The organism is Vibrio sp. Vf1514, from assembly GCF_052076135.1.
GTDB classification, from domain to species: Bacteria; Pseudomonadota; Gammaproteobacteria; order Enterobacterales; family Vibrionaceae; genus Vibrio; species Vibrio furnissii.
Map to the genome: position 1 here is coordinate 1,095,261 of NZ_CP197268.1, position 57,671 is coordinate 1,152,931.

At 46.2% G+C, this 57,671-nt stretch carries 49 protein-coding genes, 2 pseudogenes and 1 riboswitch (2 of these 52 cut by a window edge); of the genes and pseudogenes, 12 read left to right on the forward strand and 39 right to left on the reverse strand.

All coding sequences use genetic code 11. The annotated features are described in order from the left end of the window. Positions 1-913, reverse strand: partial view of a cellulase family glycosylhydrolase gene (locus tag ACS18Q_RS19795; RefSeq protein ID WP_441257728.1) — the 5' portion only. The gene continues 293 nt to the left of window position 1, outside the view; the window shows 913 of its 1,206 coding nt (coding positions 1-913); its start codon is at positions 911-913; its stop codon lies off the left edge, out of view. Between the two features lie 144 nt (positions 914-1,057). Beyond that, complete coding sequence (locus tag ACS18Q_RS19800; protein WP_154179708.1) at positions 1,058-2,332, reverse strand: ABC transporter substrate-binding protein; 1,275 nt, start codon at positions 2,330-2,332, stop codon at positions 1,058-1,060. Between the two features lie 326 nt (positions 2,333-2,658). Between ACS18Q_RS19800 and ACS18Q_RS19805 the strand changes: the two genes are divergently transcribed. Continuing rightward, a complete protein-coding gene (locus ACS18Q_RS19805) occupies positions 2,659-4,662 on the forward strand; it encodes a cellulase family glycosylhydrolase (protein WP_441257729.1) in 2,004 nt (667 codons plus the stop codon). A gap of 121 nt (positions 4,663-4,783) precedes the next feature. On the opposite strand, the gene manA is transcribed toward ACS18Q_RS19805, so the two are convergent. The 13 genes from manA to ACS18Q_RS19870 all read right to left on the reverse strand — a co-directional run bounded on the left by manA (position 4,784) and on the right by ACS18Q_RS19870 (position 20,575). After that, positions 4,784-5,977: a mannose-6-phosphate isomerase, class I gene (manA, locus tag ACS18Q_RS19810; protein ID WP_000569777.1), complete on the reverse strand. Its 1,194-nt coding sequence runs from the start codon at positions 5,975-5,977 to the stop codon at positions 4,784-4,786. A 42-nt stretch (positions 5,978-6,019) separates the two neighbouring features. Then, positions 6,020-7,993 (reverse strand): methyl-accepting chemotaxis protein, encoded by a 1,974-nt coding sequence (locus ACS18Q_RS19815; RefSeq protein ID WP_441257730.1) that lies wholly within the window; start codon positions 7,991-7,993, stop codon positions 6,020-6,022. A gap of 77 nt (positions 7,994-8,070) precedes the next feature. Next, on the reverse strand, positions 8,071-9,360 hold the full coding sequence (locus ACS18Q_RS19820) for a carbohydrate porin (protein WP_000773470.1): 1,290 nt from the start codon (positions 9,358-9,360) through the stop codon (positions 8,071-8,073). A gap of 302 nt (positions 9,361-9,662) precedes the next feature. Next, entirely contained in the window at positions 9,663-10,835 is a 1,173-nt protein-coding gene (locus ACS18Q_RS19825; RefSeq protein WP_014257544.1) for a glycoside hydrolase family 130 protein, read from the reverse strand. Positions 10,836-10,962: 127 nt separating this feature from the next. Continuing rightward, the gene (locus tag ACS18Q_RS19830; protein ID WP_000111640.1) at positions 10,963-11,955 is read right to left on the reverse strand and encodes a glycoside hydrolase family 130 protein; all 993 of its coding nucleotides are present in this window, start codon (positions 11,953-11,955) and stop codon (positions 10,963-10,965) included. Positions 11,956-11,992: 37 nt separating this feature from the next. Continuing rightward, the gene (locus ACS18Q_RS19835) at positions 11,993-13,357 is read right to left on the reverse strand and encodes a phosphomannomutase (protein WP_441257731.1); all 1,365 of its coding nucleotides are present in this window, start codon (positions 13,355-13,357) and stop codon (positions 11,993-11,995) included. A gap of 188 nt (positions 13,358-13,545) precedes the next feature. Then, the gene (locus ACS18Q_RS19840; RefSeq protein ID WP_014257546.1) at positions 13,546-14,550 is read right to left on the reverse strand and encodes a LacI family DNA-binding transcriptional regulator; all 1,005 of its coding nucleotides are present in this window, start codon (positions 14,548-14,550) and stop codon (positions 13,546-13,548) included. 148 nt (positions 14,551-14,698) lie between these two features. Continuing rightward, positions 14,699-15,781 carry an ABC transporter ATP-binding protein gene (locus ACS18Q_RS19845; protein WP_004726975.1) on the reverse strand — a complete coding sequence of 361 codons (1,083 nt, stop codon included), beginning with the start codon at positions 15,779-15,781 and terminating at the stop codon, positions 14,699-14,701. Between the two features lie 16 nt (positions 15,782-15,797). Beyond that, positions 15,798-17,018, reverse strand: a complete 1,221-nt coding sequence (locus ACS18Q_RS19850; protein WP_014257547.1) for an AGE family epimerase/isomerase — start codon at positions 17,016-17,018, stop codon at positions 15,798-15,800. Positions 17,019-17,038: 20 nt separating this feature from the next. Further along, a complete protein-coding gene (locus ACS18Q_RS19855) occupies positions 17,039-17,656 on the reverse strand; it encodes a YesL family protein (RefSeq protein ID WP_395212377.1) in 618 nt (205 codons plus the stop codon). A gap of 2 nt (positions 17,657-17,658) precedes the next feature. Beyond that, positions 17,659-18,597 carry a carbohydrate ABC transporter permease gene (locus tag ACS18Q_RS19860; protein WP_004726978.1) on the reverse strand — a complete coding sequence of 313 codons (939 nt, stop codon included), beginning with the start codon at positions 18,595-18,597 and terminating at the stop codon, positions 17,659-17,661. 1 nt (position 18,598) lies between these two features. Further along, positions 18,599-19,471 carry a carbohydrate ABC transporter permease gene (locus ACS18Q_RS19865; RefSeq protein ID WP_000482741.1) on the reverse strand — a complete coding sequence of 291 codons (873 nt, stop codon included), beginning with the start codon at positions 19,469-19,471 and terminating at the stop codon, positions 18,599-18,601. A 255-nt stretch (positions 19,472-19,726) separates the two neighbouring features. Next, the gene (locus tag ACS18Q_RS19870) at positions 19,727-20,575 is read right to left on the reverse strand and encodes a helix-turn-helix domain-containing protein (protein WP_004726979.1); all 849 of its coding nucleotides are present in this window, start codon (positions 20,573-20,575) and stop codon (positions 19,727-19,729) included. 121 nt (positions 20,576-20,696) lie between these two features. Between ACS18Q_RS19870 and ACS18Q_RS19875 the strand changes: the two genes are divergently transcribed. The 9 genes and pseudogenes from ACS18Q_RS19875 to ACS18Q_RS19915 all read left to right on the forward strand — a co-directional run bounded on the left by ACS18Q_RS19875 (position 20,697) and on the right by ACS18Q_RS19915 (position 31,328). Beyond that, a complete protein-coding gene (locus ACS18Q_RS19875; RefSeq protein WP_206980743.1) occupies positions 20,697-22,064 on the forward strand; it encodes an MATE family efflux transporter in 1,368 nt (455 codons plus the stop codon). A 151-nt stretch (positions 22,065-22,215) separates the two neighbouring features. Next, a riboswitch (TPP riboswitch) is annotated at positions 22,216-22,323 on the forward strand. Between the two features lie 96 nt (positions 22,324-22,419). After that, positions 22,420-23,280: a bifunctional hydroxymethylpyrimidine kinase/phosphomethylpyrimidine kinase gene (gene thiD, locus ACS18Q_RS19880; RefSeq protein WP_441257732.1), complete on the forward strand. Its 861-nt coding sequence runs from the start codon at positions 22,420-22,422 to the stop codon at positions 23,278-23,280. Between the two features lie 58 nt (positions 23,281-23,338). Next, positions 23,339-24,100, forward strand: coding sequence for an ABC transporter ATP-binding protein (locus ACS18Q_RS19885; protein ID WP_392441688.1), 762 nt, complete (start codon positions 23,339-23,341; stop codon positions 24,098-24,100). A 67-nt stretch (positions 24,101-24,167) separates the two neighbouring features. Next, positions 24,168-24,893: pseudogene (locus tag ACS18Q_RS19890) on the forward strand (ABC transporter permease); the annotation flags it as partial. Between the two features lie 24 nt (positions 24,894-24,917). Further along, entirely contained in the window at positions 24,918-25,871 is a 954-nt protein-coding gene (locus ACS18Q_RS19895; RefSeq protein WP_417870723.1) for an ABC transporter substrate-binding protein, read from the forward strand. Positions 25,872-25,886: 15 nt separating this feature from the next. Continuing rightward, positions 25,887-26,579: a thiaminase II gene (gene tenA / locus ACS18Q_RS19900; RefSeq protein ID WP_441257733.1), complete on the forward strand. Its 693-nt coding sequence runs from the start codon at positions 25,887-25,889 to the stop codon at positions 26,577-26,579. Beyond that, positions 26,569-27,363 carry a hydroxyethylthiazole kinase gene (gene thiM / locus ACS18Q_RS19905; RefSeq protein WP_004726986.1) on the forward strand — a complete coding sequence of 265 codons (795 nt, stop codon included), beginning with the start codon at positions 26,569-26,571 and terminating at the stop codon, positions 27,361-27,363. The genes tenA and thiM overlap by 11 nt, the downstream gene beginning before the upstream one ends. 432 nt (positions 27,364-27,795) lie before the next feature. After that, complete coding sequence (locus ACS18Q_RS19910) at positions 27,796-29,535, forward strand: ABC transporter ATP-binding protein (protein ID WP_441257734.1); 1,740 nt, start codon at positions 27,796-27,798, stop codon at positions 29,533-29,535. Further along, positions 29,532-31,328 carry an ABC transporter ATP-binding protein gene (locus tag ACS18Q_RS19915; protein ID WP_154179691.1) on the forward strand — a complete coding sequence of 599 codons (1,797 nt, stop codon included), beginning with the start codon at positions 29,532-29,534 and terminating at the stop codon, positions 31,326-31,328. Before ACS18Q_RS19910 ends, ACS18Q_RS19915 begins: the two co-directional genes overlap by 4 nt. Before the next feature lie 213 nt (positions 31,329-31,541). Here ACS18Q_RS19915 and ACS18Q_RS19920 read toward each other — a convergent pair whose 3' ends face one another. Further along, entirely contained in the window at positions 31,542-31,790 is a 249-nt protein-coding gene (locus ACS18Q_RS19920) for a DUF3297 family protein (RefSeq protein ID WP_004726992.1), read from the reverse strand. Positions 31,791-31,979: 189 nt separating this feature from the next. Here ACS18Q_RS19920 and ACS18Q_RS19925 point away from each other — a divergent pair, with 189 nt between their 5' ends. Beyond that, complete coding sequence (locus ACS18Q_RS19925; protein WP_441257735.1) at positions 31,980-33,500, forward strand: EAL domain-containing protein; 1,521 nt, start codon at positions 31,980-31,982, stop codon at positions 33,498-33,500. An 86-nt stretch (positions 33,501-33,586) separates the two neighbouring features. Here the strand turns inward: ACS18Q_RS19925 and mtgA are convergent, their stop codons facing one another. The 5 genes from mtgA to cspE form a co-directional block, all read right to left on the reverse strand. Then, positions 33,587-34,252 (reverse strand): monofunctional biosynthetic peptidoglycan transglycosylase, encoded by a 666-nt coding sequence (mtgA, locus tag ACS18Q_RS19930; protein WP_217284009.1) that lies wholly within the window; start codon positions 34,250-34,252, stop codon positions 33,587-33,589. Between the two features lie 212 nt (positions 34,253-34,464). Beyond that, a complete protein-coding gene (locus ACS18Q_RS19935) occupies positions 34,465-34,968 on the reverse strand; it encodes a DinB family protein (protein ID WP_014257560.1) in 504 nt (167 codons plus the stop codon). Between the two features lie 304 nt (positions 34,969-35,272). Then, the gene (locus ACS18Q_RS19940) at positions 35,273-35,656 is read right to left on the reverse strand and encodes a DUF1090 domain-containing protein (RefSeq protein WP_055465734.1); all 384 of its coding nucleotides are present in this window, start codon (positions 35,654-35,656) and stop codon (positions 35,273-35,275) included. Positions 35,657-36,140: 484 nt separating this feature from the next. Then, the gene (locus tag ACS18Q_RS19945; protein WP_441257736.1) at positions 36,141-36,356 is read right to left on the reverse strand and encodes a hypothetical protein; all 216 of its coding nucleotides are present in this window, start codon (positions 36,354-36,356) and stop codon (positions 36,141-36,143) included. A 290-nt stretch (positions 36,357-36,646) separates the two neighbouring features. Beyond that, on the reverse strand, positions 36,647-36,859 hold the full coding sequence (cspE, locus tag ACS18Q_RS19950) for a transcription antiterminator/RNA stability regulator CspE (RefSeq protein WP_004726999.1): 213 nt from the start codon (positions 36,857-36,859) through the stop codon (positions 36,647-36,649). Positions 36,860-37,680: 821 nt separating this feature from the next. Here cspE and ACS18Q_RS19955 point away from each other — a divergent pair. Further along, a complete protein-coding gene (locus ACS18Q_RS19955) occupies positions 37,681-38,745 on the forward strand; it encodes a type I restriction endonuclease (RefSeq protein WP_441257737.1) in 1,065 nt (354 codons plus the stop codon). Positions 38,746-38,880: 135 nt separating this feature from the next. Here the strand turns inward: ACS18Q_RS19955 and tdh are convergent. The 18 genes and pseudogenes from tdh to ACS18Q_RS20045 all read right to left on the reverse strand — a co-directional run. Continuing rightward, positions 38,881-39,039: pseudogene (gene tdh / locus ACS18Q_RS19960) on the reverse strand (L-threonine 3-dehydrogenase); the annotation flags it as partial. Positions 39,040-39,134: 95 nt separating this feature from the next. Further along, positions 39,135-39,938, reverse strand: a complete 804-nt coding sequence (locus ACS18Q_RS19965) for a DUF4376 domain-containing protein (RefSeq protein ID WP_441257738.1) — start codon at positions 39,936-39,938, stop codon at positions 39,135-39,137. Positions 39,939-39,955: 17 nt separating this feature from the next. Then, positions 39,956-43,339 (reverse strand): hypothetical protein, encoded by a 3,384-nt coding sequence (locus tag ACS18Q_RS19970; protein ID WP_441257739.1) that lies wholly within the window; start codon positions 43,337-43,339, stop codon positions 39,956-39,958. A 40-nt stretch (positions 43,340-43,379) separates the two neighbouring features. After that, complete coding sequence (locus ACS18Q_RS19975; protein ID WP_441257740.1) at positions 43,380-48,311, reverse strand: phage tail tip protein J-related protein; 4,932 nt, start codon at positions 48,309-48,311, stop codon at positions 43,380-43,382. Continuing rightward, on the reverse strand, positions 48,311-48,868 hold the full coding sequence (locus ACS18Q_RS19980; protein WP_238770175.1) for a DUF2163 domain-containing protein: 558 nt from the start codon (positions 48,866-48,868) through the stop codon (positions 48,311-48,313). Before ACS18Q_RS19980 ends, ACS18Q_RS19975 begins: the two co-directional genes overlap by 1 nt. After that, entirely contained in the window at positions 48,865-49,458 is a 594-nt protein-coding gene (locus ACS18Q_RS19985; RefSeq protein WP_441257741.1) for a hypothetical protein, read from the reverse strand. The genes ACS18Q_RS19980 and ACS18Q_RS19985 overlap by 4 nt, the downstream gene beginning before the upstream one ends. 1 nt (position 49,459) lies before the next feature. Next, entirely contained in the window at positions 49,460-51,652 is a 2,193-nt protein-coding gene (locus ACS18Q_RS19990; protein WP_441257742.1) for a hypothetical protein, read from the reverse strand. Continuing rightward, positions 51,633-51,911 (reverse strand): phage tail assembly protein T, encoded by a 279-nt coding sequence (locus ACS18Q_RS19995; protein WP_238770181.1) that lies wholly within the window; start codon positions 51,909-51,911, stop codon positions 51,633-51,635. Before ACS18Q_RS19995 ends, ACS18Q_RS19990 begins: the two co-directional genes overlap by 20 nt. Positions 51,912-51,979: 68 nt before the next feature. After that, on the reverse strand, positions 51,980-52,426 hold the full coding sequence (locus tag ACS18Q_RS20000) for a hypothetical protein (RefSeq protein ID WP_441257743.1): 447 nt from the start codon (positions 52,424-52,426) through the stop codon (positions 51,980-51,982). Beyond that, positions 52,423-52,935, reverse strand: coding sequence for a phage tail tube protein (locus ACS18Q_RS20005; RefSeq protein WP_395212393.1), 513 nt, complete (start codon positions 52,933-52,935; stop codon positions 52,423-52,425). Before ACS18Q_RS20005 ends, ACS18Q_RS20000 begins: the two co-directional genes overlap by 4 nt. Next, complete coding sequence (gene gpU, locus ACS18Q_RS20010; RefSeq protein ID WP_441257744.1) at positions 52,932-53,387, reverse strand: phage tail terminator protein; 456 nt, start codon at positions 53,385-53,387, stop codon at positions 52,932-52,934. The genes ACS18Q_RS20005 and gpU overlap by 4 nt, the downstream gene beginning before the upstream one ends. Next, positions 53,377-54,006 carry a phage tail protein gene (locus ACS18Q_RS20015; protein WP_395212394.1) on the reverse strand — a complete coding sequence of 210 codons (630 nt, stop codon included), beginning with the start codon at positions 54,004-54,006 and terminating at the stop codon, positions 53,377-53,379. The genes gpU and ACS18Q_RS20015 overlap by 11 nt, the downstream gene beginning before the upstream one ends. Beyond that, a complete protein-coding gene (locus tag ACS18Q_RS20020; RefSeq protein WP_441257745.1) occupies positions 54,003-54,293 on the reverse strand; it encodes a head-tail joining protein in 291 nt (96 codons plus the stop codon). Before ACS18Q_RS20020 ends, ACS18Q_RS20015 begins: the two co-directional genes overlap by 4 nt. 2 nt (positions 54,294-54,295) lie before the next feature. Continuing rightward, positions 54,296-54,814 carry a hypothetical protein gene (locus ACS18Q_RS20025; protein ID WP_441257746.1) on the reverse strand — a complete coding sequence of 173 codons (519 nt, stop codon included), beginning with the start codon at positions 54,812-54,814 and terminating at the stop codon, positions 54,296-54,298. 62 nt (positions 54,815-54,876) lie between these two features. Beyond that, on the reverse strand, positions 54,877-55,917 hold the full coding sequence (locus ACS18Q_RS20030; protein ID WP_441257747.1) for a major capsid protein: 1,041 nt from the start codon (positions 55,915-55,917) through the stop codon (positions 54,877-54,879). A 39-nt stretch (positions 55,918-55,956) separates the two neighbouring features. After that, complete coding sequence (locus ACS18Q_RS20035) at positions 55,957-56,289, reverse strand: head decoration protein (protein ID WP_222730589.1); 333 nt, start codon at positions 56,287-56,289, stop codon at positions 55,957-55,959. A gap of 10 nt (positions 56,290-56,299) precedes the next feature. After that, positions 56,300-57,667, reverse strand: a complete 1,368-nt coding sequence (locus ACS18Q_RS20040; RefSeq protein ID WP_441257748.1) for a S49 family peptidase — start codon at positions 57,665-57,667, stop codon at positions 56,300-56,302. Beyond that, a protein-coding gene (locus ACS18Q_RS20045; protein WP_441257749.1) for a phage portal protein crosses the window boundary here: on the reverse strand, positions 57,660-57,671 show its end. The gene runs 1,545 nt beyond the window's last position; only the last 12 of its 1,557 coding nucleotides appear in the window; its start codon lies beyond the right edge, outside the window; it ends in the stop codon at positions 57,660-57,662. The genes ACS18Q_RS20040 and ACS18Q_RS20045 overlap by 8 nt, the downstream gene beginning before the upstream one ends.

Consider the following 57,671-nt stretch of genomic DNA (forward strand, 5'->3'; position numbering starts at 1 on the left):
TGATTAATGTATTACCCCACTTCGTATAAGAATCATTATTCCAATTATTGACAATATCCAAATCAGCTGTCGAATCATCATTTCCTGACCACGACCAACCGATATATCCTAAACTTAATGTTTCTGTTCGTTCCATGATAGCGCTTTCATCTACATTAGACCCTTTATGTGTCGCCGCAAATTCACCCACAACAAGAGAGAGTCCTTTATTGACAAAAGACGAGATATAATTATTTACAGTGCTATAATCGCCGTAAACTTCATACATATGCACACTAAAAATTATATTATGTAAAGGATCTGAATCTAAAATCGAGGTGGCATTATCTAACATTATATTTTGCCAATCTTGTCCCCAATTCGGTGCATCGACCATGATGACATGATTCATACCTTCACTTCTTAACCGGTTAATTGCATCTTTATGTGCCTTTGCCCAATCACTACTAATGATTCCATTACCGAACGGTTCATTGCCTAAGTTAATAATAACGTAGTTTTCTTCACCAATTAGTTTTTCTTTAATTTCGATCCAATAATCCGCCGCAGAATTCAAATCAGCTGCGCTGCTTTCTTCACCGTAACCTGTCGTATCATGCACCTCTAAGACTGCAATCAAGTTGTATGATTTAGCTAGTCGAATAATATTGCCAACCTCTTCGGCACTAGTCTTATTCCATCGATGTCCGTTGCTCAATACGATCCTCACAGTATTAGCTCCTGTTGACGATATTCCCTGCAATGCAGTTTCTAGCTTATCTGCATACCAAGCATGAGCGTGATTAATGCCTCGGATCTTAAATGGGATTCCATTGTATTCATAAAGCACACTGCCAGAAACATAAAGCCCAGCAAAAACCGTATTAGAAAATAAAAATAAAAGCGTTACTATGCAAAAATTAAAATATTTCATTTCTATATCCTTAGATTATAACGTTAGTTCGTTCTAAGTGTTTTTCCAACAACTATATAGAAAATACTCAGTAAAAATTTAAAAAAAAGGTCGCTCCCCCGAACGACCTTGGCTATAAGCCAATTTATGCTGCCGCAATTTAAACTACTTCATTACCCGTTTTTTAGCGCGCTCCCAACGTGAGTCCAACTTTTCAAGAGCTTCATTAAAGTTTTTAGATGTAATCACATCTTGAATATATCCGCCTGAATAGAAATCGATTTTCGAGCGATTAGTTACTTCAATAAATGTCGATGAGTTAACAGGAGTTTGAATTACATGAGGTTCATAACTCATATATTCATTGAGCTGTTCTAAAGATGGTTTCTTGCTTTTTAACGTAGGAATAAAGCCTGCAATTTTCTCGAAATCTGAATCTTCAATCAGATATTTAAGATAAGCCTTAGCTGTCTCTTTGTTATTTGAAAACTTACTAACAGCGTAACCCCAGTCGTGATTCATTTGCGCATTCAACTCACCTTTATCATTTGAAGGCATTGGCATGAAACCGATGTTGTTCGACGCAGCGCCACGCTCAATCACTTGAGGGATAACCCAGTTGCCTAGGTAATACATACCCGCATCACCTTTTGCGATAGCATTCTTGGAGTCTTCCCAAGAATTCGTCATCAAGTCCTTTTCAGTCAACCCATCATCGATTAACTTTTTAAGTACACTCAATGATTTGTTGTAAGCAGTGTCACCTGAAAACGGCTTATCCTGAGTAAGCATTCGTTCATATACACCATCGTTACCTTCCACAACCAATGGGAATTTATCCCATTGTTGGAGCGGCCATTGAGCACCAAAATTGATATAGAGCGGGATCTGACCATTTGCTTTGATCTTTTGTGCCGCATCAAAAAAGTCAGATAGCGTCTTAATTGGCACTTCAACGCCAGCTTTCTCAAGAACTTCTTTATTGTAAACTAGACCTTCAACCGAGTTACCCATTGAGATGCCATACGCATTGCCATTGTTCTCCCAAGCATCATAAAAATAAACTTGTTCCGGTGAATAAAGGGCGTTCAAGGGTTCATAGAAATTTCCATATTGTTCTGAAGGAACAGAAGGAAGAATCAGTACGAGGTCACCATAATCACCGGTATTCATCCTTGGACGTAAACCGCCTTGATAGTCAGCAAAACCAATCACTTTCACTTCAGTAACGTTGGGATAGATATCTTTAAACTCTTTCTCATATCGCTTATAGACTCCCGCCTCAACAAGGTCAGTACGGTTCGTATAGAACGTAATTGATCCTTTCACTAGAGCTTGATTGATCCCATCGGTCACGACAGCATGTGCCATACCATTAGTCCCGAGCGTGATTGCTCCGACGATGAGTGTCTTTGTAATTGTGGGTACAAATGATTTCATTCTCTATCTCCATGTGTATCAAAGCCGATACTTGGTTGTTTTGTTTGCCTAAATATTAACGTTACGATTTTATTAATCTAGTTGAAATGCATTGATACGTGAGCAAAATCACCACAAGATTCAGAGTTTAGTAATAAAAATTTAATTAAATTCAATAAAAACAGCATCATAGTCAATTAACCATAACAATGATTAAATTGAGACGGCAGTCACAAAGCGTCATATTTATTGAAGTAAAACACATAATCGAAACGTTACCATTAATTTTGCATCGAGTTTTGAGGACAATAGCATCGTCAAAATACAAACATTAAAAAGGACTATGTATGCAGAACATCCGCTATGCTCTACCCCTATTGACGATCATTGCAGGTTGTAGTGGTGGTGGGGTCACATCAACACATCCCTTTCCTACCGACTCAATGAAGAATTTTGTTGTCCAACAAGGCCAATCATTCATGGTTGGCGGGCAACCATTTCGTATCGTTGGCACGAACAATTACTACATGCATTATGCATCGCATGACATGATTGATTCCGTCTTAGACGATGCAAAAGACATGGGACTGAACACCATACGCGTTTGGGGATTTATGGAAGGAGTTAGCCATGGGCATACCATGCAACCCGAACCAGGAATATATATCCCACCGGCCGGCGTTAAAAGCGCTTTAGAGAAACTGGACTATACAGTTTCAGAGGCGAAGAAACGTGGTATTCGGGTGGTTATCGTACTGACGAATAACTGGGGCGATTTTGGTGGAATGCAACAATATGTCGACTGGTTTAACGGCACTCATCATGATGATTTTTACAAAGACATCAATATTAAAGACGCCTATAAAAACTACGTAAAACATCTCATAGAACATAAAAACCGCTATACAGGTATTATCAATAAAGACGAACCAACCATCTTAACTTGGGAGCTGGCAAACGAACCTAGAGCACAATCAGATAACACGGGTGAGTTGCTGCTTAATTGGACCAAAGAGATGAGTGACTTTGTTCGAGAGCTTGCACCGCATCAATTGATCGCTCTAGGGTCTGAAGGCTTTTTCAACCGCGAAGGCAATACAGACTGGACATATAATGGCGGTGAAGGTGTCGATTGGGAACGTATCATCACGCTGCCCAATATCAACTACGGTACATTCCATTTGTACCCTGAACACTGGGGAAAACATAACGCCGAAGAATGGGGAACCCAGTGGATCAAGGAGCATGCAAAAGCCGCGAAGAAAGCTAACAAACCGGCTGTACTTGAAGAGTATGGCATTGGCAAGAATGAGCCACAGAATCGAGACTTCATCTATCATAAATGGACAAATACAGCCTATCAAGCAGGCCTAGCTGGCAGTATGTTTTGGATTTTAACCAGTACAGACCCCGATCAACCCAATAACCTGTACCCTGATTATGATGGCTTTAGAATCTTAAATGATGGTGGTCGCACGGCACAGATCCTCACCAACCATTCGAAGCAAATGAGAGGAGTGGAATACTCAACAAAAGACACCGTGTATCTCACGTATCCAATTGACGGAATGAAGATATCTGAACCAACGTTTACTGCGCGCAGTTATCCAATGCCTAAGCTAGGCAATGAAATCACAAAAATGCAGCTAAGAATTCCGGAGAATGATTTAACTGTAGATATGGTTGATACCAATGGCGACGGATATTTTGAAGCAAATTTGGTTTCTGCCGATATTGGGTATGGAGCCAAAACATTTATCACCGTCGCAACATTTGCTGAAGGTGAGCGTCAAACCGATAAAGCAAGCGTTGACATTAATCGACCAATTAAGGGATATGAAGTCGAGACTAAATACGATTTTAGTGATCGCACAACTCAAGGATGGCAAAAAGACGGCACATGGCAAGCCAGTTGGAATACTCCCGCGATTGAAGTATCTGAAAAATTGGGCAAGCCAATGCTACAACTCAATGTAGATTGGTCTGGTAAACATGACTGGGAAGAGCTCAAGATTCGAAACCAAGCAGTTTCTAATTTTTCACAACATACCAAGATGCGCTACACACTCTACGTTCCCGTCAACAACGACGATAAAGGTGGCCTGAGACCTTATGCTGCTCTCGGTGATGGTTGGGTTAAGCTCGATGCTGACAAACATCGAGTTCAAGTTAAAGACCTAGATAAAGTGAAAATGGGTGGTCAATATTTTTATAAACAAGTCGTAGAAATCAACTTAGGGGACCTATCCAAGAAATTACCTGATATGTTTGTTTGTATTGTCGGTGATAAATTCCCACTGAACGGTTCAATCTACATTGAAGACATCGAGTTTCTTAAACCTGTCTACTAAAGAAGATAAACTAGATACTAAAACGCCAGCTATACTGCTGGCGTTTTAGCTGGTGACTTGCTGTGTCTTAACATCGGAGAAGGCTAAGGCCCTATTGCTGATCCGACATAAATGAATTGAATTAAGAAAAAACTCTGGCTGACACAGAAGCTCGATAAATCAAAGCATCTGAAGTTGCATGGATAACATTGACTTCTTCTGGACGTTGATAGAAAGCACTACCAGAGCGAGAATAATGGTGATGATTTCCGAGTCTAATTTCTCCACTTAGAACAAACCAAATACAAGCTCCCAGCTCATCCGGAGTAGTAAGCGATTGACCCTTATCTAGTCGATATTCTCTTAGTTGGAAATCATCTGATTCTACAATGTAATCTAATCCTCCATCCAAACTCGGTTTACCGGCTAAAGTCTTCGGAACAATTGGAGAAAACTTAGTGATAGCCAGCAGTTCTTGGATATCAATATGCTTAGGCGTAAGCCCACAGCGCACTACGTTGTCTGAATTCGCCATTAACTCAAGATTCTGACCTTCAAGATAAGCATGCGGCACCCCAGCATCCTGAAAAACAACGCCACCTTTTGGAACATACATCAGGTTCATAATAAAAATCATGATCAAACCAGGGTCAAGCGGTCTAGCTTTTTTCTGAATAATTTCTACCGATCTCATAAACCAAAAAAGTGGCTCGGATTTAGAAATTTCATTTTGATGATAAGCGTTGCGATACTGCTCAATCACAGGAAGAAGCAAAGACCGAATCCTATCCGCTGGCAACGCGAAAATTGACGATACAAACCCTTGAATCCCTAGATCTGAATACAAGCGAACTAACGGGTCGAAAGACTTAAACAAACTAAGTTCATTCAAAGCTTCCGTAACGTTACGAAATCCATGTAGCAGATAGAAATCGGAAAGTGCGAGCATCAGCTCCGGCTTATGGTTCTCATCCATATAACTTCTCAATTGAACCGGAATTCCAAGAGAGTGCTCTCGAAGAAATCCTTGTTTAGCCTGCTCGAGTGTGGGATGAACTTGAATAGATAAAGGCTCCTTAACATCAAGGATTTTAAACAAATATGGCAGTTGAGTACCAAAACGTTGAACCAACTTTTTACCTAGACGATATTCAGGGGAAGCTTCTATCCATTTTGAAAGCGATGATCCGTCAACAAGCATAGAAGAGCCGGACTTATGATCGCCAAGCCACAACTCTGCCATAGGCATATCTGATAAATCTGAATCTGTCATCATGGAAATGTAATGATGACCACCCCATTCGTAGTTCTTAATCACACCTTTAATTTCGATCATACTCTCACCTCAAAATAAAATAACATCAACAATAAAAATCAATTACGTTAGAAATTTATTTAGTTCTTCTTTCTGACCATTAGATAGGCTTAATAAGCTATGACTCGCTCCAGAAACGTTATCTAAATATTCGACACTCTTATCAAACCCTAGAACAACAGAAGAAACTGAATTCGCAATATGTCCACATGATTGGAACTGCTCCTGAGCATATTGAGCAACAATATCTGTCTGTTGAACTAACTCCGAGACATGTTCACTAATATCAGATATTGCCGCTTTAGTTTGCTGTAAGTCCTTTGAATTTTTTTTCATTTGTTCAGTACAAACAGACATGCTTTCTACAGCATTAGAACTAGCCATATTCAATGCTTCAATTAGTTTTTGTATTTTATTGGTGGATTGCGTTGTTTGTTTGGCCAAGTTACTGACTTCATCAGATACAACAGAAAACCCTCGTCCATAACTTCCTGCCCTAGCGGCCTCAATAGCAGCATTGAGTGCCAACAAATTCGTTTGGCTAGCAATATCACTAATAACATCGACAATATTTCTAATATCTTTCGTCCTAAACTCAACCTCTGAAATAGTCAGTGAACTTTCTTTAATCATCTCGCTCAACAAGTCATTTCCATCCACACTGCCATCGATTAAGCAAATGGCATCATCAACAGAGTTACTTATTCCTCGTGTATGATTTCTCGTGTTATTTATATAACTTTCCGTTTCTTTACTTGTTTGTTCTAACTGTTCAGAAGCTGCTGATATAGAATGTACAGCTAATACTTGACTATTGTTAAGACCCCGCAGGTTGTCTACACAACGTGCATTATCTTCACTTGATGAGAATATGCTCAAATTGTTCGATTTGACTTTATTTATCAACTCTCTGTTAGTAACAATTACTTCATTTAATTGGTGAATAAGTAAAGAAAACTCGAGACTCCACCCCTGGCAAGTCACAGATTGGGAATAATTCCCTTTAATTAACCCTTGAAGCACATCAAGTAAATAATTGATTGGCGTTTTTATTTTCCTTGCTAAAATACAAGCTGAAACAACAATAACAGTACAACAAAGGAATAAGGACACTAGCTGAATTTTAACAATGGAATCAAGTGTTATAGAGATATCTTTCTTTACGACCTCGTTACTTTTACTTGCGTCGTTTCTGAGTTCGATTAATTTTCTCGACAATTCTTCTTTCTTTTCAAGATAATTAACATTTAACTGTTCAAGTTCATCATTATACCGTATGACATTTAACTTGGACTGAGGAATGCTATTTTCAGAAAAGAGGATTCTCATTAACTTATCATTCGAACTTATATAATCTTTTTCATTTCTAATCGATGGTAATTCTTCATAAAGAAACTCTTCATCATCCTCAATTAGACTTTTGAGGTTATTCATCTGGTTGACAATTGTTTTTGCTTCGACTTCATCATCGACAAACAAAATCTTATTCGTCATTGCTATGGATGCGTTTATTTTTTCGAGATATGACTCTATATCTTTAATTAAAAACTCATCAGGCTCATTAGACATTGTCAATGTTCGTTTAATTATAATAGCCGATGAAACGGAAATATTTTCCATTTCATTTCGATCTGTTTTTATTTTATTTTCTTTATCAAGGACTAATTTTTTAATTGATATTTTTTGTTCAATAACTTCCTTTAAATCATCAGCAATATTTTCTAGATAATTCACATCAGCAAGGTGAGATGAAGACAATGAATTGATAAAGGCATCCATTTTCTCATGTAAATAAAAAATTTCATTATTAATAATATTGGCATCATTAGCATTCATAACAGTTGACAGTTGAATATCAATATTTTGACTTTCACTTTGTAGCTGACTGGCTACTTCATTCAAAGAAAGCGATTTATTGATTGCGAACTCAATGTCATCCTTCGCTGAATTTGAATGATAGATTACGAATGAGTTCGTCAATGTAAGAATCAATAGAACACTAACAAAGGCTATTATAATTTGGGTTACAACTTTCATGGCATTCCTTCACCAATATTAAAAAAGGAGAGAGCAATGCTCTCTCCAAAGAAGGACAGTAAATCTACATAGATAACCTAGAACCAAACTTCCGCTTGAATACCGAAGTTCAATGTATCTGTTTCACCATTACGAGTGTAACCAGAATCAATTTTTGACGATGCACCATCATCCCATTTCGCATAAGTGACAAAAGCACGAATTTGTGGACGAGCCCAGAAGCCAGTTTCCAGCATCAATGTTGGAGCAATAGTTGCCTTATAGAAGCCACCATCTGCGCCGTCAGCAACGTCTTCTTTAATATGCTCATAACCAAGTTCATACTGCATTGCGAAATTTTTGGTGATTTGGTTATGTGGGCGAACGCCAATTGCGTAGATATCGCGATCTGCACCAGTTTTGGTACCGGCCCATGGCGCATAATCTGAATCACTCTGATAAAACGCAAAAGTAGATAGCTCCCAAGACTCACTTAGATTTGCTAGGCCATCAAAAACAATACGCGCTGACTTAGCGTCTTTAGCATTACCAAAACCCCAACCGTTTTTACCCAGTGAATCCCCCGCAGCAAGACCTTCACCATATTGAGCAGTAATGCGAGAGTAGCCGTTCGTTAAACCATAAAAGCCATCGAAGTTATAAACCGCGGTCAATCCCAAACCACTTGTAGGACCATTTTGACGCCACGAGCTTTTCTCCATTGTGTGCCCTACAACTTGGAAATCTAAACCTGAATCAGCGATTTTTTTGAACCAAACATTAAGAGAAATATCTTCTGGATAACCTTGGGTCGAGCTATCGTCAGGATCTGCAGAGTTTTCGCCACTAGGGGTAAAAGCATAAACACCTACGTCCATTTTTGCGAAGCCAACATCAATTTTGTCAACGCCACCACCGGTACCGTTGTATTGAATGTACTCCCAATCGTATTGATGGCTCGATGTGTTAGATGAACTGTATCGTTTACCTGCCCAAAACACACTCTCTGGCGCAAACGAAAACCCGCCCATTTCAACGTAGCCTTCGCGGAACTGAATGTCATGATCGTCCCCATCAACACAGTTCCAGTCTGCTGTACACTTCGTTTCGTGCGTCAAGTTCGCTCTTACTCGAGCCCATGTTCCTTCGTCAGTGGTAATTTTGATTGTAGGCAACAGCTCGATTTTGGTGTTTTGTTCGTTCCCAAGACGGAATTTACCGTAATTGGTAAAAAGCCCTAGGGAGTTGGATCGTGTTCCATCACCGTTGAGTAATAGACCCGATTTGAGATAACCGTGTAGCTCTCCTGAAGTCTCTAAAGCAAGCGCAGGGGCAGACGCTACAAATAATCCAAGGATGATACCTTTTGCTAATTTATTTAGTTTCATAGTGCTTCTTCTTATCGTTACTGTTTGAAATTCAAAAAGACCCACCCAACAAAATCCTTTTACTTACTGGCTTCATTTGGGTTGAGGTAACTATACCAAAACAAAAAATGGTAACGTTACGATTTTGATCACCATTTATGATTGAGAATATAAGTTATGATCATAAATGAGATCCAAGATCTATTTCCATGTGATTACCTAATATTAATATTCTATAAGCATCACATTTTTATTTTTTTATATAACTTAGATCACAAATAATATTATAGATAAATAAAAAGAGCACATACGTGCTCTTCGAGTCATACATATTTTTCGTTTGACTTAATTAATTCAATTCTTTGAGCAACACATTGATATGATGTTAGCGGATCTTCTGGTGTATTCATCACATAATCGACCAACTGATCGACAGTTGTGGTTAATACATGACAACGAGTATCTGATGATGCGTAGTAGATAAACACTTCACCATTGTCTCGAGCAATTAATCCATTGCAAAACACGACGTTGGACACATCGCCTACCCGCTCCTCTCCTTCAGGAGCCAAAAAGTATCCGCTAGGTCGATGGATCACTTTCGTTGGGTTATCGAGTGCAGTCATAAAACTATAGAGAACATAACGAAGACCTGCGGCAGTATTGCGCACACCATGAGCAATGTGTAACCACCCTTGACTCGTCTTAATTGGCGCTGGCCCTTGACCATTCTTAGATTCTTTTATTGTATGGTAAGTCTTTGGATCAATGACATATTCCATGTCAACCACAGCACTTTCCATAGAATCGGTGTACCCCCAGCCAATGCCACCACCACTGCCCGCTTCAATAAAGCTATCTTGTGGTCGTGTGTAAAGTGCATACTTGCCGTCTACAAACTCCGGATGCAGAACAACATTACGTTGTTGCGCCGAACGAGTTTTAAGATCTGGTAAACGCTGCCAGGTTTTTAAATCAGTAGTACGTACAATGCCACACTGTGCTACAGCCGAAGACTCATCGCCTTTGGGAGCTTCAGGATCTTTTCGCTCAGTGCAAAACAGGCCATAAATGTACCCATCTTCATGCTTCACTAAACGCATGTCGTAAACATTTGTATCAGACTCAATCGTCTGCGGAATAACACAAGGTTTATCCCAGAATTTGAAACCATCAACACCGTTTTCTGATTCCGCTACGGCAAAAAAAGACTTACGATCATGTCCTTCAACACGCGCAACTAAGTAAAACTTCCCATTTAACTCGATAGCACCTGGGTTTAATACAGCATTAATACCTAGGCGTTCCATCAAAAAAGGATTCGTTTCTGGATTCAGATCATAACGCCAAGCCAATGGTGCATGTGCCGCTGTCAATACAGGTTTTTTGTAGCGATAAAAAATTCCATTTCCTGGAGTAATTGGTGAATTTTCATATTCAGTATTACGAGAAAAATCTGATTTCAAATCAGAAAGTCTTTGGCTAAAAATAGACATATTTGACCCTAAATTTTAAAACAGACATCATCATCAGACGATGAATGACAATCGTTATAATGATGACAAATAAAAACTTAACGTTACGATTTATCATCATTATGTGCTTGATATTTAAAGTTTGACGTTAGAAAACTTCAGATTTTGTTTTTAATTCACGCATGAGGTCATCAACAGTTGTGTAGGCGACAGCTGAATAGGTATCAGCCGCTCCATAATAAACTGCGATTCGTCCCGTTTCAGAGTCCGCCAACGCGGCACATGGGAAGGCAACGTTCGGAACAAAACCTGTTGTTTCATAGCTCTTTTCAGGCGTTAAAATGTAGTCTCGAGTACGGTATTTCACTTTCCATGGTTCATCTAAATCAAGTAATGCAGCACCGAAACTGTATACAAAACCATTGCATGTCCCAGATACGCCATGATAAATCATCAACCACCCTTCCGAGGTTTCGATAGGAATAGGCCCAGCACCAATCTTGGTTCCCTGCCACCAGCCATTGCCACCTTTGCCCATCACATGGCGATGTTTACCCCAGTATTCCATGTCATTTGAATGGCTTAGGAAAATATCGCCAAACGGTGTGTGGCCGGAATCAGAAGGACGATTCAACATCAGAAATTGACCATTGACCTTACGAGGGAACAAAACACCGTTGCGGTTAAATGGCACACATGCATTTTCTAAACGCGTAAACGTTTTGAAATCACGAGTCATACCAACACCCAACGTGGCACCATGGTCATCAGTACACCAAGTCACGTAGTAAATGTCCTCGATTTTTACAACTCGCGGATCATAGGCGTATGTGGGTTGAAAAGGCTTTCCGTCAACATCTAACCATTGGATAGGATCTTGTTGAAATTCCCAATTCAATCCATTTTTTGAATGCCCAACATGCAAATGCGGACGACCATTTTTATAATCACAACGAAATACACCGATAAACTCGCCATTAAATGGTACGACGGCAGAGTTATACACTCGAGCAGCGGCAGGAAATGGGTTCCAGTCGATGATAGGATTCTCAGAGTGACGCCACATAACCCCTTCTTCGCCAACAGGCTTCTCTTGCCAAGGCATGTTAGGAATTGCATCACCAATAATTTTTACAGACATTTTATTCTCCAAACTTAAAAATCAAAAAAAGAAGGTACTACTGTTGTAACAGCGCCAGAATCTGATTTGTTTTCTGTTCAACTAAGATAGGGTTACGCTTCGATTCAACGTTCAAACGAACAACAGGCTCAGTGTTGGAGGAGCGTAGATTAAATCGCCAATCTTCAAATTCCATACTGATACCATCAGTAATATCTGTCACAACCGCACTATCAATGAAGGCATCCCAGACTCGGTTAACCGCAACTTCAGGATTCGGAACAGTACGATTTATCTCGCCCGAAATTGGATAGCAGGTTTGAGCTTTGGATACGAATTGAGATAAGCTCAAACCTGTTTTTGATACGAGTTCAGCAATCAATAACCAAGGCAGCATACCCGAGTCACAATAAGCGAAGTCTCGGAAATAATGGTGTGCAGACATTTCCCCACCATAGACAGCGTCCTCTTGACGCATTCGCTCTTTGATAAACGCATGCCCAGTTTTTGATTGAATGGCAACACCACCAGAATTCGAAACTACATCGATGGTATTCCACGTTAATCGAGGGTCATGGATGATCTTTGCACCCGGTTCTTTATCAAGAAACGCTTGAGCCAACATACCTACGATGTAATAACCTTCGATAAAACAACCGTTTTCATCAAATAAAAAACAGCGGTCAACATCACCATCCCAAGCAACACCAAAATCGGCTTTCTTTTCGATAACGGCGTCAATTGTCGCTTGTCGATTGTCAGGTAATAATGGGTTCGGTATCCCATTAGGGAAATTGCCGTCAGGCGTATGATTGATTTTTATGAACTCAAACGGTAAATGAGCTTCTAGATTGTCAATCATATGGCCAGCGGCACCATTGCCTGCATTCACGACGATACGCAATGGCCTTAGTTCGCTTTTATTGATGTAACCAAGCAAATGCTTCGTATACTCACCTGATATATCGTAACGTTTCGATTTTTTGTTATAAAGAGCAATATCGTTGGAAGGTAAATAGGGTTGTGACTGTACGAGCGCCTTAATGTCATTTAAACCCGTGTCACCGCTAATCGGTTTGGATTGTTCGCGAACAAGCTTCATTCCGTTGTATTCTTTCGGATTATGGCTAGCAGTCACCATGATGCCGCCATCGAGGTTTAAATGGCTCGTCGCAAAATAGACCTCTTCTGTTCCAACTAAACCTAGGTCAATGACTTCAGAACCACCATCGATCAACCCCTTGCGAAGTGAAGATGCCAAAGACTCACTACTTAAACGAATATCGTAGCCAACCGCGACTTGTTTTGCCTGAAGATACTCCGCGTACGCTCGACCAATTCGATAAGCAATATCTTCATTCAATTCATCTGGCAGCCGACCTCGAATGTCATAAGCTTTAAATGCTTGGACTAAGTTTTCCATTATTCTCTCCCAAAATCGTAACGTTACCATTTTTGAGTTTTTGCCAAAAAGTTTCAAGAACATCTGCATTATTTAGACAATAAGTGTGATGTATATTGAGTTTTAACAGGCGAAACAACACTAAAAAGAAAGCCAGAACTTCTCGTTCTGGCTCTAAAATGAAAGGCTTACGATTGCACCGTAATTAGTTATCGAGGATATAGCGTTGTTTTTTCGACATATCTCAGATCTTTTGGATCCGCCCCCTCAACACACTTGACGATGTAGCGAGACAACATCTTACCGACACTGTGAAAATCTTGCCTTAAACCCGGAATTGGCGGCATAAAAAAGCTAGGCAAATCACACGTTTCTACCGCAATCAATTCTATGTCTTTTCCGATCTGTTTACCCGCATCTTGAATCCCGGCAATCATACCGCAAGCACTGATCTCAGAACCACAGATGATACCGTCTGGAGCATTCTCTCCTTCCATCAATCGTTTTGCGTAATCTCGATAGTTATCAACATCAGTGTCAAAGATAATGTCTTTGTCTTTGGAAAAAGACATTCCGTATTCCATGGATGCCCTTTTGACACCGTAATACTTATGCCAGGCGTAGGTATATACTTGTGAGGAGCTGAGCAAACGAATATGCTCACATCCTTTGTCGTATAGATAACTTGCCGCTCGATACCCTATATCATAGTTATCGATATCGACATATGCGTGCTCGACACTCATCTCCGTCTGACCAAAAGTGACAAATGGAATACCTTGCTCGTGGAGATACGTCACTCGTTCGTCTTGAGTCAGAGTCAGGTTAAAAATAATACCGCCAGCCAAGTTGTTTTCTACAGCATATTTGACCGGAATCAGCGGATCCTGTCCCGGTTCTAAAGGTAACACTGTCAGATGGAATGGTGTCCCCTCAAGGCCTGCAGTCAACCCGGCGATGAGCGCTAGAGTACCGACATCACCGACAATATCACCGGGTTTTGTCACCGGTAAAATCGCACAAATATTGTAGTTGATCCCCGTTCTCAATCCTAAACCAGAAAGATTCGGTCGATACCCTAGCTTTTCTGCTGCTGCTTTTACTTTGTCTTTCGTGGGTTGTTTGACATCATCTCCGTCTTTCAAAGCACGAGAGACCGTGGTAACCGATAATCCAGTAAACTCAGCAATAGTTTTTAACGTAGCTTTAGACATAAATTTCTTCGGGCTGCAAAAATTCGTAACGTTAAGAAAGTGTCGCATTGAAGCAATCAGGACTCAAGTCTATGTTGGTAAAATTTTAACTGAATCAAAAAAAACAGGCAGTTAATGCCTGTTCTTATTAGTGGAGAGTATAGATAGACTAAATTCGTTCTTCAGTAGCAGCACAGAAAATCGATACGTTTTGAAGATTCAAATGCAGATTGAGCGATTCTCCATTCTTGATTTGCTGGTTAGCATCGAGCTTAGATCTCAGCGGTTGCCCATACATATCAAACTCCGCAAGTGTTTCAGAACCGGTCATCTCAAAAGCGTTGACTGGCAACTGAATCTCAAAATGGCTATTGAGCGGTGATTGAGTCACATGTTCAGGACGAATACCAAATAACACTTTACGATCACTTACCGGCTTCTCTGAAAACTCATACCCATCCACAGGGATCCATACATTATCAACCAGTACCCCCCATCGGTCGCCCTCTTTATACAACAGACCTTTCAACAAATTGATCTGCGGAGCTCCCACAAACTTCGCGACAAACACATTCGCTGGCTTGTTGTAAATCTCATAAGGTGTCCCGATTTGCTGTGGGATACCTTTATTCAGCAGTACGATTTTGGTCGCCAGAGTCATCGCCTCAATTTGGTCATGAGTCACATAGATGATCGTTGAGTCCAAAGTCGCATGTAGCTTTTTCAACTCGAGCCTCATCTCACCACGTAGTTTTGCATCGAGGTTAGATAATGGTTCATCAAACAAGAACACTTTGGGCTGTCGCATCAATGCTCGACCAATGGCAACACGTTGTCTTTGTCCACCAGACAATTGAGCCGGCGTTCGGTCAAGCAAATGACCAATTTGCAACATATCAGCAACTTCTTTCACACGCTGCGCTATCTGGTCAGCTGGCTTCTTATTAATTTTCATACCGAAGCCGATATTTTCACTGACCGTCATATGAGGGAACAGCGCGTAGGATTGAAATACCATAGCGATATCACGATCTTTAGGGTCTGCGAGCGTCACGTCTTTACCGCCAATCACCACTTGGCCAGAAGTGACATCTTCTAATCCAGCGATAAGGCGAAGCAGAGTCGACTTACCGCAACCAGAGGGCCCCAGAAGCACCGTGAAGCCTCCAGCTTCCATTTCCAAATCAATGTCATTTAGGATGACCGTTTTACCAAAAGATTTATTTAGTTTTTTTACTTCTACAGCATGCATGTTGTCATCCTCACGTTTATACAATTGTGGCCTTTTGAGCAGCACCGACTAACTCAATTCGTTTGATCATTTCAATACAAGCACGCCCGTTATGATATGGGCATTTCCAAGGCTCAACTTTAGGGGTCTCCTTGTAGGGTTTCCCATACCGATTGACTTTCCAAAACCACTCACCGTTTAGGCGATCTTTTAGCTGCCCTTTAATGACGTTCCAGCACATCTGAGCGTTTTCTAGAAACATTGGCGCTTGTTTTTTCTGATATGCATTGAAAAATCCAACCATGGCTTCGGCTTGAACCCACCAAATCCGATCGGAGTCAAGTAAATGACCTTCCCGCAACTCATTGAAAACGGCGCCGTCTTTATCAACGCCTTCAGTACTCGTCACTATCGCCATTTCATAGCTTTGGTCAACAATCTGCGTCAACAATTGCTCGTTGTTTAACTCATGAGCCGCTAGATCGATAAGCCAGGAACCCTCAATGTCATGCCCATAGGACACATCCTTAGAAACGCAGCGCCAATCACGGGTAAAAAACAGGCCATAATGCATATTCTCATCCACAACTTTTGTGGACATCAATGTACATAACATTTCTAGCTTTTCTGCTACCTTTGGAAGTTGTGTTGCTTGGTGAAGCACGGTGTACGCTTCTAATACATGTAAGTGCGTGTTCATTGATTTTTCAGCGAGGATGCCTTCTGCAGTGTCACACACCAGCTGATTCTCTATTGGGTTCCAATACCGATCAAATGCTTCTCGGTAACCACCGTATGCCACATCAAAGGCATGTTTCTCTATCAAGTCAAAGAGCGATAATGCTGTATCTAAAGCCGTTTGATTGCCCGTCGCTAAATAGAATTCGCACAACGCATAAATAGCAAATCCTTGATTATAAACATGCTTCTGCGAATCCGTAACGTTACCATTTTTATCTAAAAGCCAATAGACGCCACCATTTTCCTTGTCGATCGCTTTATCCACAAGGAATTGGTAGCAATGCTCAGCAGCTTGTAGATACGCTTCTTTTTTTAAGACTCGGTATGCGGCAGAAAACGTCCACAATATTCTTGAATGGAGTAGAACAGCTTTGTCATGCTCCGGATCAATGTTACCAACAAAATCGGCAAAACAGTAAAATCCACCTAGATTTGTATCTTGGAATTTTAGCCAAAAATCTAGAATATGCTCAGCTTCTGCCGCAATCTCATTTTTAAACTTATTTAAATCTAACATAATTTCTCTCGTAATTTTGGTTATGAATCATACGCATTGTATTGGAATTCACTATTTTTCAACCAAAGCAAGGCAATTGTGCAAAAACATATAGGTGAAAGACCGAATAACAAAAAAATTATCGGAAAGAACAAACCAAACAATACTAATATCATCCCTACCAAAATCGTCATTAGGAATGTCTGCTTATCATTTATCAACAATGATAAAGCACTAACAAAATTATTTTTTATTCCATCTGTATCATAAATACTGAATTGAATCATCAAATAGTATATTAATGCGATTAGTAATAACGTTAAAGGGAAGAAACTTATTGCTATAAGCGAATATAATTCACTTAAATTTATTATTCCCCAATTTACGTACCAGAGAAGTGATAATGTAGGTATTAATACTGCCCAACCAACTTTATTACTTCGTAAAAATTCACGTTTAAAGACAGTCCACATCGTCTTGAGCGTCGATTTTTCAGCACCGTTAAGATATTGTCGGATGATGAAACACATTGTGACGGTCGCAGGGAAAAAACCAAAGACAACACCACCGAGTAGTGTGAACAAAACCCATGTAATATTTAACCAAACCAAACGCGATAACCACCGACAAAAATTGATCAAAGGCGACGTTGACATCATCTTTATCCCTTCACCGCACCGTTAGTTACACCCGCATAAATTTGCTTCTGTAGGGATAGGAAGATGACGACCGAAGGTACAAGAATAATAATAATTCCTGCAGATATTGTGGTCCATTCCGTACCGAATACCGATGTAAATTTATAGAGAGCTGTCGATACTGTTACCTGTGAAGATTCTGGCAAGTACAACAAAGGGAAATAAAAATCGTTGTAGATAAAAATAGTTCGTAGGATGATGATGGTCGCGATAGCTGGTTTCAACAAAGGCAGAATAATCTTTCTATAGATAAGAAAATACGATGCCCCTTCCATTTTTGCGGCCTCATCAAGTTCGACAGGAATACCTTTCATGAATTGAAGGAAAACATAGATCATCACAACATCAGCACCAATATATAATAATACGACTGAAGCTTTATTATTGATTAATCCTAATGACTTGATAACTTCGAAGGTCGCAACTTGTGTGGTAACCGCAGGTATAACCATAGCAACAACGTAAGCTAATAAAACTAACTTCTTCCCACGAAATTCAAATCTCGATAACACATAGGCAACTTGGGTTCCGAAGACGATAGTAAAAAACAACGAAATTAATAAAATAGTCCCGGTATTGAGAAAAGCTAAACCGAGATCGCCATCGGTAAACACTTTAATATAATTACTAAAGTTAAGAAACGAATCAGGTATACCAACCTTACTCGTATTATAATACTCATCCAGTGTCTTAAACGATGCCATAAGAACAGAATATGGTGGTACAAGTACAGCTAATGAAGCCAAAGCTAATGTGAGATACTTAAAACCCGACCAAAATACCCATGAAGGATTTGACATATTTTTTCTAAAACGGGCTTTTCGCATTTCTCGTTTAGAACGCTCAACTCTATTGATAACCAGTTGCTCTTCATATGTCGTTGCAGTGGTTTGTTCAGACATATCAGTTTTCTCCTTTAAACAACACTTTTTGAAGAATCATAAACAAGACAACGATCATCAGCAGTAGCACTGCCATCGCAGAGGCAAGGCCAAAATCATTGAAATTGAATGCAGTTTCCAATGTAGCCATTACAAAGGTCTTGGTTCCGTTTGCACCTTTCGTAATGATCATAGGGATTTCAAACACCGACAGGGACCCCACAAATGCTAACAGCACTTGCAATCCGATCACGAGTTTAATGGAAGGTAACGTAATAAAGCGGAATTGTTGCCATTCACTAGCCCCTTCAATTCGTGCGGCTTCATATTGGTCTTGCGGAATCGACTGTAAGACACCAAAAAATAGAATTAGGTTAAAGCCCAAATAACGCCAAATCGATGCTGCAACAAGCGCCCAGTTAACAACATTGCGATCCATTAACCAAGGCTTAATCCAATCATCCAAACCAATCAAGATCAAGAAGCTATCTAACGCGCCATCGACTTGGTAGAAAATTTGAAAAACCATCGAGGCCGCGACTGCATTCAAAACAAACGGGATAAAAAGTAGTGTCTTAAACAAATTCCGGCCAGCGAGTTTGGAATTGACCAGTACAGCAAACCACAGTGACAGAGTCAGTTGAATGACCGCGCCTGCAAAGTAGTACAACGTCACTAACAAAGGATTCAACTGATCAGGTTCTTCCCATAAGTACGTATAATTTTCTAGACCAATAAAATTTTTGACTGGTGCATAACCATCCCAGTCGGTAACACTCATGTAAAACAGTTGGCTGGCAGGGTAATACGAAAAGGTAAATAGTAATGTCAATGGTATCGCCAAGAACATGACGATAATCAACCTCTGCTGCTGCTTTAACGTTAAGTTAAACATAAAAACTCCCAATAACGTCCAACCTTCAACTAGTTCAGTCAGACTAATTCATCTCATTCCCGAACAAATCTTAACGTTACGATTTTGTCATCGCAATCAACTATAAGCGTCACATAAGGTTAATGTGAAACGGATCAATAAACAGCACCTCTCCACCCTATCATTTGTGATCAAAGCCCACATATGTCCGCTTTGTTAAAGAAACAAGATTCTCACCTACTTATGAGAATCCAACAAAATCGAAACGTTACGAATTTAAGTTAATTTGCTTGGTAATAATGATGCTCTGTAGTGAGTAGGCGGCTTTCCAAAGTGCTTTTTAAACCGATGAGTGAAGTTATTAGGGTCTTTGTAACCTAATCGTAAAGCAATCATCGCTATCGACCAATCTTTGTGGCTCAGCAAATCCGTCGCTTTTTTCATGCGTAAAGTTAAAAGATAATCACGCGGCGACATACCAACAAGCTGCTTAACAACACGATTTAACTGTTCTTCACTCAGAAAAGTAAGTTCAGCGATTGTCGATACTTTCCAATCAAGATGCAGTTGCGATTCGACGCTATTCAACACACTAAGTACCCGCATATGAGTATCTGAAATATTCGCGGTAACACTAGACAGTACTTTCGCCAACTCACTTAGCATCATGTTCCTAAAAGCAGAACGGCCGCCAATTTCTCTGTAAATCAACGAAGTAAGAGACCAAATAGATTCACAAGCATCAAAGTGAATAACCGGACGATTGATTCGTAACAAATTTGTCCAAGTGTCTGAACTATGTAAAAGGAGCCAAACCATTTTCCAAGACTTGCATGGGTAAGCAAGCTCAAAACAAAATGGCTTCTCACTCGGTAGTACTGTGATTGTATTGGGCAATATATCAAAAACACCTTCATCTGTAGAAAGTACTCCCGCGCCTTCTAATGTCACCAGCACAGTATGAATATCAGGCCGAGAGCGCTCGACTCGATAACCCTCTTTAAGATGAGCAAGACCAGCCATGAAAATATCATACTGCTTCATCTCTGCGATATCGGACGCAACAAGGAAGCGCTCTTCACATTCGGCAGCAAGATAAACTTCATCATTCCAAATTTTACACATTGCTTAACCTCTCACATGACGGATTCGAACAGATTTTCACCTGAACACAACATTCTCAATCGTTATTCGTTCGCTTAAAGTTCGCACATCCAAATTCATTCAACGATGAGACGTAGCCTACATGTTTCAAATCGATAATAAAGACAAAAATTTGCTTTCTCAAACGGTCAGAATCGGTCTGCCCGTTGCAATACAAAGTGCTTTAGTCGCAATACTGTCTTTAGCTGACGTATTGATGGTGAGTAACTTTGGGACAGAAGCGACCGCGGCGGTCGGTCTTGCGTCTAAATGGCACTTTGTCGCTATCATGCTTATGGCGGGGCTATCGACTGCAAGTGGCATTTTAATTGCACAATTTTGGGGGAAGAACGACCCAACATCAGCCAAAACGGTCACCATAATTGCTATCAAAGCCGGAACGATTCTTTTGACCCCCATCAGTGTCATATTTGTTGTGTTTTCGGATCATATACTTCATATCCAAACCAATGACATGAATGTCGTCCGACTCGGTTCTGAATATCTGTGGTACGCATCCCCCGTATTACTTCTGACCCATTTAGTTATCGTATTCGAATCAACCATGCGCTCTACGAATGACGCTTTTACACCCTTACTTATCGCAGTAATGACGATCGCCATCAACATCATACTGAATTACGGTCTTATATCTGGAAATCTTGGTATGCCAGCATTAGGTGTTGCTGGAGCCGCCTTAGCGACCACAATATCAAGGATTGTCCAGCTTGCCGTTTTTTTGAGTTACTTTCATATCAAACGACATTGGCTACAGTCAGTCTCTCAACTTAGAGATAGCGCCACGCTTAGAATCACTTATAGAAGACTAGCCATTCCAGCTGTTGCAAACTCATTGTTGTGGGCCATGGGAACAATGGTCTATCAGACGATTTTTGGCCACATGGGAACATTGGAACTTGCGGTATACAGCACATTAGGCCCATTTGAATCGCTGTGTTATTCGTTGTTCTTTGGGCTTTCTGTCGCTTGTTCTGTCATGATTGGACAACGTTTAGGCGGGAAAAATTATGACGATGCATTCAAGACATCCGTGATGTTTACTAAGGTCTTTGGCTTACTCGGTATTATTTCATCTGCTGTTTTGCTTTTACTACAACCTTTGCTTTTACGCTTATTGGCAATGGACTCAGAACAATTTTTGCCAATCTCAAAACCCGCAATAACAATACTAAGTATCGCTGTCAGTCTGAAAATGATTAACATGATTATGATCAATGGCATTTTAAGATCAGGAGGCGACAATGCATTCTGTTTACGCACCGATTTCGTGGCAATGTGGCTGTGTGGTATACCCATTACAGCTGTCGGCGCATTTTTCATGCAGATGGATTTCCAATACGTCTACGCACTCATGCTCGTTGAAGAATTCATTAAGTTGTTTATGTGTTGGCGACGCTATCGAACAAAAGTCTGGCTTCGAGATTTGACTGATGAAATCGTTCTAAGTTAGAAAAAAAGTTCATCCTGCCGCTAAAACGGTTATTGCTCTATCACAATTCATGTTTAATGGCACCGAGTCTATTCACACGGATCCATCATTCACCTTAAACACGAACACTGAAAAAACGTATCCCTTGGTGATGTGTCCTGTTATCATCCAAGCGAAATAGTCGGGGGGCCACGCTGAACGCGTTGGCTGAGATCGAAATTCGAGACCCGTTGAACCTGATTCAGTTAGCACTGACGTAGGGAACTATCAGCATTTGCCTTCGCCGAACTTCCTTTGGCGAGCAGCGGCTAATCGGGAAATCGATCGGCGAGCGCGGTAAAAGTCAGTTCCTATACGTCTGGTTATAGGAGCGACCATGACGCAGCATTCACAGCCTTATTCACACCAAACGCCATTCACAACAACACCGCCAGTCGTGTTGACGATCGCTGGCTCAGACAGCGGTGGTGGCGCGGGCATTCAGGCCGACATCAAAGCCATGTCGGCAACAGGCAGTTTTGCCTGCTCTGTCATTACTGCCATTACCTCGCAAAATACACAAGGCGTCTCCGCCATTTTCCCAATTCCACTCGATCATGTGGAAAGCCAACTCGATGCCGTGTTTACCGACCTCAATATCGTGGCCGTTAAAATCGGCATGCTGGCCGATGCCAATATCATCAACGTGGTCGCGAACAAAATTAAACAGTACCAACCCAAGCACCTGGTGATAGACCCCGTGATGGTCGCCACCAGCGGTGATTTATTGCTCGAACACGCCGCAATCAGCACGTTAAAAGAAGCGCTCATTCCGCTTGCGGACATCATCACACCCAATCTTCCAGAAGGTGCTGCGTTAACGGGAAAACCGGTTCCCAACTCTGAAGCTGAAATGAATGCGATGATTGACGATCTTCGTGCGCTTGGTGCGAAAGCGATATTGCTCAAAGGCGGTCATTTGGAAAATGATGACAGCAGCAATGACCTGCTGATCACGCCAGATACTGTGGAACTGATTCGAGCAACACGTTTCCCAACTCAAAATACGCACGGAACAGGCTGCACGCTTTCTTCTGCGATCGCCTCTTACCTTGGCCAAGGCAACAACCTTCACAAAGCCGTACATTTGGCGAAACAGTATATCTCTCAAGCCATCGCCCATGCCGATGAACTAGACGTCGGTCAAGGTCGCGGTCCGGTTCACCACTTCTTTGCGGGTCACGCGAATGTTCGTTAATACGACGACGTCCGTGAATACGATGAAGTCCATGAATACAGTGAAGTCTATGAATGCAATGAGATCCGAGAATCGCATTGGCATTCAGTTTACCAACGCCCGTCTGCAATACAACGACAGTGCCACACCCACACTTGCAGGCGTCAATATGACCCTTCCTGCCGGGCAGTGGACCGTCTTATTGGGGCGAAGTGGCTGCGGGAAAACCACCCTGTTGCGTTACCTCGCCGGTCTGCTCGATGAGCAGGTGATGTGGCAAGGCGAACTAACGACCACAGACGGCATTGCGCTGCACAACCGCATCGCTTACATGGCGCAGCAAGATTTGTTGTTGCCGTGGCTCAACGTGTTCGACAACGTCTGCCTGAGTTCCCGCTTTTCTCACGCTCGCTCAAATCAAGTTGTTGAGCAACAGCGAGCGATGCAATTGCTCGAACAGGTTGGATTAGCTGACTACGCCGATGCCAAACCCGCCCAGCTTTCCGGCGGAATGCGTCAACGCGTGGCACTGGCGCGCACACTGATGCAGGACAAACCATTCGTTTTGATGGATGAACCCTTTTCCGCGCTCGATGCGGTGACTCGCCATAAGCTGCAAACCTTATCGGCCACACTGCTCCAAGGGAAAACCGTCGTCCTGATTACCCACGATCCGCAAGAAGCCGTTCGTCTCGCCAACCAATTGTATGTGCTGCAAGGCACACCCGCACACGCGCAACATCTGCAAACGCCAGATTCGTTGCCCCCGCGCGTGCTGGATGGTGAATGTGCCACCTTGCAACAAGCAATTTTGGATCAACTGGAGAGCGATTATGCGTGAGATGACTCAATACAACGCCGTCTCGACACGCATTCGTAAGAAAGAACGAGTCACGCATCCGATGCTACGTGTGGCGATCAGCACCGCGGTCATCTTGGGCTTGTGGCAACTGATTGTCGTGGTATTCCAGATGCCAAGCTTCATTTTGCCAGCCCCCGTGGATGTGCTGCATCGATTGATTTCACGCTACGACGTGTTGCTTGCGCACACCTGGATCACCGCGCAGGAAATCCTGCTGGGTCTTGGGCTTGGCTTGTCGATGGGGCTGCTGTTTGCTCTGCAAATGTTGCTGTTCGAACCGCTCAAACGTTGGCTGCTTCCCTTGCTTATCGCCAGCCAAGCAATTCCGGTGTTTGCTATCGCGCCGGTGCTGATGCTTTGGCTTGGTTACGGCATCGCATCAAAAGTGGTGATGGCCGCAATCATCATCTTCTTTCCTGTGACGACGTGCTGTTACGACGGTTTACGCAATACCCCAACCGGCTATCTGGATTTGGCCAAAACCATGGGAGCGTCGAAATGGCAACTGCTACGCCACATTCAATTGCCTGCGGCGCTGCCAACCTTGGCCTCGGGTATCCGTGTCGCGGTGGTGATCGCGCCGATTGGCGCAGTCGTCGGCGAATGGGTCGGCTCAAGCGAAGGTTTGGGGTATCTGATGCTGCAAGCCAACGCGCGCATGATCATCGACGAGATGTTTGCAGCGCTGTTTATCCTCGCTGTGCTGTCCATCGCACTCTACTTCATCACTGACAAATTATTAAAAACAGCCATCCCCTGGGAAAACAAATAGGCATAACTTCAAAGGAATAACGCCATGAATAAAAACAAACTGATGAGCGCAGCCGCGCTGCTTGCTGCCATGATCTCAACGAACGTGATGGCCGCCGAAAAAGAGCTGACGCTGATGTTAGATTGGTTCGTGAACCCGAACCACGGCCCCATCGTCATTGCCAAAGAGCGTGGCTACTTCAAAGCGCAGGGGCTGAACGTCAACATTCAAGAGCCGGCCGATCCAAGCACGCCACCAAAACTGGTCGCGGCAGGCAAAGTGGATATGGCAATTTCATACCAGCCCAGCCTGACCATGGATGTCGCAGCCGGGCTGCCGCTGATTCGCTCAGCAACACTCATCGCAACCCCACTCAATACCATGATGGTGCTGGACAACGGCAAAAACGATCGCCTTGCGGATCTCAAAGGCAAGAAGATCGGGATTTCGATTGCGGGAAATGAAGAAGCAACCATCGGCACCATGCTGGCGCAAGAGAACGTGAAGTTGTCTGACGTTCAGATCATCAACGTCGGTTGGGCCCTCTCTTCCGCGCTTGCATCGGGTAAAGTGGACGCCATTTGGGGCGGGCTACGTAACTTCGAAACCAACCAACTTGCCTTGGAAGGTTACCAAGCCAAAGCCTTTTTCCCAGAAGAGCACGGCGTGCCGACCTATGATGAATTAGTTTTCGTTGCGAATGCAAAAACGTACGACAAAGCAGCCATCAAAGCCTTTAACACCGCGCTTGAACAAGCGGTCACGTACATCGTGAACCATCCACAAGCCGCTTGGAAAGAGTTCGTCGCCTACGCGCCCGACACGCTAAACAACGAACTGAACCAACGCGCTTGGAATGACACGCTCACCCGTTTTGCACTTCGCCCGTCAGCAGTTGATCTGAAACGTTACGACGATTATGCCGAATTCATGTACGCACAACACATCATCGACACGCTTCCTAAAGCGAAAGATTACGTCCCGAACTTTGATGAATAACGAGGCAACCCAGCCATGACATACCAAGATTTGATCAACGCTTGCCACGAGGATTGGCAGGCCTACACGGAGCATGCTTTCGTGCAGCAATTGGGCAGCGGCACGCTGGCTCAGCCTTGTTTTTTGCATTACCTAAAACAGGACTTTTTATTTCTAAAACAATACGCTCGCGCCTACGCATTGGCGATTTACAAAGCGCGCACCTTGTCTGACATGCGCCGCGCACTGCCAAGTGTTCACGCGCTGTTGGACTCAGAAATCGCACATCACGTCACGTACTGTGGTCAATGGGGATTGACAGAATCCGATCTGGAAAATGAAGCGGAAGATTTTGGCACCGTGGCCTACACACGTTATGTGTTGGATGCAGGAATGACCGGAGATTTGGTTGACCTGTACGCCGCATTAGCGCCCTGCTCTATCGGCTATGCCGTGATTGGTCAAATGCTGATGGACGATCAAAACACGCTGATCGACGGCAACCCGTACGCCAGTTGGATCACCCTTTATGGCGGTGAAGAGTTCCAGTCTGGCGTTGCCCAAGGTGCCGCGCACTTTAATGAGCTCTTGGCTGAAATCGACATCAACAGCCAGCGCGGCCAGAACCTCATTCAGGTCTTCAAAACCGCGACGCGAATGGAAGTGGCATTCTGGCAACAAGGCTTGAACGCTCAGCACTCGTCATCGGAGACTCAACATGCTTACTGAACAAATCACGCAAGCCTTGAGCGCAGTGCGCCAACACAAACCCTTGGTCGTGAACATCACCAATTACGTGGTGATGAACAACACGGCGAACGCGCTGCTTGCGATCGGCGCATCTCCCATCATGGCGCACTCCCAGCAGGAGATGGCAGAAATGATGTCGTTTGCGGGTGCGTTGGTGATCAACATTGGCACGCTCGATAGCGTTTGGACACCCCGCATGCTGTTTGCCGTCGAACAAGCGAATCTCAACGGGAAAGTCGTCGTCCTCGATCCCGTCGGTTGCGGCGCAAGTACGTTGCGCACCGACACCTCCCGCCAAATTGCACGCTTGGCAGAGAAACTCATTATTCGAGGGAACGCATCAGAGATCATTGCGCTGGCGGGTGAACAAGCGACAAGCAAAGGGGTCGATGCTTTAGACAGCAGCGATGCAGCCTTGGGCGCAGCGCAGTGCCTCGTGGCGGAATATGGCGCCAACGTGGTGATTTCTGGCGAGACCGATTACATCGTGACTAAATCGCAGACCATCACCCTCAGCAATGGCCATGCGATGATGCCCTACGTCACGGGCATGGGATGTACACTGTCCGCACTCACGGGAGCGTTTGCCGCAATCGGCGACGAAACCGGTTTGGCAGCAGCGGCCGTGCTTGGTGTCGCGGGTGAAATCGCCGCAGAACAAGCACGCGGGCCCGGCAGCTTGCAGTTCATCTTACTAGATACCTTGTATCAGCTTGATGAGCACACCTTAGCGAATCGACTCAACATTCAACGTCTTTCTTAATGAAACGATGGGCGATGAAACAATGAAACGATGAATTGATGAAATAAGTACTGCATCATCTTGAGGAAGGACGCTCCATCGCCCTTCCTTTTATCATTCCCTCGTTATATGACCAGCCTCTTGAATACTTGCGACCAGTGAACTGCCAGCGGCTTCGCAAAATCGTATTCATATCTCCTTATTTTTTGCCTATTCGTCCAATCCGGCGCTTGGCTGGGGGGTGCGTATTTATCCAACGCACCGCTTGCGTTATGATTGGCGAAAACAAAAGCAATTAAACAAATACGGACACTGCGCCGAGCCTTTCACGCTTTCATTCCCTCGTTCCAACCTGACGTTTTAACGCGGTTCAATAAAAGTGCCCCTGCGCTGGTGACGCCTCGCTGCGTGACTGAGAACGGCCGTATCATTGTCTCGTCTGGACTGTCACTCATGCAATTATTTCAACACCTGAAGTGGTTTTTCCGCCAGCATCGCTGGACCTATGCGTTGGCGCTCTCGATGCTTTTTGCCGTCGCGATGCTCAACATGGCGGTGCCGTGGTTTATCGGTCACGCGATTGATAAACTCTTGGAAACCCGCGATTTCTCTCAAGCAGAATATTACCTGTTTGCCCTTGTTGGCGTCAGTATTCTGGTTTATCTGTTGCGCTACGGCTGGCGTCGCGTGCTGTTTGGTACGTCTTACCAACTCGGCAATATTCTGCGCGAGCGCTTTTATCATCGCTTACTGCGACAAGGCCAAGCGTTCTATAACCTGCACTCCACGGGCGACTTAATGGCGCGCGCCACCAACGACATTGATGCAGTGGAAATGGCGGCCGGTGAAGGGATTTTGTCCGGTTTTGATGGCCTGATGACCTTCATTTTGGTGTTGGTGATGATGTTTGTGTTTATCGACTGGCAACTGGCGGTGCTGGCAATTTTGCCTTTCCCGTTTATGGGATATGGCTTCTACAAGCTCTCGAACCGCATTCACTACCAATTCAAAGACACACTCGATACCTTTTCGACCCTTAACGAACAAGCGCAGCAATCGGTGGCTGGCATTCGCATGATCAAATCCATGGGCCGCGAAACCATCGAAGCCAACAAATTTGAACAGATTGCCGAACAAGCCGCGCAAACCACCTATAAAGTGCAGCGCTCAGAGGCGCTGTTCGACCCAATCATTCAGCTCAGCTTAGGTGCCGCCTTATTGATTGCGCTGCTGGTCGGCGGCTGGCAGATCAGCAACGGCGCCCTCACGGTTGGGCAACTGACCAGTTTCACGCTCTATCTTTCTGAGCTGATTTGGCCGATGTACGCGTTCGGCTGGCTGATGAACATTCTGCAACGCGGGAATGCGGCCATTGGCCGTTTGGAAGCGCTTTTGAACCTGCCCGATTCAATTGACGATCGCGGCACCACTCAGCCCAGCGGCTATGCGCTTGAGATCGACCAACTGCGCTTTCAGTACCCAGATACCCAACACGCCTCGCTCAACGATATTTCCGTCCGTGTCGATGAGAATCATGTGCTGGGCATCGCCGGTGCCACTGGCGCAGGTAAATCGACCTTGTTGCATTTACTGATGCGTTATTGGGAAGCCGAGCAAGGCGCGATCCACGTGGGCGGCGTGCCGATTCAATCCATTCCACTCAGCGAGTTGCGCAGTCTGTATGCGTACGTGCCGCAGGATGCATTTTTGTTCAGCATGAACATCATGGAAAACATTCGAATCGGGCGCAGCAACGCCACGGATGACGAGGTATACCAAGCCGCTCAACTGGCCGCGATTCACGACGATATTGAGCAGTTCCCTGACGGCTATCAAACGCTGGTTGGCGAACGCGGCGTGACGCTTTCCGGCGGTCAGCGCCAGCGTATTTCGATTGCGCGCGCTTTGATCAGCCAAGCGCCGATTCTGGTGCTGGACGATGCGCTGTCGGCAGTCGACATCAAAACTGAGAAAGAGATCATCGAGCACTTACAGCAACGACGCGATCAAACCCTCATTGTGGTGAGTCATCGCTTATCTGCGATTGAACGTGCCGACAACATTGTGGTGTTGGCACATGGCGAAGTGATTGAAAAAGGCACGCATCGCGAGCTGATTCGTCAAGATGGTTGGTACGCACGCATGGCCGCTTATCAACAAATGGAGCAAGCTTTGGAGAACGAATTACAATGAGTACCCAACCGACACAAGCCAAAAGCTCCGGCTCACTGAAATTGTTGATGAGCTATGTATTTGCTGAAAAAGCCCTGTTCATCAAAACCTTGCTGTTGGTGGTCTTGGCCACCGCGTTTGACGTGCTTGGGCCAATGCTGAGCAAAGTGTTCATCGATGAATTCGTCATGCAGGATCATTACCCGCTGTGGCCTGTGGTGGGCGTGATCAGCCTGTTCGTTTTTTCGGTGCTGATGGGAACCTACCTCAAATACAAACAGACACTGCGTTTTCTGGATATTGCGTTAAATGCCGTGCTCGATATACGTAAGCGATTGTTTAAACACGTGTTAACGCTGCCGGTGTCTTTCTTTGATTACGCACGTACCGGGCAATTGGTGAGCCGACTGACCAACGACACCGAATCGATCAAAGACATTTACGTGCAGTTTTTGTCGAACATTCTCGCCAACTTGATCATGCTGATCGGGATTTTAACCGCCATGGCCATTTTGGACATTCAGCTGATGCTGGTCGCGTTGCTGCTGATCCCAGCGGTGGTGATCCTGATTTATCTTTACCAGAAATTCAGTGTCAAAGCGGTCACCGAAAGCCGTCAACTACGCTCAGACATTAACTCAACCATGAATGAGTCGATCTCTGGCATGACGGTGATTCAAGCCACCAATCAGCAACATGCTAAGCTCGAACAGTTTCAAGCCATCAACCAGGGCTACTACACCACGCGACTCAAATCAGTCACCGTTGGCTCTTTATTACTGCGTCCGGCGATCAACTTGTTGAGTATTTTGGTGCTCGGCGGTGTGGTGTGGTTCTTTGGTTTGAAAGTGGTGCAAGGCGTGGCCGAAATTGGCGTGCTGTACGCCTATCTGAACTATTTGGGGCGCTTTACTGAGCCCTTGGTTGAGATCACGCAGCGCTTTAGTCTCTACCAGCAAGCCATTGTGGCGGGCGATCGCGTACATGAATTGCTGCAAGAGCCGGCGGCCAATGAAGGCACTGCGCGCTGGCATGAGATTTCGCGCGGCGACCTGAGCATTGAGCAACTGACGTTCAGTTATCAAAAAGACAAACCCGTTCTGCACAACATCGATGTCACCGTCGATGCGGGACACTTCTACGCCATCGTCGGCCATACCGGCAGCGGCAAATCGACGCTCCTTAACTTGCTGCTCAATTTCTATCAGCCTCAATCCGGCAACATTTGCATTGATGGCCATCCCTTGAATGAGTATGACCCGCACACGCTGCGCCAAGGCATTGGCTTTATTCCACAAGAGCCGTTTGTGTTGGCCACCACCGTGTTCGACAACATCGACATGGGAAGAAATTTGACTCAAGAAGCGGTGGAACGCGCCGCCAAACAGGCGCACCTGCATGACGTGATTTGCGCGATGAACGACGGGTATCAAACGGAACTCGGCGAAGGCGGATTGCGCCTCTCGACTGGTCAGCGCCAACAGTTGATCATCGCCCGCGCGTTAGCCGGATCCCCCAAAATTCTGCTACTGGATGAAGCGACCGCCAACATCGACAGTGAAACCGAACACGTGGTGCAACGTGCGTTGAATGAACTGCGCGGCAAAGTGACGTTGATTGTGGTTGCGCACCGCTTGTCGACCATTCATCACGCCGACAAAATTCTGGTACTGGATAAAGGGCAGTTGATCGAGCAAGGCAATCACCAACAGCTGATGACTCTCCAGAACGGACGTTACCGCGCGATGTATGAGCTGCAACAACAAGAGCAAATGGTGGCGCAAGCCGAGCAAAGCCGATACGTTTCCGCCTAGCGCTCTGTTTGACGCTCAAAATGCGTTCACTGCAGCGAGCAGGGGAATACCACGATGTATAGAAGAAAACTTTTGTTAGTAGATAACTTCCGTGCCTAGAAAATCGTTTCGCGCATAAAAAAGGCCGCCGAGTGTGCACTCCGCGGCCATTTCTTTATTCAGTGCCAACATCAAGCTGACAGGGCTTCGCCGCCCGATGGGCAGCGACAACCATTATTTGTAGTACGCTTCGACCGTGCCTTTCAGCGTCATCAGCAACGGTTGACCACGACGGTCGAGTGCTTTTGGCGCAGCAACTTTTACCCAGCCTTCGCTGATGCAGTATTCTTCAACATCAGTACGCTCTTTGCCGTTGAAGCGAATGCCGATTTGGTGCTCGAAGCATTCCGCAACAAAATGTGGGCTGCGAGGATTACCGGCGAGGCGATCGGGTAGTGCTGGTTTTGCAGTCGTGTCGTTCATAGTATTGACCCAGTGTCATGAAAAAGTGCGCCATTTTAGACAAAGCGCTGCGCAGGCTCAAGCAAACAATCTCGCTTTGTGCGCGCGAATGCGCTTTATCTGACACAAATAATAGTACGGAATGATTGTATCCAACGTCATCTCTGAGCATACTGATGATTCTGTTTCGTTTGGATGACATAGGCAATCATGGCAAATCAGGCACTCACAAGGCTGGCCATATTCCTCGCCGCTTTTATCATCACTTTAGGTCTTATCGAAGTGACGGCTTACTCTGTTCAGAAAGATGAACAAATCCGCTTCGCCCACGAAGTATTGCGCGAAGCCGAAGACGCCTCCGAACAAATCACGGATGCGCTCACTGTCACCAATACCATCGCTGAACCCAGTTGTGATACCGCCACCATGACGGTGATTCGCCAGTTGGTTCACGAAAATTCTGAAATCTACGACATCGGCTTCATGAACGACGAGTCCGTGCTGTGTACTGCGAACTGGGGGCAATTTCCCCCCGTCGATATCGGCCACAAATTCCAAACCGCATTCAAAGGCTATCGTTTTTACAAGCAAGTCGAACATCTGTTTCCCGTCGACGACAAGTATGATCTAACTCGCTTGAACCACTTCGTCACCTTAACGATTCCCGATCAGTATCAACACTTGATGCAGCGCATGCCCAAGTTTCGTTTCAGCGTTGAATCGGCCACACATGAACACATTTTCACTCAGTACACGCCCGTCTCTCACTACGGAAACGACTTCCCTGCACTTCGCATTGACACCGAAACCTGCAGTGACAAATTCAATTATTGTGTCCATACCGCCAATACCAAAGCAGGATTAGCGAGTTACTCGCTCGATATGCTGCTGATTTGTATCGCGCTCGCGCTGCTGTTCAGTTTGCTGCTCGCCTACTTTTTCTGGACATTCATGGGCCGTCGCCACTCCATGGAGCAGCGCTTTCGAGAAGCATTGTCGCAGAAAAAATTGTACATGGAGTACCAGCCGATTGTGGTGGCGCGCGATCAGCGCATTAAGGCCGTCGAAAGTTTGGTGCGTTGGGAAGACAGCCAATATGGCCGCGTGTCGCCAGAACTCTTTATCGGCATTGCTGAAAAATTGTCGCTGTACCCACAATTGGCCTACTTCATCGTTGAGCGCTCCATCAGTGAAATGGCGCCCATCATGCGAGAACATCCCGATTTAGCGCTCGGCATCAACATCACTGCGTTCGAACTTCAAGACCCGCACTTTCTGCCGTATCTTGACAAACTGACCACCGAATATGGAATTCCAAACGCCAAGATTAAGATAGAAATTACCGAACGAATCGACCTTCCGCTGCTCGAATTGGCCGACTTCTCGCGAGATGCAAAAGCGATGGGATTCGTGGTGGTGCTGGATGATTTTGGCACCGGCGTGGCGAACTTGGTGTGGTTGACGGAAATGGACTTCGACTACATCAAAGTTGACCGCGTGTTTGTGAATGCTCTCAACTACGACATCAAACGCAACATCGTGCGCCCGGTGATGGAACTTCTCACCAACCTCAACAAACAAGTCATTTTTGAAGGGGTTGAAACGGAACATGAGTTCAACATCATCAAAGACAACTACCCCGACGCCTCAATTCAGGGGTGGTACTTCTATAAGTCACTGCCGTCTGGTGAACTTCGTGACGTGCTCAACGCGCGTAAACCTTGCAGCTAGCTACGCATCGTGGAAGCAAATAAGCAATCACGACCAGCGCCAGGTGATGAAGAATGGGCTGCGTCCATCAAGGACGAATGAATCAGCTATAAAGCGACGGCGCCAAGATTTTGCATTTGACGCAATACCCAGTTCACACGCTGCTGCACATACTGCGTCATCGGGTACGGTTGAATTCGGTACGGATTGGGTAAAACCACGGCCAGTTGCGCCGCTTGGTAACGCGTTAAATGCGCCGCCGACACACCAAAGTAGTGTTCACTGGCTGCTTGAATGCCATAAATGCCCGGTCCGAATTCCACCACATTGAGGTACATCTCCATGATGCGCGCTTTACCCCAAATCAGTTCCAATAACAGCGAAATGTACAGCTCATAGGCTTTGCGCACATAGGTGTGGCTTGGGAACAAAAACACATTTTTCGCAGTTTGTTGGGTGATGGTACTCGCTCCGCGATCAGGGCCGTTCTCACCTCGATTTTTGATTACTGACGCTAACGCATGGGTGTCGATGCCCCAATGCTCTGGAAAACGTTGATCTTCAGACGCCATCACCGCCAAAGGCAACAGCGGCGATGCTGAGGCCAAGGGAATCCATTGATGTTGTGTGTGTGACGGATAGCCTTGCGGTGGAAACAGCATGCGCGACACCTGCCAACCCCAAAAGGGCGGGTTCACGAATTTCAGCACCATCACCAGCACCACCGGCACGCCCAATGCTAGGACGATGGCGGTCATCAACAGTCGTTTCATCCGACGTCGAATTCTTCGAATCAACACATTCACCTTTTGCTTTTTCCTCACCGTTCACCGACGTTGAAGCACAACTCAAAAGCGCTCAGTTAACGCCATCTCGCGCAATCAGTTGTCCGTTGTATGTAAAAGTGGTGACAAATTTACCAATTCAATAACAGCAAGACACATTGCAATCAACCGAGCAAACACAAGCAAACATCGCTGCAGCGTTAACGCGCAGCGCCTGAACGTCGCTGTGGCTCCGCTTGATGCAAGTACCGCGTGAACGTATCGCGTGGGCGCTCAAGCCCGTTTTCGGCCAGCACCCGCGATGCCATACCACGATGATTGCTGCCATGAGTCAACAAATGCAACAAGATCTCTTCCACACTCAATTGGCCAGAATCGCCATCCACAAAGGTAAAGGTCACGACACGTTGCAACGCTTCTGCACTCGCGGTTTGCGCAAACGTCTCCAACCATGAATCGTGGACGTCCATGGTTTGGCGCAGTTCGGCAATGGTCGGGGTTTCGGGGGTGTTGTCAGCGCGGTGTTGCTCCGGCTTGCCCTGAATGCGGCTGATGAACAAGCTATCCACCACCGTTGTATGATTTAAAATACGCACAAAAAACGTTGCATCGTGCTCAGGCAATTGAGAAAACTGCTGCTCCCCCAACGCCAACAACTCACGATTCGCCCACTTCTTATATTGAAACGCTTTGCCAAACTGCATCATTTTTCCTTATCGATTGTCTTTTCCATCGCCCTCACGGCTTCATTGATTGGGCGGAATGCTCACAGCCAATCAACCGACACACACGTTACTCGGATTCCTCACGGACGTCGATAGGCAATAAACCCCGAAGCCGTCATTGTTCAGATGGGGTTAAGTCGAGAAGTGAAACAAAGCGGGTTTGCAAAGCGAGATGTCGCGGGATGAGCCATAAGCATGGCTGAAACACAGATGGGGTTGAAGTGTAGCGTCAGCGGAAAAGCGCAACGCGCCCTTCCGCGAACGAAATGACCTGCGTACGAATTTACTTGAGCAGTTCAGCTTTCGCTTCTTCAAGCTCGGCTTTGGCTTCTTCTAGTTTTTGCATTCTTTTCTTGATCTTATCTTGCTTGCCGGATGCTTGAGCATCTTTCAGATCTTGAATTCGCTCTTCAACTTCACGTTCTTGCTTTCGCACCTTCGCTTGTCGATCGCGGAGCAATCCTTCGTCGGTACAGTGTTGACGAACTTGGCTGAGCGCTTCTTCCAATCCTTCCAATTTACGTTGATTATCGTACTTTTTGGCTGACTCAATTTGCTCCAAAATGGCATGTTCTTTAGCAGCGCACCCTTTTAAAGCTTCATCAGCCAATGCATGCGACAGTGGCAATAACGCCAGCAAACCAACACAAAGCGACTTTTTAATCATACAACCACCTTTTATTTATGAAGGAGTGAGTATGCCATAGGCACGAGAGTTGAAAGTCCACACTTTGCAAAACTTCCCTTACAAATTGCTCACACAAGGCTTCATATGGCTGGTATTTCTATCGGCCATGTCACCAACAAACGGGCAACGCAGCAATGAAAGCACGCGCAAGCCAAAGTGGTAAGCCGTCGTTGACACGATTTGGGTCGACGATTTGGAGTCACTTGAGAGCCAATGGCAGAGAGCATTGAGGTCTCAGAATAAACAGATGACTTCATGATTGGTCATCCGTTTATTCTGACCGTTAGCGATCACTGGTTCGTGCCACGACGTTCGGTTCTGATTGCGCGTGGATTTTTATATTTTGCATCAGTGTATGGTTCACATCACTGTCGCTGTCAGAAGCGTGGGAACTCAGTCGATCGTAGGGGTAGCGGTTCTAAGCAGGAAAACTTTGAATGCACTTAATGTGGATGAGATAAAATTATTTTGAGTTGTTAATGTAGCGCTCAGCACTCGCAAATAGCTTATTACATAGCTTTTCCTGAGCAACATATTCTGCTGAACCTTTGGTCATCAACTCAAGAACTTCTTTCGCATCTTGGTACTCTTTGACCATGACAGCAAATCGTTCTTCAAAGTTATTTTTCTGCATTTTGCTGCTCGATTTCTTGCTCGATTTTCTTACAGGCTTTCTCATATCGTTTCTTACCTTATCTTAACCAAAATGGTTTCTGCTCGTTCTAATCGATGAGCGTCAGTGCTTTCGTATGTGATGCAGATGAATTAGAACGCTCATTGGCACTTGAATTCATCACCAAGGTGCATGGCCGGTTGGATGCCGAACGATGAAGTGATTGATCATGGATTCGTTTCCGTTCACGCAGAACAGAACCCCATCGATCATTCGATTGGCGTTTCGAGTATGGGAGTGGTGATGATATAAAGAAAAAAGATCCCTTCTGTTGAAGGGATCTTTTTATAGAATTCTTAGATTACAGTAACGTTGCCAGCTTGTGGGCCTTTGTTACCTTGTTCTACATTAAAAGAAACCTTTTGGCCTTCAGCTAATGTTTTGAAGCCTTCGCTGGCAATTGAACGGAAGTGAACGAACAGGTCAGCGCCGCCGTTGTCAGGAGTGATAAAACCAAAACCTTTAGTTTCGTTGAACCATTTTACTGTGCCAGTTGCTTGATTTGACATATCTATCTCATTGTGTTGATTGAATTAAAAGGTAAGCTACTAAATAAGGAATGAAGAAAAAGTATCGCAGGATAGATTGACCGACTCTCATCGGAAAACCTAAGAAGATCTTGAACTAAACATACTATCTTATAGCCCACCATTAGAGCTGCGAATACTATACACGAACCACACAGAATAGATACGCATTTCTTCATTAATTTTTTCTTACCATCGACCAAGCTGTGTCAGGTCACCATTGAAAGCGGACACAAGAGCGCCCCGTATGTGAGCACGCAGGCATTTGCCAAAGTGGCACTTCGATGAAAAAGCGAGAGTGAGGGAAGAAAATGGCGTGGTATTTGATAGTTCAAACTACATAGAAGATGGTAGTAGTACTCGCCTTTCTGGTCACTGTAGTGGTTCTTGTGACTTATGCTACTAACGGGATTGGTGCAGTCTGACCAGAGCTCATTAATCAACTCTACGCTTATTGATGTGAGGATCCAACGCCGCTCAATTCGCCAATTTCAACTGACTGAATCATGTTCAGACCAGAGAACAAACACAGTTGGCACTTCGTAACTTAAAAGTGCACCTTCTAATGTTTGTAAAGATACACACATGACCAAAAAATATTTGCTTTAAATCACAATAAGAAAACTTCACAACGGAACTGCGCTATTACAGGATAGATGCCTAAGAATTTTTATATTTGGTGAACTAAAGTAAATACTTGATGAGTGCAAAAATTCAAGTTTTGGTCTGGTAGCTCTAGATTCTCTCCAATGCCTTGTAATTCAGTACTTCTCAGATTTTATGACACAACAAAGGTGTGAGCTATGGATTTTAATGAACGTTTACAGGCATTAGCAGAAAGAATTCCACAAATATCAGATAACCTCCAAACGGAAGAAGCAACAAAAAATGCACTTGTGATGCCATTTCTACACTCAGTTCTCGGCTATGATGTATTTAACCCTAATGAAGTAATTCCTGAATATACGGCTGACACTCCTAATAAGAAAGGAGAAAAAGTAGACTACGCTTTAATAAAAGATAATGAGGTTCAGATATTAATTGAGTGTAAAAAATATAGAGAACCATTATCAATAAAGCATGCTAGCCAATTATTTCGATATTTTTCCGTAAGCAATGCCCGTTTAGCCATTCTAACTAACGGTTCAGAATATAAATTTTTCACAGATCTAGATGCACCAAATAAGATGGATGAGAAACCATTCCTTGAATTGGATTTGGAGAATTTAGATGAACAACTTTTTCCAGAAGTTAAGAAACTAACTAAGAACTCATTTGACATAGAGTCAATAGTGAATGCAGCGGGCGACCTAAAATACTTAAATGGAATCAAAAAACATTTACATGAGCAATTCTCAAGCCCTGATGAAGAATTTGTGAAGTTCTTTGCTTCAAAAGTATATGATGGTGTATTAACTAAAAAAGTTAAGGATCAATTCGCTCCGCTCATAACAAAAGCCTTAAAGCAATTTCTCAACGATAGTGTAAATGCTCGCCTCCAGTCTGCATTAGAAAACAACACTTCGACACAAGAGATAATAGATACGGAAGAAGAATTAAGTGTGGACAAAAACGCTAAAGTCATCACCACGGATGAAGAAGTTGAAGGATATAACGTTATTAAAGCAATCCTGAGGCAACGGTTCGAGGTATCACGCATCGTTGGCCGCGATACACAAAGTTATTTTGGCATATTACTAGATGATAATAATAGAAAACCATTGTGTAGATTGTTATTCAATGGGAAGCAAAAATATCTTGGCATTATGCAAGAAGATAAAAGCGTTATAAGAAAACCAATTGAAAACATCGACGACATATACAGTCATGCTGATGTTCTCTTAGAATCAGTATCTCACTATGAATAACAAACAAACTGTTATTCCATACAATTTATTATAGTGATGAACACACTTCAGTAGATATTCCCCCCCCTGACATTAGAGCACTTCGAAAAACATAAAAAAGCGCCCCTTTCGGAGCGCTTTTCTTATTTGAATGGGTTATTCCCAATCCAGAATCACTTTACCGGAAGCGCCGCTGCGCATCGCGTCGAAGCCTTTTTGGAAGTCATCCACTTTGAAATGGTGCGTGATGATTGGTGTTAGATCTAGGCCAGATTGAATCAGGCTTGCCATCTTGTACCAAGTCTCGAACATGTCAGGCACAAAGGCAGTTTATGCATTAAAAATCAATAAGATAAATAATTCCCATAGTTAACTGGGGCGAAATTGGGGCTATTTGAAATATCGTTAATTTATCCATATGAAAATGCCACCAGCTTATCCCCTTCACGCCACACAGCATAAGACTTGAATACCGCATCAAGCCGCTCTGCGTAGGCATTGAGTACAGAACGAAGCTCATCCACCGTTGTTTCGCGCAGAGAGTTGTCGGCAAGAATCCACTGGCGCGGCGTTGTGCCGGGCAGCGAATTTCGGACTGCATAGGCGATCGCCTCGTTCATGTTGTCGCGGCCTTCTTTGTTGATTTGCCATTCGACCCCATGCACTACGATATTGCCCTCAATCACGCTCTCGCGGTATTGCTTGGCTAAGGCTTGGTGATACTCCGCCAGTACCGTTTCCAGACTGGTGACGGACTTCACTGGCTCTGCATTTGCCCAAGCATCGAGCGCTGCCTCAAACCACGACTCGTTAAACGTGGGTTCATCATCCCCTTCTCCCGGAGTGAAAAACGCGTCGTCATCGAGAGAGGGTTCGTTTTCAAGCCAAGCCAGATAAGCATCGTGGAAGGACCACAACTCACCTTCACACGCCTTTTCCATGAAATATCGAGTGGTGTCGTATGTGGATTTTGCTTTGGCCAGATCCACATCATTCCACGACTTCAAATCCGACCGGCTATTTTGCACCATGTAGGTGATGTCGGCGTATTCATCCACTAAACGCTCGGCGGGTACGGTTTCCCCTGTCCCGCTCTGATAGGTGTAACTCTCAGAGACTTTGTTTCCTGTCGGCTCCCGGCGTGTTTCTTCGTGGTAAAACTCACGGATAGCAAAAGGGACGCTTTCCAGCGTCCCTTGAGTGTTGTTAAACATGGGAAATTCTCCAATGATTAGTTTTTATTTTTGATGAACCCATATGGATTTGATAACTCATGAATAACCGCCAAGCAGTTCACATTTGCTAAATCAGTAAAGCTGGCATTTTTCACTTTCAATTTTGAGTCATCACGCCAGTCCGCATTCACAGCATCAAAACGAAGCGAATTGGCCACAATGTTTAAACTTGCCAAACCGGACCTTGATGTTTGGTGCATCATTACCTTGTACGCGAGCGTATCATTTGACGAATCCAATGCACCAACCGGAGCATGTTTCTGACACTGTAAACCGTTGTCTCCTGACGACAAAAATCCTTGATAATCAAGACTAACTTCAGTTAGCGCAAGCCGCTGACGCGCCGTATCTGGGTCGCTACCTTTTAAAGTAAAGTTAAACAGTGAATAGCCTAGCATTGCACCATAGTTAACGTCCGCAGAGCTGGAAACATCTATAAATCGACCGATGCCACTCTCAGCATTGCAAACCGCCACATTTGAGCTTGGTTTAGTTTGTCCGGCTTTGGCAGTTAACAACATTAACGTAACCCGGCTTTCCGGTATTGTTTCCAACCATGCTTGATTAACAGCATCAATAGCCCCAGAGCCAGTTAACCACGTATCACCAGAATCATCTGTATAGACTCGGGATACTGTTGAGTCTCCTACATGTGGTCTAGAAAAATAATGCAGTTTAGAAGTGTTATCGGGAAGATCAGACACCCAACCACCCGGCCATCCATTTTTGAGGGCATAACACTCAAAAATTTCTGCAGGAGTACCAATGACGTTGAGATAATAAAAGTCGTCTTCCACAGTTAGATTGGTCGCAACATCAATGCCAATGATGATGGTCATGCTGCTGGTAGTTCCGGCAGTAATCCATGTATTGCTCCCAGTTACAGGGTTAACAAGAGCTACTTGACCTTGGTAGTTCCTTGAATAAGCCGTGCAAACATACCACGTACCAGCAACAACTCCAGAGAGAGTCGTGTCTCCACTATCAACAATGTAGACCCACGCTTTATAACCTAAATTCAGCGTTGACTTCGCAGATAAATAGGTTTCTCCTGACTTGATAGAGAAGCCTGCACCGATATACAAGTTTGACGACGAACCTGAAGGAACACCTTCGGAAATCATCCAACGTGTTAAACGCTCTTTACCGCGATAAACACCATTATTCACTTCTTTCTTCACTACAGCAGCTTGTTCTGAACTTGAAGCATCCCAAGCGCCATACTTTAGACGCTGATCAACTACTCCGCCTAAACCGGATGAGTAAATCGCATCAAAAAATAACCCTTTAGGATGTCCCGAAGCTCCACCAATCAAACCAGTTCCGGTGGTAAACCCACCGGCATTAGCCCCTAAGACGTCACCATTCAGAAATGCCTCTCTTAACGTTCTATTTTTTACAGCATGCCAGTAGTTGTTATAAAGGGAACCATCTCCATTTTTACCGTTCCAGCGACGAGTCCCATGCGAATTCGATTGACTGTAAGCCCCTTGGTTAGCACGGGGAACAGTTGTAACTACGTACAGGTAACATTCCCCATTTACGCCAGCACTTGGTACGACTGCATTTGCTCGGCCAGCCTTAAATACCCCGATTTGGTCGTTAACAGCAGAGGGATGGCTGGAACTATACCAAACCCCAACTGAGTTACTAAAATAGTCAGGAGAGCTGTCACTATTTCCCCTTACGCCAACCTGTTTAGCGGCATAAAACAACAACGTATCCGAAACATTGCCGGTTGGAAAAGGTGATAAAAAGTCCCCATTACCTGCACCTCGAATCGTGCGTTGTGAGACCGTCCATTGCACTAGCGTACCATCGTTCATGCGATAGATATTATGTTCCGGATTCTGAAGAATTTTAGCTTGCTGCGCATCACTCAGACTCCCGTCAAGCAAGTTAAACCCACGGCCTCGGCTTGTTATTTCCCCCGGATAAACCGCGAAGTGGGTGATAGGGCGCAGGTTGTTTTCAACGGTAGGAATGCCATCAACTGAAGTGAGTTTTGACTGTTGCATTCCATAACCATAAACAAACGGATCAGCCGCTGTGATCGGACGCAGGAAGAATTCAATAGCGACTAAATCTACTGGGGAAATGACGACTTCTTCCGTAATCGCCCTTAATGAAATATCTTCTATCTTACGAACACCAGTGGTGTTATATAGAATGCCGATTTTAGTACCATCATCTAAATCAGCAGTTGGAGCTGGTAGGGTCACAGATACGCGAGTTTTTGTATCTAAGCCTGCGGGGATTTCAACGTTATGTTGAAATAGTGAATACCAGTTCGTGATTCCAAGGAAGCCAATGGTGCTTATTGCTTTTTCACACGATACCGTGAACTCTAAAACGTAACTTACACCTGCCTTTATGCCGTATACTGGAAGTCGACAAGCTGCCGCCGAGTGCGAGTCTGTTGACCACTCAACACTAGACCGATCTACAATGGTGTCGTAGCAAGCACTTTCAAAGTTACTTTGCGGTATAGCAACATGTCCCTCAAACGCTCGTTCTACTGCTTCGTTAGTGTCTGAGGCTACATCCCCATATTTGGGGTCAATTTCAGTTTCAAAGTTGGTTACAGTACCTAAAGCTGAGTCAGCAACTTCTGTCCCTTTAGGAGATGGCGGTAATGTGAGTTGTGCATTTTCATAAGCCGAATTCAACCCTTTCAAATGGACAGTTACCCCAGCGATGTTAAGCACTGCTTCGTAAGTTTTACTATCTCCCTCAACGCTAGTCAGTCCCGGATAAGCTCCCCACCTTAGAACATTGGCGTTGTTGAGATATGTCCAAAGACCGTTTTGAATAGGTCTGCCATATAGCGGGTTGACATCGTTTCGATGCTTCCCGGCGTGAATCGGTCCACTGGCCGCGTAGAGTTGATTGTTGCGCTCACGGTCGGCAATCATGTCTGATTCGCTGCGCGCGTAGCCAGCACCGGCGATTTCAGCGATCAACGCATTGGCTTGAACTTCCAGCGCGCTGACGTCTTGCTCCATCTGCTTGGCGGTGCGCACGGTGTGTTCGGTGTTGTTGTAGGCTTTAAATGTTACCCACCCATCTTGTGTCCACCATTTTTCCATCTCAGCAAAATTGCCCTGAGTAATAGTCGTTGCTTGGCGCAGTGCGGCCGTGGCCGCATTGAAATCACCAAAAGTAGGAACCACCGCAGACTCAGCATTCGATTGGCTGGCGAAAGACCAGTTTTTCTTTAGCTTAAGCTGACCAATACTGACTTCGATAATTTCAACTAGGTCATATGAACCAATTAACAACCCGTCGCCCGGTTTGATGCTATCGGTTGCCGTATTGGTGACAGTGACGATATTGCTGCCGTTCTGAATCGAGACAGACGGTAAATAAATCCAACCCATAATAACTCCAATAAAAAACCCGGCCGAAGCCGGGTTGATATTAATAAAATGCTGAACCTTTGCGGAAAAGTTGAGCCACAGTATCGCATTGACCACTCAAATAAGCCGATGTGGTTCCTTGGCCGCTTGTATCTAAAGACTGAAGTAGTTGAACATGGACAGTGAATTCCTCGTCTGGCGACAATTCGCAACAGTACGTTGGTGAACTAAAACCATTTTTAAGAGCCTTCTTAGTTGCATTGGCATAATCTTCGATGCCTACATGGCTACGCGCCACTTCGGCATCATTCAGAAGAATACGACAATAGAAATTAGCATCACAGGCCACTGTCGAATCCCTACTGGGGTATAAGTAGAGTTCACTGAGTAAGGAAAAAGCCCCAATGACCAGTGAAGCAACTTTCCCGGTATTATTCACCCCTGAGACAGTGGCGATCGTGGTCCATGCAGTCGGCTTGTAGCGGGTTCTATTTACACTCACTGATTTCGCACTAACGACGTCACCAATGATTTGTTCAGCGCGTAGCGTCCCTTGGATATTGCAGTTCTGTCCAATGGTCAGGTTATCGAGATAACCACCACCGATGCTGTAGAGATTCCCATTACCCTGAACGGAAAACACTACATCCCCGCTGGGGTTCTCGACCGTGATCATGTTGTATCCGGCTGAGGCCACACTCTGGATGTATGCACGATAGCCTCCAGCTGAACCGATTTCCACTTTTTCCAGAAAGGAGCCGTCTTTGGCGGTGACTTGTCCACCAAACTCTCCGGTGCCGCCGCGAAGGATTGGCGCCTCGATTTCGGTGTTGGCCACAAATCGGTCGCCTTTCACCGAGCCAGTGGTCAGCATGTCGCCATTTAAGATCAGCGTGGTCGCCGTCCAACCTTGTCCGTCAAAGCGTTTCATTGAGCTTTTCGTGCCTGCGGCATTGCGGTAAGACAAATGCTCATCTTTAACAGGGGCACGGTAGTACGCATCCTTAAAATCTTGCGTGGCCACCGCATCGGTCGGGAATATACCGTCTCGCAGCGTGAGGCTGTAAACCCCTGCGCCCGTTTTGGCGTATATATCATCCACACCGCCAAGTGAGTAGCCATCCCCGAGCACAAACCGCCCACGATGCACCATGTCACCCGTTTGGGTGTCGAGGTAGAACAGCGGGACAAATTTACCATTTTCGTCCAGTGTTCCCACGCGCGTATAGTCAGCTAGCAGATCGATACTGGATACGTCACCGGTATTGGTGTTGACCATGCCACTCACTTGGCCATTGACGTTGGTCAGCAGTCCCCCTTTGGCGACCAGTTGACCTTCGCTATCGACAAATGCCTGTGACATTTGCGACACACTGGCCGTTTGGCCATCGGCGGTTTTGACGGCCAGATTGCGAATGAAATTCGCTAACGGACCGTCTACCCAACTGTGCCCATCTTGGACGCACAATACCCCATCGTCGTGGTCGGTGATGTTGCCATTGGCATCGACGCAATACCCCACGGCCGCTTTGGTAAACGTGTTTGCTTGGGCCAGCGTGGCGCTGTCACCTTCGCTGATTTTGGCTTCCAGTTTCTGTGTGCTTTGCGCCAGCGCGGTGGTTTGCGTGGCCAGCGTTTTGTCGATACGGCTGATCGCGGCCTGCTGCTCATCTTTGATGGCCAGCAACTGCAAAATGGCACTGGCTTGACTGGCAATGTCACTGCTGTTGGCCTTGATGCTTTTTTCTGCATACGACAGCCCCACACTATCTTTGGCAAAATCGCCAGTGCGGAGAAAATCGTTGTAGGCGTTGAGCAGCTCGTCTAGTCCCTCCTTTTGCCCTAGCGTATTTTCCACATCAACCAAGCTGGACACAGTTTGTGAGATCTTGCCGGTTGCCGCATCGATTTGTTGCTGAGCCGTGTTCAGTTTGCTGGCCTGCGCCGCAAGCTGCTCATCGATGCCACCCGGTTTGGCGTTGTACGCCGTGACCACGCTGGTGATGTTAGATTCACTCGCGTTGATCCACAGTTGCGCAGCGTTGGCTTTTTCCAGCGTTTGGTTTTCATCAAACTGTTTGAGCGTGGCGCTGACGTTCCACTTTGCATCCCAGCCGTCGATCGCTTGATTGACGTCGGTCAGGGTCAGTGCGTTGGTATCCCAATAATCTTGGGTGACATACACAGCCCAGCGGGCGTTTTTCGGGTCCAGCTCCTGCTCGACGGTCGCCATGCGATAACTGACATCCTGCAGTTGCAGTTCGGCGGCGCTCGGTTTACCGATTTCGATGCTGTCTATCTCCGCATCCATCGCAATGCGAATGGCGGTGATGTCTCCCGTCCAACCATCAGTGGCGCTAAGTTTGATGATGACCGTTTCAAATTCATCAACCGCACTTGGATGATGAATCGTGACGTTTTGCTGGCCACCATTCCACGACAGTGTGCCGTTTTCGGTGGCTTTTAAGCGCAAGCGCAGCACTTGGTTTTCATCGGCGTCAAACGCCAAGTCATTTCTAGCAAAGACGGTGCCGACGATCGTGCCGCTTAATTGCCAAATGACATCTGGCCACCCTTCATCACTGGTGTTGAACTGCCAACTGTAAGCCGGAGTGATCGCCGCCAGAGCGCCGGAGATCGCCTCATTTACCTCTTGATAGGAGGCTTTCAATTGGATGGCAGCAGCGTTGGCTTCGATGGCAGCATTGGCTTTCACCAACTTCTGGCCAGTATCCGTTTCGATGCGCTCAATTTCCTGAGTGGTGATGGCCACCGCTGCATTGACGCCATCGATGCGCAATCCAGCCTCTGTGTATTTTGCCTCGGTATAGGCAAACGCGCGGTTAACGATAATTCCCGTTTCTGGGTCGCGGTACACCACGGCATCGACCAGCGTTTCCCCTTCGAGCATTCGACGCTGGAACTCATCCGCAATGTTCTGCATGTCGCTGGCAAGGCCGAAGGCCGTTTCGCCTAAGCTCTGCGCGGTGCGGTCGAGCTTGGTCACTTGCCCTTTGACGGTATCCAGTGAGCCGGAAATCTCATCGATAGCCGAGCTGTTGGCCGCGCCCACCTTTTCCACTTGATCGAGAAACTGCTGCAGGTTGTCGTCTAGGATTTCCTGCGTGATTTTCCCGCCAATCAGGTCGATGATGACCGAAGCATCTTTGGTCGTGGTGGCCGTGACTGTGATGAAGTCACTTTGACCAACGGCGTTGACCGCGCGAACTTTGAATGCGTACTCAGTTTCCGGTTGTAAGCCTTCGAGCTGCCATCCGACTCCAGTGCCGCGCAGTTCGTCATTGAACCAAAACTCGTACTCCGTACCAAACGCCAGAGTGCTCGATTTCGGGCGCAGAATGACGTAGGTATTGCCTGCATCGACAGTTACCTCAAACGGTGTTTCTGGCGCTTCAAACGTGGCGCTCAACACGGCCCACGATGACACTACCACCGCCCCAATCGTGCGCACCGCAAACTCATAGTTCCCGGACAAAAAGACCGGAATGCCGAGTGAGGTGGTTTTGGTAGTCTGCTGCCAGATCACTTGCCCGGCCGCATACACCCGCACATCGAACCCAGCAACATATCCGCCCGGTGATCCCCACGACAACACACCCGACACCGCTGGCAATGTGCTCTCAGAAAAAGAAAGGCCGCTCGGAGGAGCGACCTTGGATGGGTTCGGTAGTTCGGTGTCTGGATAGTCCGGTTTGGGCGGCTTGGCCGTCCAAAGGTAATTACTGTCCTGATACTCAACCAGCTTGAGCTTGGTTTCTGACTCTCCGTAACTGATTTCCCGCACGGAAAACGGCTTGGCTGTCCACCCGCGTAAGGTGGAAGCCACGGTGATCACATCCATTGGCTCGACTTGCCAACCAATGAACGCTTTGACTGGAAGGTTAAGCGTCATCGACTCACGGCTGGTTCGGGCCAATACTTCGGCATACTGCAGCGCGTGTTCGTAGCTGTCGATCCCGTAAACGGTTTCCTCACGGGTCAGATCCACGCCGTTGTCTTCTTCCAACCACTGCAGGTGCAGTTCGCTGTTGGCTGGCGGAAAGGTGACTTCGTCGGTCTGCCACTTAATATCCCGGTTCGGAAAGCGAATAGTGACGGAGTTATACCGTTGGTTGATGTTCACAGAAGCCGTTGACATGCCCCCAGTGAGCATATCTTCACTGACATGCAGCACTGGGTCTTTCGCCCGGTCGATTTCCAGACGCAACCCGTTTTGACCTTCGATCAGATAGCCGCGACAGGTCTGGAGAATGTTGTCGATGTTGTCCTGCAGCTTCTGGTCGGTTTCCAGAATGATGTTACACTCCATCTGAGGCGCGCCATTAAACGTCACCATGCAGTGATTGCGCATCAGGTTGTTGTGTTCTTCATCCCAATCCACTTCCCAACCACAGCCATAATCGGCGTTGAACAGGTAGTCAAACAACACATCGAGCGGGTTTGATGAGCGAGCAGTGATGGTGGCGCGAAACTCCGGGCGACCTTGCGGATAACGTTTAAACTGATCGTCCATGCGCAGCTTGACGTACGTGACCGCCAAACCGCGAAAATCCATCCCGGTCATGTCGTCCGGCGCGTCATTGAAAAACCACTCCGGCATAGTTTGATCTGCCGCGCCAAATTGGTGCTCAATATTCTGGCCGCTGTAACCATCAAAGCTGCCAAAATCGGTGTATGGCAAATCATCAAAAGTGAAATCGTCAAGGCGATCAATTAGACCCGGCGTCCACACTAGAATGGCGTAATATTCCTCATTATCCGGATCGCCAGAGATGTCCTTCACCCCCTGATAAACGATGATCGGCGGGATTCGGCGCTGGCCATAAACCACGTGGAGAGGTTGGTCAATACCGAAACGGTTAACCGCAAGACCACCCCGATCCTGCTCTTGATTCCTCATCTTCTTGGACATGGCAATGCTGTACGCAGCCGAAGCCAAAGAGATGATGACCGCTATCCATTCCCAACCCATTAATTTGCTCCTGCTTTACCTGCCCAGTACACAGTCTGAGCCGCCATGGCGGCGTATTTAAAACATTGATCCCCATCATGACGCTGCTGCTGTGAGTGAGGGGTCGTTCGCCAAGTGTTCAATCGTTCAAATTGAGACCATCGACTGGCAGCGGTCAGTTGGATTTGCGTATTGCCATCATCATCCGATTTTCCGACGACCGTCCCCATCCAAACATGCTCAACAAACATGATCTCCCCGGTTTCGCGGTTAAGGTAGGCCCGTTCCACCGTAATTCGGCGCTTTAACACTTCCGTCCCCAATATCACAGCCATAATGGCAGGGTCGGCCATACTGAAACCAAATTTCACCTCAGCAACACGCATTTCCGCATGCCGAGACAATGAATCCAACCCTTGAAATGTGCCGGAGGATCGATAGGTAATGCCACCATGCTCAATATCATGACCCGCACTGGTAAACGAAAACATCGTGTCCAAGTCAAATCGCAGCAAATAGGCATACGTGACCAACTTGCTTTCCAGCATGGCCAACACTTCAGGTGGGAAAACTTTCATAGATACTCGATGAATTCTAATTCGGCGTAGGAAACAAACGGAGAACTGCTTTTTAAGTCAAACGACTGAGGTTTAGCGCCCGGCTTTCGAATCAACGTAAACACTGCGCCCCGACCGTTCACGGCGGTTCCTTCCGGTATTTGCTTTTTGATCGGACAGTTGACCTCAACAATGGCGGTGCCAGCATTGTTCGTCACAACATTGGCCATTACCCGATACACTTTGGTTTGATTGCCAATATTGATAAGGTCACCGGCTTTAAGCCAAGTGGTGTTCGCTGGTGCGTTATACACGCCAAATTGATAAAGACCGGCACTGGTCGCGGAAGCCAGCGCGTCGCCGCCCGTTCCGCGAACCCTACTCAGTTTGGGTGGCTTCCACGTAAACGGTACAGAGGAACGCATTCGCTCAACCATGGTCCAGAATGCTGCATGATCGTCCTCGCTCTTGAGTTTTCGGCTCTTGTAATCAAGCTCGAAGCGATGACCCGGAATCTCTAGCACTTCAACATGCAGGTTCGGGCTTTCATTATTGAATGAGGGGTAGTTCGATTTGAGCGTCAAATCTTTACAAAAAGAGGTCAAATCCATCTTAGAAACTCTCGCCTTTGTCTCGTTTAACCGCCGCGACAGCATTATAAATGTCTTGGCGATGGTTCATGATCATCTGGCCAAGGCCCCGCGCGTCTACCGCGCTGAATTGGAAAATTTGCTGGATGGGTGCGCTCTGAGTAGCAACGGATTGCGATGGTGCTGCCGTTCGGCCAACCAACGCATTCTCCATTCGAGTCGCCTGAGATTGATGCATGGCCATGATGGCCTGATACATCCAGTCGATTTGATTCGCTGACTCGTTGGTGTAGACCCGTTCGCCTTTTTGCAGCAACCAAGTGCCTTCTTCTGGAATCGATGACACTCCGCTATGAGCCATGCCTGCAATAGCTTGTCCCATGATGATGCCTGCACTGACACCCGCCAGCCCGCGAATCGTCGCGGCCTGACCAACACCCGCAATTGGACCCAAACCGATCGGTGGCGGAGCTAATGCGGCCATGGCCGCAACTTCACCTTGCTGAATAACGGTATACGCAGCCATCAGCTTTTGGGCGGCAAACGCCGCTTTTTGAATTAATGAACCTTCTTTGGCAGTTTCTGCAATTAATCCCAAACCTTGTGCAGCAACCTGAAACTTCATCTGCAACACTTGTGCTTCAACACGTTTTTCAGTCGCAGCTCTGGCTTTCGCTGCTTCTTCTGCCTTGCGGGTTTTTTCATCTTCCTTACGACTAAATGACTCCAACTCTCGCTGGATCGCTTCATCTTGTCTGGCGGTGTACTCTTCTTGTTGCTGAACATAGAAGTCGTTTTCACGCTCACGATACTCATTGCGCAGGGCTTCCATCGAATCAAAGCCACGACGCTTTAATTCCTCCTCCGAAATGACCATTTTTTCGATGTCCGCCAAACGTTCGTCATGCGCCAGACTCAGCTTTTCGCGCTCGTTGGCGTACTGGCGATCCAATGCTGCCAAACGGGTTGCCCCACTCTTTTGCAACTTTTGAGTATCTTCGTCGTCATCCGAGACGGACGTACTTGAACTGGTACGAACCTCTGGCTGATCAGAATAATTCATACTGAAGCGAACAATGTTGTACTTGCGCTGTAACTTGTCCAACTCGGCGCTGCTTTCTTCTAAATTTTTGCTAACAAGCGCGTATTGCGAATTTAGATTAAATAACTCGTTTTTGCTTTGACCAAAGGGGTTGATGCTGGGTAAATCAGCTTGATTAACGTCACTGTATTTATCCAATTCATCGGTTAATTGTTGGCGCTCTGCCGTGAGGTCTCTCACTTCCGATCGCAGCTCTGACAAACGCTTCACCAGACCGTTTTCCGTTCTTGGTGAGTCTGACCAGCTATCAAATAGCGCACCCCAATAATCCGTCGCAGTGGTCAATTTATCCGTAAACCAATCGATTTGATCACTGGCTCCGAGTACGGCGTTGGCGAATGAACGCTGCATCTTCATGCCGACTTCGTTGAGCTTTTGGTCCATCTCTTTGAACTTTTTGATGTCGTAATCCGACATGGCCACATTCAAATCGCGGTATTTTTCTGTGAGTTCGTAGAGCTGTTTACCGTTATTTTCAAGCAACGGCATCAGTGCAGATGCTTCGTCGGCTATCGATTCCAAGTAGGTGATTTGCGCTTTCATCGGCACATTGGCCTCATCCATCGCTTTTTTCACCGCAACCAAGACCTCTGGACTCGACAGCTTGCTTAGCTCTTGCGCAGTTAAACCCACTTTTGGCGCAACATTATCAAAGAAATCTTTGAACTCTCCGCCACCATTGGCCACGAAATCTCCCAACTTATCGTTGGTGTCTTTCAGAATGTCAGCCATCTTGTCGCCACTGATGTTGTATTGCTCAGAGGCGTATCCGAGCGCTTGAATACGCTCAGAGGAAACTTGGGCCACCCCCGACATGCGCTCGATTTCTCGCGCTTGTTCGGCAGTCTGTTTGATCAGAATGGTGGCCGCTGCGGTTAACGAACCCATCCCAGCTGAAACCACACCCACGGTCTGAACTGAATTTTTCTTAAGGAACTGAAAACCTTCACTGGCAACATCCAGTCCTTTGCTCAGTTGAGACGTTGAGTATTCTGCATCGTTTGCTTCTTTGGCGTAACCGCGAAGCATCTTCTTGGCAAACTCAACATCTTTGTTAAATTGAGCCGTCTCGGTATTAAACCGGATATTAAAATCAGCTACTTGGGCACTCAAAGCGTACTCCTCCGGCAGCGGCGGCCTGCGCCATTAGCTGCTCGTCATCTAGTTCAATGGATTCTTCAGGTTCAGGGTTGGGAAGAAAATCACGATAGCTGGCAGGAGGATCAAGTTTGATTCCCGCTGCCATTGCCGTGATATTCCAGTTTGATGCGCAGGCAACGGCAAAACGCCAATTGTCCATTTCAAAACTGAAACCATGAGTGGCAAAATGACGCTGCCAGTCGACAACCATTTCACCGCTGATGGAATCCAATGCGCTTCGCCAGCAAAGGATTTGAAATTCTCGCGCCAGATTTTCAGCAAATGTTTTTTCAGCTAGGACTACGCTTTTGGGTCAACCGACTCCTTTGAAACATCGGTTGATTCGCCAGCGGCACCATCTTCAGGCTCTTGGTTTAATGGGATACCGGAAAAGACGGCGACTTCATCATGCAGGAGCTTGACTTGATCAGGCATGAAGTTGTCCATCACAAATTGATGGCGGCAATCAATGTCGTTACCGAACTCTTTACAGCCATACGCGACCAAGCGCGACTGAGCAATAAATGTCAGCTTTTTGAACGCATTAAGCACCTTCTCAATGTTGTTCAGGAAGGCATCTTTTTCACTGATTGGCGCATCTTCCGGGGGTTGAACAGGCATTTTTGGCTTGGGAAGCGTTGCCACGTACTCAATAAAGTCATAACGCTCTAAACCGGACAGCTGAGTGAGGGTGACCGATTGGTCACCCACTGGAACGTCTTTTTTCTTCAGGAATGTTTTCATCATTCAACTCCTGCAGCTGCCTGTTCAATCAGCAGTTGCTCCGCAATGATCGGCTTGCCAACTTGCTTGAATTTAACAGTGCGCGTGATTTTGTCTTTCGCTGCCACTGTTTTTCCTAACGAGTTGATGTAACCGCGAAACGCATCCACTGTACCATTTGGGTATTTGCTTCGGTAGATTGTGACCGTATCACTGTCTAAATCCGTGACCAGTTTTTGCTGCAAAGGGTCACCCGGCTTCCAAGCCAAGACCACCGTCGTCTCACCCGCCGTCTTTTGGCCCGGAGTGGTTTTTGTCCACGTCGCTTCAGGGTCGTCCAGATAGCCGTCGTCTTCATCTTCGACGGTGATTTCACCTGGAGTAATCTCTTTCAGGCTTGCGAGTTGTTCCCACTTCGTGTCAGCCAGATAATCAGAGTAAGTCAGCGTTGACTCATCAGTACCCGCCTTTAAACGCCAGAATGACGAACCTGCGCCTTTTACGGATTGGGTTGGATCTTGCTCTTCACTCATTGTAAAACCTCTTCGATGTATTCAACTTTAAACAGTAGGTCGAGCATGCCCCATGGCTGCTCGTCATCACGACCGTATTCGAAACCACTTCGATTGCAGTTATCGAGCAGGCCATGCGCGCTATAGTATTGGCCGATAGTGGCTAATACCTTCTGACCAATCACATCCAGCTCAGCGTCAATATCGGTCTTGGTCATCAAATAGATGCGAACCAATAACGTCGCAGACCAAGTGATCTCCGACATGTCAGAATCAATCGGTACACCTTCCGACAGCGCCACAGCAATCGCGGGCAGGTCACCGAGTTCATCATCCAACGGGTCGGCTGAGACTTCGATAAACGATGGAAGGCCATTAAAAAAAGTGGTGATGGTGGTTACACCATCAGCCGGATTCATCTTCGCGATTAAATCCGCGATCACTTGTTTTCGAATGCGGTCGTTAATATCCACGCGCAGCTCCTCGACGAACAATTAAACGCACTTGTTGTTGCATGGCACTGACCAGCTCTTTCGGCATGTCGGACTTCATCAAACGCGCACTGTTTCGTTCAAAGGCGCTGGTGATTTCAGCCGACACAGGCACTTTGCAAACCTGAATTGGGTAACGCCGATCACTGGTTCGTTGCATGATGTGCCAACGACCATTTCTAAGCTGTTGCAGAAACGCGTCTTTAAACTTATGGCGCCCCACAACGATGGAGGTGTTACCGGAGAATTCACGTTTAACAAATCGCCCTCGCTGACCACGGGCGACACCACTGACTAGCATGCGGCCTTTCTTACGCTTAATCTGCGTTCTGGCCGTGTCAATCGAGATGGCTGGCAACTCATTGCGGCGGACCCGGACATAAGCCACCGGGCGTTTTGCAGTAGCACGATTGATGGTGGCCCTTGGCCTGAGTACTTTTTGCTTCACTTTAATGGTTTTAGCTGCGTCTTTGATTGAATGAACCACCGCCCTTGTGGCGACGCGGTTAATCGCCATCGCGCTTGCTCTTGGCACTGCACTCTTCTGTAATCCAGACAGGTTTTTAACCGCAAGAGCCAGTTGTTTATCAATCGCTGTCATAGCACCACCATTAAGTCGCCGTTCTCAGGGTAAGGGCCGCTGCTCACTGTGGTTCGCTTACCACTGACAACAAATTCGATCGTGTCGCCTTTTCGAACCTTGACGTTATCAGAGCGGCGGAACGTCATCTGGCGCTTTCGACCTGCCATCGCATCAAACTCATTGATGCTCTCGTCATAAATAGCCAATACAGGCTCTGAATCATTGACCCTGACCAAAACACCCATGGTCGAGTAAACCCGATCATCAGCGTCTTCCATCAGGCGATCGAACTCGCTATCAAACATGATTAGCCCTTAGTGGTTACCCAAAAACCCGCCACGCCTGCGTCCACAGCGTCATTCGCAGCCTGTTCTTCCAAATAAGCCGTCTCGCCTTTGGTGACGATCACCGTCTTACCGTGTGACAACGCCTGAAAGGTTTTCAGAGCCTTAACTTTCAGATCGCCTTCGGCGTTGCTTTGCACTTCCGGCACGTTGTTGTCATCCGTCAGTGTGGCGCCTTCCGGCAGTTCACTGGCGATCGCCAGCACTTCATTTTCATCCGGTGCTTGACCTTCTGAATCTGGCGTTTGGGCAGCTTGAGAACTGGAAGTATCGTCACTGCCAAATGCTTCTTGGTCTGAACCATCATTGCTTTGGTCTGATTCGTCATGTTCATCATTTTCATCCGGTAACTTCGCTTCCAGCTCATCAATGATGGCGTTCAGCTGCTTTTCGGAGGTTTTGTCGGTGTACGGAGACTTAGTGATGCCCAGCTCTTTACACAGTTCGTCAATGCGTTTTTGCAGCAGTTCTTTGTTCGTCATGGGAATATCCAAAAATAAATGGGCCATGGCCCCATTGTTACGGTTTAACAAAATCCGAGCGATTACTCAGCGACTTTCACAATCACCACGTGGTTCACATCAACGAGGAACATCGCGGGTGCCGATTCCGTTTTGGTGTAGCGCACTTCCGGATCGCCGCCTTCGGTCCAGTCCTTGACGTAACGTTCCGCTTCATCCAGACCATCTTTCTGCGCAGACAAGTCTTGAATCTGACCATACAGACGAACACCACGCACAGAGGCATTGGCGAGGATTAGGTGGTAATCACGCTGAACTTTCTGAGTGACGCCTGCGCGGTCGGTGTACTCTTCGTTTACCACGATGATGGTGACATCGCCCAATTGGCCTTTGATGCTGACCGTTTTACCCAAGTCTTTCAGCGACGTTTCCAGCTCTGAAGTCGAGCCACGGCGCGTGTCCAACTTGTCATTGAACTTCTTGAATTTGCGCATCAGTGCCCACGTTTTCGGGTCACAGATCAGCATGTTTGTCAGGCCGTCCGACACCCCAGCCCACGTTTCAATGTCAGCTTCAATGTCGTAGCTTTCGAAGTCTTGGCCGCTCCACATCGCGGCGCCAATCAGCTCGATGTTGTTGCTGGCGCGGCGACCTGCGTCGATTTCGAAAGGCGTTTCAACGAATTCACCATCAATCATGGTTTTGCCGTCGTACACCATTTCGGCGCACATCAGCTCTTCACGATCACTAATCGCCTGCTCTTCCATGTTGAGGTTTTGCATGACGATCGCTTCTTGGCGTTGGCCTGCGCTCATTTCGCCTGTGTACTTCTCACCCGGACGGCGCACAACCGCTTGGTTGGCGGTCACTGCATGCTTTGATTTGACGTAAGCAGGTGCAAACGATGAAGTTTTGTAACCTTGGTTGCGGTCAATCGCCGCACCAACCATCGGTGAGCAGAACACCGCAATCTTGGTTTTGTTTGGCACCATATCCAGATCAACTTTTGCCGTCGAAAACGTGTAGCTTTCGCGGAAGAAGAAGCGCTGGAAGAAGTTATCACGACGAATACCGGCTTCGTGAATGGCACCAAGCAGTTCGCGTGTAGTGAAATTATCTGGCATGTGAATCTCTTCTTTTTCGAATTCAAAAAAAGACGACGATTAAACTTCGTCGTCTACGTAAATGGCACTGCCGAGGAACGCGGCACGTTTGGCCTTATCGGTGGCCACCGTATCGGGCCAGTTCACACCACGAATACGGAACCCACCTTGCGGGTAAATAACCGCCGTTTGCTCAGCGCCACTGTCAGTCACTTGTTTCGCGGACATTGCGATCGCTTGGCCTGCGGTGCCATCCCACTTGACCAACGTGGCCGCATCGGCCGCATCCGCCATCAGTGGCGTGTATTTTGGAAATGATTCACCCGCCTTAATGGTGCCGCGAGTGGTGACAGGCGGACTGAGTAAAGTGTCGTCCGGAGTGTATTCTTCCATTACCTATTCCTTAATCGATACGTTGGAATGAAGCCGCCAAGCGGCTAATGTTTTTCTGCTCTTCGGAAGCCGAGCCAGTGCTGACATCTTGACCCAGCAATTCGCCATGCTCAGAACTTATCGCGGCCAGCGCGGCGGCGTTGGCGTCTTTGGTGCCTTGAGGCGCGGCGGCGAGCAGGTTTTTAGCTTCGTCAACCGAAAGACTGGTTCTGCTGGCAAGATGCATCGCCATTTCCTGACGACCTTCGGCTTCCTGCAAGGCCAGAATGCCCATGCAGCGATCGCGCTCCGCTTGCGCCGCATTGGCTTGGGCGTCCTGCGATTCAGCCGGAGCCGATTCGGCAGCGGGTTGGTCAGTGACAGTGGCACCAGAGTCTTGTGCTGATGCAGCGGGTTGCGGCGCTGGTGCAGTAGCCGATGGCTGCTGCGTCGCGCTTGGAGTGGTTGGATCTTCGACCGACATAGCGGCTCCCATATCTACTGTGGTTGAATTTCGCTTGAAGTGGTCAGACATAATCTGAACCGCATCCAAGCCGTTAACGACTTCATTGGCGAAGCCGACATCGACCGCCGCCTGACCTTCATAGGTCTCAGCTTCGGTCGCGAGTACCGTTTTCACATCCACCCCCATGTACGTGGCGGCTTTGGTGGCAAACATCTGACGATTGCTCTCCAGCTCTTTCTGCCACTTATCCCGAACGTCTTTCGGGAGCGCGGCGTAAGGATGACCATCGGCCTTATGGCTTCCGGCAGTGATCAGCGTGATTTCCACACCTTGCTGATCCAGCATCTTCTCGATGTTGGTGTGGGCCATAATGACGCCGACTGACCCGGCAACCCCGGTCTGAGTAATGAGACGACGTGAGCAAGCGCTGGCAATCATCTGCCCGCCACTGCAGTGCATGTCGTACCCCAAGGACCAGATGGGTTTGATTTTCCGGTATTCGGCAATCTTGTCGGCCAAGTCAAAACACCCGGCAACCATACCGCCAGGTGTATCCATATCGAGCATGATGGCTTTCACTTCCGGGTCAGTCAGCGCTTCACTGATACGGTGGATAATGCCGTCATAGCCCGTCATGCCAGAACGAGGTTGGATGTAGCCGTATTTGTGGACCAGTGTGCCGCTAATAGGAACGATGGCGATGCCATTGACCACCTGATAGTTGCGTTCGGTGGAGCGACGGGGGCTGAAAGAAGCGGCTTCCTTTTTCATGTCTGGAGCCATCAGTACATTGCCATCCACATCAACCAGTTGCTGCACGTTGTTCAGGCGTTGACTCAAGGCCGAGAAGAACGTGCGTGCATACCCGGCTTCCAGCGCCAACGGGCGGTTAAATGCGGCGGTGATGAGGTTTAAATGGGAGGTGTTATTCATTTGA

What these genes read in the sequence shown, in the direction of transcription:
- ACS18Q_RS19805 (WP_441257729.1), top strand. Translation starts at nt 2,659, where the DNA reads ATGCAGAACATCCGCTATGCTCTACCCCTATTGACGATCATTGCAGGT.
- ACS18Q_RS19970 (WP_441257739.1), bottom strand. Translation starts at nt 43,339, where the DNA reads ATGGGTTGGATTTATTTACCGTCTGTCTCGATTCAGAACGGCAGCAAT.
- ACS18Q_RS20025 (WP_441257746.1), bottom strand. Translation starts at nt 54,814, where the DNA reads ATGACGAACAAAGAACTGCTGCAAAAACGCATTGACGAACTGTGTAAA.
- ACS18Q_RS20000 (WP_441257743.1), bottom strand. Translation starts at nt 52,426, where the DNA reads ATGATGAAAACATTCCTGAAGAAAAAAGACGTTCCAGTGGGTGACCAA.
- ACS18Q_RS20015 (WP_395212394.1), bottom strand. Translation starts at nt 54,006, where the DNA reads ATGACAGCGATTGATAAACAACTGGCTCTTGCGGTTAAAAACCTGTCT.
- ACS18Q_RS19845 (WP_004726975.1), bottom strand. Translation starts at nt 15,781, where the DNA reads ATGCATGCTGTAGAAGTAAAAAAACTAAATAAATCTTTTGGTAAAACG.
- ACS18Q_RS19870 (WP_004726979.1), bottom strand. Translation starts at nt 20,575, where the DNA reads ATGTGTAAAATTTGGAATGATGAAGTTTATCTTGCTGCCGAATGTGAA.
- ACS18Q_RS19860 (WP_004726978.1), bottom strand. Translation starts at nt 18,597, where the DNA reads ATGTCTGAACAAACCACTGCAACGACATATGAAGAGCAACTGGTTATC.
- ACS18Q_RS20030 (WP_441257747.1), bottom strand. Translation starts at nt 55,917, where the DNA reads ATGCCAGATAATTTCACTACACGCGAACTGCTTGGTGCCATTCACGAA.
- ACS18Q_RS20040 (WP_441257748.1), bottom strand. Translation starts at nt 57,667, where the DNA reads ATGAATAACACCTCCCATTTAAACCTCATCACCGCCGCATTTAACCGC.
- ACS18Q_RS19940 (WP_055465734.1), bottom strand. Translation starts at nt 35,656, where the DNA reads ATGATTAAAAAGTCGCTTTGTGTTGGTTTGCTGGCGTTATTGCCACTG.
- ACS18Q_RS19815 (WP_441257730.1), bottom strand. Translation starts at nt 7,993, where the DNA reads ATGAAAGTTGTAACCCAAATTATAATAGCCTTTGTTAGTGTTCTATTG.
- cspE (WP_004726999.1), bottom strand. Translation starts at nt 36,859, where the DNA reads ATGTCAAATCAAGCAACTGGCACAGTAAAATGGTTCAACGAAACTAAA.
- thiM (WP_004726986.1), top strand. Translation starts at nt 26,569, where the DNA reads ATGCTTACTGAACAAATCACGCAAGCCTTGAGCGCAGTGCGCCAACAC.
- ACS18Q_RS19865 (WP_000482741.1), bottom strand. Translation starts at nt 19,471, where the DNA reads ATGTTTAACTTAACGTTAAAGCAGCAGCAGAGGTTGATTATCGTCATG.
- ACS18Q_RS19975 (WP_441257740.1), bottom strand. Translation starts at nt 48,311, where the DNA reads ATGGGTTGGGAATGGATAGCGGTCATCATCTCTTTGGCTTCGGCTGCG.
- ACS18Q_RS19855 (WP_395212377.1), bottom strand. Translation starts at nt 17,656, where the DNA reads ATGATGTCAACGTCGCCTTTGATCAATTTTTGTCGGTGGTTATCGCGT.
- ACS18Q_RS20020 (WP_441257745.1), bottom strand. Translation starts at nt 54,293, where the DNA reads ATGTTTGATAGCGAGTTCGATCGCCTGATGGAAGACGCTGATGATCGG.
- ACS18Q_RS19920 (WP_004726992.1), bottom strand. Translation starts at nt 31,790, where the DNA reads ATGAACGACACGACTGCAAAACCAGCACTACCCGATCGCCTCGCCGGT.
- ACS18Q_RS19925 (WP_441257735.1), top strand. Translation starts at nt 31,980, where the DNA reads ATGGCAAATCAGGCACTCACAAGGCTGGCCATATTCCTCGCCGCTTTT.
- ACS18Q_RS19935 (WP_014257560.1), bottom strand. Translation starts at nt 34,968, where the DNA reads ATGCAGTTTGGCAAAGCGTTTCAATATAAGAAGTGGGCGAATCGTGAG.
- ACS18Q_RS20035 (WP_222730589.1), bottom strand. Translation starts at nt 56,289, where the DNA reads ATGGAAGAATACACTCCGGACGACACTTTACTCAGTCCGCCTGTCACC.
- tenA (WP_441257733.1), top strand. Translation starts at nt 25,887, where the DNA reads ATGACATACCAAGATTTGATCAACGCTTGCCACGAGGATTGGCAGGCC.
- ACS18Q_RS19835 (WP_441257731.1), bottom strand. Translation starts at nt 13,357, where the DNA reads ATGGAAAACTTAGTCCAAGCATTTAAAGCTTATGACATTCGAGGTCGG.
- ACS18Q_RS19955 (WP_441257737.1), top strand. Translation starts at nt 37,681, where the DNA reads ATGGATTTTAATGAACGTTTACAGGCATTAGCAGAAAGAATTCCACAA.
- ACS18Q_RS20005 (WP_395212393.1), bottom strand. Translation starts at nt 52,935, where the DNA reads ATGAGTGAAGAGCAAGATCCAACCCAATCCGTAAAAGGCGCAGGTTCG.
- ACS18Q_RS19915 (WP_154179691.1), top strand. Translation starts at nt 29,532, where the DNA reads ATGAGTACCCAACCGACACAAGCCAAAAGCTCCGGCTCACTGAAATTG.
- ACS18Q_RS19875 (WP_206980743.1), top strand. Translation starts at nt 20,697, where the DNA reads ATGTTTCAAATCGATAATAAAGACAAAAATTTGCTTTCTCAAACGGTC.
- ACS18Q_RS19850 (WP_014257547.1), bottom strand. Translation starts at nt 17,018, where the DNA reads ATGTTAGATTTAAATAAGTTTAAAAATGAGATTGCGGCAGAAGCTGAG.
- ACS18Q_RS19800 (WP_154179708.1), bottom strand. Translation starts at nt 2,332, where the DNA reads ATGAAATCATTTGTACCCACAATTACAAAGACACTCATCGTCGGAGCA.
- mtgA (WP_217284009.1), bottom strand. Translation starts at nt 34,252, where the DNA reads ATGAAACGACTGTTGATGACCGCCATCGTCCTAGCATTGGGCGTGCCG.
- thiD (WP_441257732.1), top strand. Translation starts at nt 22,420, where the DNA reads ATGACGCAGCATTCACAGCCTTATTCACACCAAACGCCATTCACAACA.
- ACS18Q_RS19910 (WP_441257734.1), top strand. Translation starts at nt 27,796, where the DNA reads ATGCAATTATTTCAACACCTGAAGTGGTTTTTCCGCCAGCATCGCTGG.
- ACS18Q_RS19885 (WP_392441688.1), top strand. Translation starts at nt 23,339, where the DNA reads ATGAGATCCGAGAATCGCATTGGCATTCAGTTTACCAACGCCCGTCTG.
- ACS18Q_RS19980 (WP_238770175.1), bottom strand. Translation starts at nt 48,868, where the DNA reads ATGAAAGTTTTCCCACCTGAAGTGTTGGCCATGCTGGAAAGCAAGTTG.
- ACS18Q_RS19985 (WP_441257741.1), bottom strand. Translation starts at nt 49,458, where the DNA reads ATGGATTTGACCTCTTTTTGTAAAGATTTGACGCTCAAATCGAACTAC.
- ACS18Q_RS19965 (WP_441257738.1), bottom strand. Translation starts at nt 39,938, where the DNA reads ATGTTTAACAACACTCAAGGGACGCTGGAAAGCGTCCCTTTTGCTATC.
- ACS18Q_RS19830 (WP_000111640.1), bottom strand. Translation starts at nt 11,955, where the DNA reads ATGTCTGTAAAAATTATTGGTGATGCAATTCCTAACATGCCTTGGCAA.
- ACS18Q_RS19945 (WP_441257736.1), bottom strand. Translation starts at nt 36,356, where the DNA reads ATGAGAAAGCCTGTAAGAAAATCGAGCAAGAAATCGAGCAGCAAAATG.
- ACS18Q_RS19825 (WP_014257544.1), bottom strand. Translation starts at nt 10,835, where the DNA reads ATGTCTATTTTTAGCCAAAGACTTTCTGATTTGAAATCAGATTTTTCT.
- manA (WP_000569777.1), bottom strand. Translation starts at nt 5,977, where the DNA reads ATGATCGAAATTAAAGGTGTGATTAAGAACTACGAATGGGGTGGTCAT.
- ACS18Q_RS19895 (WP_417870723.1), top strand. Translation starts at nt 24,918, where the DNA reads ATGAATAAAAACAAACTGATGAGCGCAGCCGCGCTGCTTGCTGCCATG.
- ACS18Q_RS19840 (WP_014257546.1), bottom strand. Translation starts at nt 14,550, where the DNA reads ATGTCTAAAGCTACGTTAAAAACTATTGCTGAGTTTACTGGATTATCG.
- ACS18Q_RS19820 (WP_000773470.1), bottom strand. Translation starts at nt 9,360, where the DNA reads ATGAAACTAAATAAATTAGCAAAAGGTATCATCCTTGGATTATTTGTA.